Annotated in this window: 47 protein-coding genes and 2 tRNA genes (2 of these 49 running past the window's edge); 33 read left to right on the top strand and 16 right to left on the bottom strand. The window is 55.4% G+C overall.

The genetic code is table 11. From position 1 onward, the window contains the following. The 4 genes from AFK62_RS15975 to AFK62_RS15960 all read left to right on the top strand — a co-directional run. Positions 1-1,267, top strand: the 3' portion of a protein-coding gene (locus AFK62_RS15975; RefSeq protein ID WP_007663752.1) for a glycoside hydrolase family 1 protein. The gene continues 161 nt to the left of window position 1, outside the view; the window shows 1,267 of its 1,428 coding nt (coding positions 162-1,428); its start codon lies off the left edge, out of view; it ends in the stop codon at positions 1,265-1,267. Between the two features lie 10 nt (positions 1,268-1,277). Then, the gene (locus AFK62_RS15970) at positions 1,278-1,595 is read left to right on the top strand and encodes a PTS sugar transporter subunit IIB (protein WP_007663751.1); all 318 of its coding nucleotides are present in this window, start codon (positions 1,278-1,280) and stop codon (positions 1,593-1,595) included. A gap of 61 nt (positions 1,596-1,656) precedes the next feature. Further along, positions 1,657-2,430, top strand: a complete 774-nt coding sequence (locus AFK62_RS15965) for an FCD domain-containing protein (protein ID WP_007663750.1) — start codon at positions 1,657-1,659, stop codon at positions 2,428-2,430. A 13-nt stretch (positions 2,431-2,443) separates the two neighbouring features. Further along, the gene (locus AFK62_RS15960; RefSeq protein WP_007663749.1) at positions 2,444-2,920 is read left to right on the top strand and encodes a GNAT family N-acetyltransferase; all 477 of its coding nucleotides are present in this window, start codon (positions 2,444-2,446) and stop codon (positions 2,918-2,920) included. Here AFK62_RS15960 and galR read toward each other — a convergent pair. Beyond that, positions 2,881-3,897: an HTH-type transcriptional regulator GalR gene (galR, locus tag AFK62_RS15955; RefSeq protein ID WP_007663748.1), complete on the bottom strand. Its 1,017-nt coding sequence runs from the start codon at positions 3,895-3,897 to the stop codon at positions 2,881-2,883. The genes AFK62_RS15960 and galR overlap by 40 nt on opposite strands. Before the next feature lie 503 nt (positions 3,898-4,400). Between galR and aas the strand changes: the two genes are divergently transcribed. Continuing rightward, positions 4,401-6,560: a bifunctional acyl-ACP--phospholipid O-acyltransferase/long-chain-fatty-acid--ACP ligase gene (aas, locus tag AFK62_RS15950; protein ID WP_007663747.1), complete on the top strand. Its 2,160-nt coding sequence runs from the start codon at positions 4,401-4,403 to the stop codon at positions 6,558-6,560. Then, the gene (lplT, locus tag AFK62_RS15945; RefSeq protein ID WP_007663741.1) at positions 6,553-7,746 is read left to right on the top strand and encodes a lysophospholipid transporter LplT; all 1,194 of its coding nucleotides are present in this window, start codon (positions 6,553-6,555) and stop codon (positions 7,744-7,746) included. The genes aas and lplT overlap by 8 nt, the downstream gene beginning before the upstream one ends. A 43-nt stretch (positions 7,747-7,789) precedes the next feature. Here lplT and AFK62_RS15940 read toward each other — a convergent pair whose 3' ends face one another. The 4 genes from AFK62_RS15940 to mutH all read right to left on the bottom strand — a co-directional run bounded on the left by AFK62_RS15940 (position 7,790) and on the right by mutH (position 10,790). After that, a complete protein-coding gene (locus AFK62_RS15940; RefSeq protein WP_007663739.1) occupies positions 7,790-8,830 on the bottom strand; it encodes an NADP(H)-dependent aldo-keto reductase in 1,041 nt (346 codons plus the stop codon). Between the two features lie 135 nt (positions 8,831-8,965). After that, positions 8,966-9,184, bottom strand: coding sequence for a YgdI/YgdR family lipoprotein (locus AFK62_RS15935; protein WP_004385948.1), 219 nt, complete (start codon positions 9,182-9,184; stop codon positions 8,966-8,968). A 128-nt stretch (positions 9,185-9,312) separates the two neighbouring features. Next, on the bottom strand, positions 9,313-10,026 hold the full coding sequence (locus tag AFK62_RS15930; RefSeq protein WP_007663731.1) for a TerC family protein: 714 nt from the start codon (positions 10,024-10,026) through the stop codon (positions 9,313-9,315). Positions 10,027-10,103: 77 nt separating this feature from the next. After that, positions 10,104-10,790, bottom strand: a complete 687-nt coding sequence (gene mutH, locus AFK62_RS15925) for a DNA mismatch repair endonuclease MutH (protein ID WP_007663729.1) — start codon at positions 10,788-10,790, stop codon at positions 10,104-10,106. Positions 10,791-11,473: 683 nt separating this feature from the next. On the opposite strand from mutH, the gene rppH reads away from it, so the two are divergent. The 12 genes from rppH to recD all read left to right on the top strand — a co-directional run bounded on the left by rppH (position 11,474) and on the right by recD (position 29,791). Beyond that, a complete protein-coding gene (rppH, locus tag AFK62_RS15915; RefSeq protein ID WP_004385951.1) occupies positions 11,474-12,007 on the top strand; it encodes an RNA pyrophosphohydrolase in 534 nt (177 codons plus the stop codon). 12 nt (positions 12,008-12,019) lie between these two features. Beyond that, a complete protein-coding gene (gene ptsP, locus AFK62_RS15910) occupies positions 12,020-14,266 on the top strand; it encodes a phosphoenolpyruvate--protein phosphotransferase (RefSeq protein WP_007663721.1) in 2,247 nt (748 codons plus the stop codon). A gap of 164 nt (positions 14,267-14,430) precedes the next feature. After that, complete coding sequence (gene lgt / locus AFK62_RS15905; RefSeq protein ID WP_007663719.1) at positions 14,431-15,306, top strand: prolipoprotein diacylglyceryl transferase; 876 nt, start codon at positions 14,431-14,433, stop codon at positions 15,304-15,306. A gap of 6 nt (positions 15,307-15,312) precedes the next feature. Further along, the gene (gene thyA, locus AFK62_RS15900) at positions 15,313-16,107 is read left to right on the top strand and encodes a thymidylate synthase (RefSeq protein ID WP_007663710.1); all 795 of its coding nucleotides are present in this window, start codon (positions 15,313-15,315) and stop codon (positions 16,105-16,107) included. 179 nt (positions 16,108-16,286) lie between these two features. Then, the gene (locus AFK62_RS15895) at positions 16,287-16,760 is read left to right on the top strand and encodes a prepilin peptidase-dependent protein (RefSeq protein ID WP_007663707.1); all 474 of its coding nucleotides are present in this window, start codon (positions 16,287-16,289) and stop codon (positions 16,758-16,760) included. Then, positions 16,751-17,314 carry a prepilin peptidase-dependent protein gene (locus AFK62_RS15890; RefSeq protein ID WP_007663704.1) on the top strand — a complete coding sequence of 188 codons (564 nt, stop codon included), beginning with the start codon at positions 16,751-16,753 and terminating at the stop codon, positions 17,312-17,314. Before AFK62_RS15895 ends, AFK62_RS15890 begins: the two co-directional genes overlap by 10 nt. A gap of 17 nt (positions 17,315-17,331) precedes the next feature. Then, on the top strand, positions 17,332-17,733 hold the full coding sequence (locus AFK62_RS15885) for a DUF2509 family protein (RefSeq protein WP_032983874.1): 402 nt from the start codon (positions 17,332-17,334) through the stop codon (positions 17,731-17,733). Next, positions 17,718-18,050, top strand: coding sequence for a prepilin-type N-terminal cleavage/methylation domain-containing protein (locus tag AFK62_RS15880; protein WP_007663699.1), 333 nt, complete (start codon positions 17,718-17,720; stop codon positions 18,048-18,050). Before AFK62_RS15885 ends, AFK62_RS15880 begins: the two co-directional genes overlap by 16 nt. Before the next feature lie 12 nt (positions 18,051-18,062). Next, complete coding sequence (recC, locus tag AFK62_RS15875; protein ID WP_007663696.1) at positions 18,063-21,434, top strand: exodeoxyribonuclease V subunit gamma; 3,372 nt, start codon at positions 18,063-18,065, stop codon at positions 21,432-21,434. 97 nt (positions 21,435-21,531) lie between these two features. Continuing rightward, positions 21,532-24,420: a pitrilysin gene (ptrA, locus tag AFK62_RS15870; protein ID WP_053532026.1), complete on the top strand. Its 2,889-nt coding sequence runs from the start codon at positions 21,532-21,534 to the stop codon at positions 24,418-24,420. Then, a complete protein-coding gene (recB, locus tag AFK62_RS15865; RefSeq protein WP_032983872.1) occupies positions 24,417-27,959 on the top strand; it encodes an exodeoxyribonuclease V subunit beta in 3,543 nt (1,180 codons plus the stop codon). The genes ptrA and recB overlap by 4 nt, the downstream gene beginning before the upstream one ends. Then, complete coding sequence (recD, locus tag AFK62_RS15860) at positions 27,956-29,791, top strand: exodeoxyribonuclease V subunit alpha (protein WP_053532025.1); 1,836 nt, start codon at positions 27,956-27,958, stop codon at positions 29,789-29,791. The genes recB and recD overlap by 4 nt, the downstream gene beginning before the upstream one ends. Before the next feature lie 40 nt (positions 29,792-29,831). On the opposite strand, the gene argA is transcribed toward recD, so the two are convergent. Next, on the bottom strand, positions 29,832-31,163 hold the full coding sequence (argA, locus tag AFK62_RS15855) for an amino-acid N-acetyltransferase (protein WP_007663678.1): 1,332 nt from the start codon (positions 31,161-31,163) through the stop codon (positions 29,832-29,834). Positions 31,164-31,391: 228 nt separating this feature from the next. Between argA and amiC the strand changes: the two genes are divergently transcribed. Continuing rightward, the gene (gene amiC / locus AFK62_RS15850) at positions 31,392-32,645 is read left to right on the top strand and encodes an N-acetylmuramoyl-L-alanine amidase AmiC (protein WP_053532024.1); all 1,254 of its coding nucleotides are present in this window, start codon (positions 31,392-31,394) and stop codon (positions 32,643-32,645) included. An 88-nt stretch (positions 32,646-32,733) separates the two neighbouring features. Here amiC and AFK62_RS15845 read toward each other — a convergent pair. Next, positions 32,734-32,810: transfer RNA gene (locus AFK62_RS15845), tRNA-Met, on the bottom strand. Between the two features lie 41 nt (positions 32,811-32,851). Next, positions 32,852-32,928: transfer RNA gene (locus AFK62_RS15840), tRNA-Met, on the bottom strand. A gap of 203 nt (positions 32,929-33,131) precedes the next feature. Here AFK62_RS15840 and mltA point away from each other — a divergent pair. Together mltA and tcdA are read left to right on the top strand one after the other, a co-directional pair. Next, positions 33,132-34,229, top strand: coding sequence for a murein transglycosylase A (gene mltA, locus AFK62_RS15835; RefSeq protein WP_032983871.1), 1,098 nt, complete (start codon positions 33,132-33,134; stop codon positions 34,227-34,229). Between the two features lie 109 nt (positions 34,230-34,338). Next, positions 34,339-35,148 (top strand): tRNA cyclic N6-threonylcarbamoyladenosine(37) synthase TcdA, encoded by an 810-nt coding sequence (gene tcdA, locus AFK62_RS15830; protein ID WP_007663672.1) that lies wholly within the window; start codon positions 34,339-34,341, stop codon positions 35,146-35,148. Here tcdA and csdE read toward each other — a convergent pair whose 3' ends face one another. Further along, a complete protein-coding gene (csdE, locus tag AFK62_RS15825; protein ID WP_007663670.1) occupies positions 35,149-35,592 on the bottom strand; it encodes a cysteine desulfurase sulfur acceptor subunit CsdE in 444 nt (147 codons plus the stop codon). It abuts the gene before it with no gap. Then, positions 35,593-36,798 carry a cysteine desulfurase CsdA gene (gene csdA / locus AFK62_RS15820; RefSeq protein ID WP_007663668.1) on the bottom strand — a complete coding sequence of 402 codons (1,206 nt, stop codon included), beginning with the start codon at positions 36,796-36,798 and terminating at the stop codon, positions 35,593-35,595. Positions 36,799-36,990: 192 nt separating this feature from the next. Between csdA and AFK62_RS15815 the strand changes: the two genes are divergently transcribed. The 4 genes from AFK62_RS15815 to rlmM all read left to right on the top strand — a co-directional run bounded on the left by AFK62_RS15815 (position 36,991) and on the right by rlmM (position 40,010). Beyond that, positions 36,991-37,218: a YgdI/YgdR family lipoprotein gene (locus AFK62_RS15815; RefSeq protein ID WP_004385389.1), complete on the top strand. Its 228-nt coding sequence runs from the start codon at positions 36,991-36,993 to the stop codon at positions 37,216-37,218. Positions 37,219-37,558: 340 nt separating this feature from the next. Beyond that, positions 37,559-38,476 carry a glycine cleavage system transcriptional regulator GcvA gene (gcvA, locus tag AFK62_RS15810; protein WP_007663661.1) on the top strand — a complete coding sequence of 306 codons (918 nt, stop codon included), beginning with the start codon at positions 37,559-37,561 and terminating at the stop codon, positions 38,474-38,476. 45 nt (positions 38,477-38,521) lie between these two features. Then, positions 38,522-38,917 (top strand): DUF423 domain-containing protein, encoded by a 396-nt coding sequence (locus AFK62_RS15805; protein ID WP_007663651.1) that lies wholly within the window; start codon positions 38,522-38,524, stop codon positions 38,915-38,917. Further along, entirely contained in the window at positions 38,910-40,010 is a 1,101-nt protein-coding gene (gene rlmM, locus AFK62_RS15800; RefSeq protein ID WP_007663650.1) for a 23S rRNA (cytidine(2498)-2'-O)-methyltransferase RlmM, read from the top strand. The genes AFK62_RS15805 and rlmM overlap by 8 nt, the downstream gene beginning before the upstream one ends. 114 nt (positions 40,011-40,124) lie before the next feature. On the opposite strand, the gene xni is transcribed toward rlmM, so the two are convergent. The 5 genes from xni to queF form a co-directional block, all read right to left on the bottom strand. Next, positions 40,125-40,880, bottom strand: a complete 756-nt coding sequence (gene xni, locus AFK62_RS15795) for a flap endonuclease Xni (protein WP_007663649.1) — start codon at positions 40,878-40,880, stop codon at positions 40,125-40,127. A 130-nt stretch (positions 40,881-41,010) separates the two neighbouring features. Continuing rightward, positions 41,011-42,378, bottom strand: a complete 1,368-nt coding sequence (locus tag AFK62_RS15790; protein WP_007663648.1) for an L-serine ammonia-lyase — start codon at positions 42,376-42,378, stop codon at positions 41,011-41,013. Positions 42,379-42,444: 66 nt separating this feature from the next. Then, positions 42,445-43,731, bottom strand: coding sequence for an HAAAP family serine/threonine permease (locus tag AFK62_RS15785; RefSeq protein ID WP_007663646.1), 1,287 nt, complete (start codon positions 43,729-43,731; stop codon positions 42,445-42,447). A 452-nt stretch (positions 43,732-44,183) separates the two neighbouring features. After that, complete coding sequence (gene ppnN, locus AFK62_RS15780; protein ID WP_007663645.1) at positions 44,184-45,548, bottom strand: nucleotide 5'-monophosphate nucleosidase PpnN; 1,365 nt, start codon at positions 45,546-45,548, stop codon at positions 44,184-44,186. A 117-nt stretch (positions 45,549-45,665) separates the two neighbouring features. Next, on the bottom strand, positions 45,666-46,511 hold the full coding sequence (queF, locus tag AFK62_RS15775) for an NADPH-dependent 7-cyano-7-deazaguanine reductase QueF (protein WP_007663644.1): 846 nt from the start codon (positions 46,509-46,511) through the stop codon (positions 45,666-45,668). Between the two features lie 67 nt (positions 46,512-46,578). Between queF and syd the strand changes: the two genes are divergently transcribed. The 4 genes from syd (at position 46,579) to AFK62_RS15755 (ending at position 49,337) form a co-directional block, all read left to right on the top strand. Then, positions 46,579-47,124 (top strand): SecY-interacting protein, encoded by a 546-nt coding sequence (gene syd, locus AFK62_RS15770; RefSeq protein WP_007663643.1) that lies wholly within the window; start codon positions 46,579-46,581, stop codon positions 47,122-47,124. Between the two features lie 636 nt (positions 47,125-47,760). Continuing rightward, positions 47,761-48,090, top strand: coding sequence for a YqcC family protein (locus AFK62_RS15765; RefSeq protein ID WP_032983880.1), 330 nt, complete (start codon positions 47,761-47,763; stop codon positions 48,088-48,090). Continuing rightward, entirely contained in the window at positions 48,087-48,884 is a 798-nt protein-coding gene (gene truC / locus AFK62_RS15760) for a tRNA pseudouridine(65) synthase TruC (protein ID WP_007663639.1), read from the top strand. Before AFK62_RS15765 ends, truC begins: the two co-directional genes overlap by 4 nt. A 3-nt stretch (positions 48,885-48,887) precedes the next feature. Continuing rightward, the gene (locus AFK62_RS15755; protein WP_007663636.1) at positions 48,888-49,337 is read left to right on the top strand and encodes a flavodoxin; all 450 of its coding nucleotides are present in this window, start codon (positions 48,888-48,890) and stop codon (positions 49,335-49,337) included. A 33-nt stretch (positions 49,338-49,370) separates the two neighbouring features. Here the strand turns inward: AFK62_RS15755 and barA are convergent, their stop codons facing one another. After that, a complete protein-coding gene (gene barA / locus AFK62_RS15750) occupies positions 49,371-52,133 on the bottom strand; it encodes a two-component sensor histidine kinase BarA (protein ID WP_007663627.1) in 2,763 nt (920 codons plus the stop codon). 57 nt (positions 52,134-52,190) lie between these two features. On the opposite strand from barA, the gene rlmD reads away from it, so the two are divergent. From rlmD to pyrG, 4 genes are all read left to right on the top strand, one after another. Then, positions 52,191-53,489 carry a 23S rRNA (uracil(1939)-C(5))-methyltransferase RlmD gene (gene rlmD, locus AFK62_RS15745; protein ID WP_053532023.1) on the top strand — a complete coding sequence of 433 codons (1,299 nt, stop codon included), beginning with the start codon at positions 52,191-52,193 and terminating at the stop codon, positions 53,487-53,489. Between the two features lie 51 nt (positions 53,490-53,540). After that, on the top strand, positions 53,541-55,781 hold the full coding sequence (relA, locus tag AFK62_RS15740) for a GTP diphosphokinase (RefSeq protein WP_007663622.1): 2,241 nt from the start codon (positions 53,541-53,543) through the stop codon (positions 55,779-55,781). A gap of 113 nt (positions 55,782-55,894) precedes the next feature. Beyond that, complete coding sequence (gene mazG, locus AFK62_RS15735) at positions 55,895-56,686, top strand: nucleoside triphosphate pyrophosphohydrolase (RefSeq protein ID WP_007663621.1); 792 nt, start codon at positions 55,895-55,897, stop codon at positions 56,684-56,686. A gap of 225 nt (positions 56,687-56,911) precedes the next feature. Then, positions 56,912-57,671: the start of a glutamine hydrolyzing CTP synthase gene (pyrG, locus tag AFK62_RS15730; protein ID WP_053532022.1), read on the top strand. The gene runs 878 nt beyond the window's last position; 760 of the gene's 1,638 nt are visible here — the first part of the coding sequence; it begins with the start codon at positions 56,912-56,914; its stop codon lies off the right edge, out of view.

Here is a 57,671-nt window from a genome sequence, read left to right as displayed (position 1 = left end):
GGCCGGCGCCACCGATCTGATTAACCGCTACGAAGACGATGTGGCGCTCATGAAAGCGGCAGGGCTGACGCACTACCGCACCTCGATTAACTGGTCGCGTTTTTTTACTGATTACGAACAGGGCATCGTTGACGAAGAGTACGCCGCGTATTACGACCGCTTCCTGGATGCGATCCGCGCGGCGGGCGTTGAACCGATGATCTGCCTTGAGCATTATGAGTTGCCCGCTTATCTCTTTGAAACCTATGGCGGCTGGTCATCTAAAAAGGTCGTCGAACTGTTCGTGCTGTACGCGGAAAAAGTGTTTGAGCGCTACCACCACAAGGTATCGCGCTGGTTCACCTTTAACGAGCCGATTGTGGTGCAGACCCGCGTATATCTTGACGCGCTGCGCTGGCCGTATGAGCAGAATACCGGCACATGGATGCAGTGGAATCACCATAAAATCCTCGCCACCGCGAAAGTAGTGCGCCTGTTCCGTGAAAAGGGTTACGCGGGGAGCGTCGGGGTTATCCTCAACCCGGAAGTGACCTACCCACGCTCACGCGCGCCGCACGATATAAAAGCCGCAGACCGCTACGATCTCTTCTATAACCGGGTGTTCCTCGACCCTCTGGTGAAGGGTGAATACCCGCCTGAACTGCTGCAACTGCTGGAAAAACACGGCGTGGCGTGGGAGTACAGCGAAGAGGAGCTTGCGGTCATTCGCGCATATACCGTGGATGAGCTTGGCATCAATCTTTACTACCCGCATCGCGTCAAAGCCCCGTCACGCGCCTGGCACCCGGAAACGCCTTTCCATCCGGCGTATTACTACGAACCGTTTGAGCTGCCGGGGCGGCGGATGAATACCTCGCGTGGCTGGGAGATTTATCCGCGCATCATTTATGACATGGCGATGCGGATCAAAAACGATTACGGCAACCTGCCGTGGTTTGTGGCCGAAAGCGGAATGGGCGTTGAAAACGAAGCGCAGTTCCGCAACGCCGATGGCGTGATTGAGGATGACTACCGCATCGTATTTATCGGCGAGCATTTACACCAGACGCTGCTGGCGCGCGAGGCGGGCGCAAACTGTCGGGGCTATATGCTTTGGGCATTTACCGACAATGTTTCGCCAATGAACGCCTTTAAAAACCGCTACGGGCTGGTGGAGATCGATTTACAGCACAAGCGCGCCAGACGCCCGAAAAAATCGCTGCACTGGTACCGGCGCTTAAGCGAATCGCGCACGCTGACGCTCACGCTTGATGATGAATGGAAATAAGGAGCCGCTGATGAAACGTATCGTACTGTGTTGTTCCGCTGGCATGTCGACCTCTCTGGTGGTGACCAAAATGGAAAAAGCCGCCGCCGAACGCGGGCTGGAGCTGAAAATCTACGCCATCCCCGAGCAGAACCTGCGTGATGAGTTAGAGCAATACGCCCGCGATATCCAGGCGGTGCTGCTGGGCCCCCAGGTGCGCTTTAAACTCGCAGAAAATAAAAAGCTGACCGACGAGCACCAAATCCCGATCGCGGTCATTGATTCTGTCGCTTACGGCACGCTTAACGGCGCGAAAGTTCTCGATCAGGCGTTATCTCTGGTAATCTAACGCGCCTTTCCGCCGCCAGGCGGTAAGCTATATTGGGTCCATTCAGAGCACAGGTGATCACGTGGAGAAGGCTGTCGTTCCGCCGGAGAAAAAGCAGTATCAGGAGATTGGCGAGGATCTGCGCGCGCAGATTATCCAGGGACATTACCCGGTCGGCTCCCGTCTTCCGCCGGAGCGCAATATCGCCGAGAAATATGGCGTCAGTCGCACCATTGTGCGCGAAGCGCTGCTCATGCTGGAGCTACAGGGCACGGTGGATATTCGTCAGGGTTCTGGCGTTTACGTCATGCGCATTCCGGCGGAGCACGAAGCGGAAGAGGAACGGTTTTTCTCAAGCGACATTGGCCCTTTTGAAATGCTCCAGGCGCGGCAGTTGCTGGAGAGCAATATCGCCGCCTTTGCTGCCAAAATGGCGACTAAAGCGGATATCGATAACCTGCGACGCATTCTGGAGCAGGAACAGCGCGCGATTGCGATGAATGACACCACGCAGGACAACAACAAGATGTTTCATCTGGTGCTTGCGGGCGCGTCACAGAATCAGATGCTGCTGGCGACGGTAGAAAGCATCTGGCATCACATGGACAGTAGCCCGCTGTGGCAGCAACTGCGCGCGCATATTGAAACCCGCGCCCATCGTCTGAAGTGGCTTGGCGATTACCAGACCATCCTCGCGGCGCTGCGTCGCCGTGATGTAATGGGGGCCTGGCAGGCGATGTGGCAGCATCTTGAGAATGTAAAAAACAGCCTGATGGAGCTTTCCGACGCCGACGCGCCTGATTTCGACGGCTACCTTTTCGAGTCGGTGCCCATTTTCCAGGGAAAACTGCAATGAAAGGAGCCGTGCGATGCAGATAGTGCCGCTGTATGACGCCCCGCAGCACGCGGAGCAGGTGACCGAATGGCTGTGGCAGGCGTTTGGGGTGTCGTTGCCGCGCGCGTTTTTTGCAAGCATCGTCACGCACAGCCAGCAGCCGGGCAAACTGCCGCTCACGTTTGTCGCCATCGAGGGTGACACGTTGCTCGGCACCGTGGGGCTGTGGCGCTGTGATTTGATAAGCCGTCAGGATCTGTTTCCGTGGCTTGCCGCGCTCTATGTTGACGATGCGCAGCGCGGCAAAGGGCTTGGCGGAAAATTACAGGGCGCGGTGAGAGATTACGCGCGCCGGGAAGGCTTTCACGAACTGTTTCTCTACTCCGCCTGCCGGGATTATTACGAGCGTTTTGGCTGGTCGTATATCGGCGACGGCCTGGACTACCCTGACCAGACCGTGCATCTCTACCGCTACGATTTATCAGATTCTGCGGGGGCGACCACCGAGTGACGGCGCACCAGCGTCGGCGTAAAAATATTGGTGATCTCCGGCGCCGGGCGGTTATCGGCCAGCGCTAACGCGAGCTCCGCCGCCTGCGTTGCCATCGTTACAATCGGGTAGCGAATCGTGGTCAGACGCGGGCGCACATAGCGCGAGACCAGCACGTCATCAAAACCAATCAGCGAAATCTCCTGCGGTACCGCGATGCCGTTATCATTCAGCACGCCCATCGCGCCCGCAGCCATCGAATCGTTATAACAGGCTACCGCGGTAAACTGTTTTCCCTGGCCGAGCAGCTCGGTCATGGCCTGCTCGCCGCCGCTCTCATCGGGTTCAGCCCACGCGACTAAACGATCGTTGCACGGCAGATCGTGTTCGCGCAGCGCGTCATAATAGCCCTTCAGCCTATCGTCGGCGTCTGAGATCGCATGGTTTGAGCACAGATACCCGATGCGCGTATGGCCCTGCTGAATCAGGTGCCGGGTGGCAAGCCACGCGCCGTAGCGATCGTCGAGCGCCACGCAGCGGGCCTCGAAGCCCGGCAGGATCCGATTGATCAGTACCATGCCCGGGATCTGTTTCATGAGCGGAATCAGTTCGCTGTCAGGAAGTACTTTGGCGTGCACTACCAGCGCAGCGCAGCGGTGGCGGATCAATTGTTCAATCGCCTGCCGCTCTTTGTGCTCGCTGTGGTAGCCGTTGCCGATAAGCAGGAAATTCCCGGTGTGATAGGCCACCTGCTCGACGGCTTTTACCATTGCCCCGAAGAAGGGATCGGAGACGTCGCCCACCACAAGCCCAATGGTTTCGGTCGTCTGCTGCGCCAGCGCACGGGCGTTGGCGTTCGGGTGGTAGTTGAGTTCTTCCATGGCGCTCAGCACCGCCTGACGTGAGGCGTCGCTGGCTTTGGGGGAATCGTTAATTACGCGGGAGACCGTGGCGACAGAAACTCCTGCAAGCCGCGCAACATCCTTAATAGTCGCCATTCAATACCTTCGGGGTAAGCGTTTACACTGCGGTAAGTGTTACGGAAAAGCGCGACCACTTCAAGCCGCGTGCCAGGCGGGCGCGTTCTGGCTCACAAAAGCGTTTGGGATAAATAAGGAGAAATCATCGGTGGATGTAACCGAAAAAAGGCAAATAATTTCAGATAAAACCTTTAGTTACACTTTGCGAAGGGCTGTTGCGATTGGCAGGTGGCGGCGAGTGTGGGCGCATTGCTACATTTGAGATCCCAGAGGTATTGATAGGTGAAGTCAGCAACTTTGCTGATCACAACACTTACACCAACCTGCGCGGATGCGCAGGTTTTTTTTTGCCTGAGTTCCGCCCCGCTTTGCCTTTTCCCCGGATTTTCGATAGCAGCTTTCTTACCGTGAAGCGCCTTGCGCGCACCCTGTCAATTTCTCCTGTCGCCCCTGTTCGCCGAGTCGTGTAATCTGCGCTAACTATACTTAACCCTCCCTAAAGGAAAACAAAGGGCGTTGATATGGTTTTAAAATTTTTTCGTTGGCTGTTTCGTGTGCTCTTTCGTATCCAGGTATATGGAGATACCGGGCCGCTGAGTCAGGGGCGCGTGCTGATAACGCCTAACCACGTTTCGTTCCTTGATGGCGCGCTGATGGCGCTCTTTTTGCCGGTTCGCCCGGTTTTCGCGGTCTATACCTCTATCAGCCAGCAGTGGTACATGCGTGCGCTGAAGCCGCTTATTGATTTTGTGCCGCTGGATCCGACCAAGCCAATGTCGGTGAAACAACTGGTGCGTCTGGTAGGTGAAGGGCGTCCGGTTGTGATTTTCCCGGAAGGGCGTATCTCCATCAGCGGATCGCTGATGAAAATCTACGAAGGCGCCGGTTTTGTTGCGGCGAAATCACAGGCCACCGTCGTCCCGGTGCGTATTGAAGGCGCAGAGCTGACCTTTTTCAGCCGCCTGAAAGGCCTGGTGAAACGCCGCTTCTTCCCGCGAATTACCATTCATATCCTGCCGCCGACCTCGGTTCCCATGCCTGATGCGCCCAAAGCGCGCGATCGCCGCAAACTGGCGGGTGAAATGCTGCATCAAATCATGATGGAAGCCCGCATGGCGGCGCGCCCACGCGAAACGCTGTTTGAGGCGCTCATTAACGCGCAGAAGCGTTACGGCGAGAGCAAAAATTGCCTGGAAGATATTAACTTCAAGCCAGACACCTACCGCAGCCTGATGATGAAAACGCTGTTTGTCGGGCGCATTCTCGATAAATACAGCGCGCCGCGTGAAGCCATCGGCCTGATGTTGCCGAACGCCAGCATCAGCGCGGCCGTGATTTTCGGCGCGGTAATGCGTGGTCGCATTCCGGCGATGATGAACTACACGGCGGGCGTGCAGGGGCTTTCCAGCGCGATCACCGCCGCACAGATAAAAACCATTTTCACCTCGCGTCAGTTCCTTGATAAAGGCAAGCTCTGGCATCTGCCGGAGCAAATCACCTCGGTGCGCTGGGTGTTTCTTGAAGATTTGAAAGGCGAAGTCACGGCCAAAGATAAAGCGTGGATCTTCGCGCATCTGTTAATGCCGCGCCTGGCGCAGGTCGAACAGCAGCCCGAAGACGCGGCGCTGATCCTCTTTACGTCTGGCTCCGAAGGCAATCCGAAAGGCGTGGTACACAGCCACAAGAGCCTGCTCGCGAACGTGGAGCAGATCCGCACTATTGCGGATTTCACCGCTGACGACAAATTCATGTCGGCGCTGCCGCTGTTCCACTCTTTCGGCCTGACGGTCGGGCTTTTCACACCACTGCTGACGGGCGCGGAAGTCTTTCTCTATCCCAGTCCGTTGCATTATCGCGTCGTGCCGGAGCTGGTCTATGACCGCAACTGTACAGTGATTTTCGGCACCTCGACCTTCCTCGGCCACTACGCGCGTTTCGCGCATCCGTATGATTTTCATCTGGTACGTTATGTTGTGGCTGGCGCTGAAAAACTTCAGGACAGCACCAGACGCATCTGGCAGGACAAATTTGGTCTGCGCATTCTGGAAGGCTACGGCGTGACCGAATGCGCGCCGGTGGTGTCCATTAACGTGCCGATGGCAGCGAAGCCGGGCACCGTCGGGCGTATTCTGCCCGCGATGGACGCGCGTCTCGTGGCTGTGCCGGGGATCGAGCAGGGCGGACGTTTGCAACTGAAAGGCCCCAACGTGATGAAAGGGTATCTGCGCGTGGAAAATCCGGGCGTGCTGGAAGCGCCTGTTGCTGAGAACCCGCAGGGCGTCAGCGAACCAGGCTGGTACGACACCGGTGATATTGTCGCATTCGACGAACAAGGTTTCGTACAGATCCAGGGGCGTGCCAAACGCTTTGCCAAAATCGCGGGTGAAATGGTATCGCTGGAAATGGTGGAAACCCTGGCGCTTGCCGTCTCGCCGGAGAAAATGCACGCCACCGCCATTAAACATGATGCTGCCAAAGGCGAGGCGCTGGTGCTCTTTACGACCGACCCTGAGCTGAGCCGTGAAAAACTGGCGCAGCAGGCGCGCAGCAACGGCGTACCGGAGCTTGCCGTGCCAAGGGATATCCGCTTCCTCAAGCAACTGCCGTTACTCGGCAGCGGCAAGCCTGATTTCGTGGCGCTGAAGAAAATCGTCGACCAGGAAGAGACAAACCATGCCTGATTCGCACAGCCAGAACGGCTCGTTGTTTTCGCGGGGAATGATGGCGGTTATCGCCGCGCAGTTTCTCTCGGCATTTGGTGATAATGCGCTGCTTTTCGCGACGCTCGCGCTGCTCAAACAACAGTTCTACCCGGACTGGAGCCAGCCGGTGCTGCAAATGGTGTTCGTCTGCGCCTATATTCTGCTCGCGCCGTTTGTAGGCCAGGTGGCAGACAGCTTCTCCAAAGGGCGCGTTATGATGGTCGCCAACGGGCTGAAGCTGCTCGGCGCGGTGCTTATCGTCTTTGGCGGGAATCCGTTTATCGGTTATACGCTGGTGGGGGTTGGCGCGGCGGCGTATTCGCCCGCCAAATACGGCATTCTCGGCGAAATCACTACCGGTGACCGCCTGGTGAAAGCGAACGGGCTGATGGAGTCCTCAACGATTGCCGCGATCCTGATTGGCTCGATGGCAGGCGGGGTGCTGGCGGACTGGCATGTCGGCGCAGCACTGGGCGTCTGCGCGCTGGCCTACGCGGGCGCGGTGGGGGCGAACCTCCTTATCCCGAGGCTCGGCGCCGCACGGCCTGGACAGTCGTGGCGTTTCGGCCCGATGACGCGCAGTTTCTTTAACGCCTGTCGTGAACTGTGGCGCAACGATGAAACCCGTTTTTCACTGGTGGGCACCAGCATGTTCTGGGGCGCGGGGGTGACGCTGCGTTTTCTTCTGGTGCTGTGGGTGCCGGTCGCGCTTGGGATAACCGATAACGCCACGCCGACCTACCTGAACGCCATGGTCGCCGTCGGTATCGTGGTGGGTGCGGGTGCCGCGGCGAAGCTGGTAACGCTTGAGCGCGTATCGCGCTGTATGCCGGCAGGCATTCTGATTGGCGTTGCGGTTATCTTTTTCTCGCTCCAGCAGGCAGCGCTTCCGGCGTATTTGTTGTTGCTACTGATAGGCTTTTTCGGCGGTTTCTTCGTGGTGCCACTTAACGCGTTGTTACAGGAGCGCGGTAAACGTTCCGTCGGCGCAGGTAACGCGATTGCGGTACAGAATCTCGGCGAGAATACCGCGATGCTGTTAATGCTGGGTCTCTATTCGCTGGCGGTGAAATTGTCGCTGCCGGTGGTGGGGATTGGCGTCGGCTTCGGCGCGATTTTCGCGCTGGCTATTTCAGGCCTGTGGTTGTGGCGACGTAAGCAATAAAAAAAGCCCCGCTTCGGCGGGGTTTTTTATGGGCGCGGAACGGTTACGGCGCCGGGTAGGTATAGACCTGATGCACCGCTTCAAGCTCCGCCAGCACGGCATCGCTTAATTCCAGATGCAGGCTCTCTACGTTGGTTTTTAGCTGTTCAAGCGACGTTGCACCAAGCAGCGTGCTGGCGACAAAGGGCTGACTACGCACAAAAGCCAGCGCCATTTGCGCCGGATCCAGACCGTGACGCTTCGCAACATCCACATACGCGGCGACGGCCTTTTGTGACTGTTCACTGCTGTAGCGCGTAAAACGGCTGAAGAGCGTATTGCGCGCGCCAGCGGGCTTCGCGCCGTTCAGATATTTACCGGTCAGCGTGCCGAAGGCGAGCGACGAGTAGGCCAGCAACTCAACACCTTCAAACTGGCTGACTTCTGACAAACTCACCTCGAAACTGCGATTCAGCAGGCTGTAAGGGTTTTGTATCGTCACGATGCGCGGCAGATCGTGCTTATCGGCCAGGTGCAGGTAACGCATGACGCCCCAGGCCGTTTCGTTGGACACCCCGATATAGCGGATTTTCCCGGCGCGCTGAAATTCAGCAAGCGCCTCCAGCGTTTCCAGCAGCGTTACGGCAGGCGCGCTGTCGCTCCAGCTATAGCCCAGTTTGCCAAAGCAGTTGGTGGGGCGCTGCGGCCAGTGTACCTGATAGAGATCGAGATAATCGGTCTGTAAGCGTTTAAGGCTGGCGTCGAGCGCGTCGCGGATATTTTTACGATCCAGCGCCTGGTTTGGGCGAATGCCGCTGTCGCTGTTGCGGCTGGGGCCGCTGACTTTCGAGGCAATAACCAGCTTTTCGCGATTGGCGCGTTTTTTCAGCCAGTTGCCGACATAGGTTTCCGTCAGGCCCTGTGTTTCCGGGCGCGGCGGGACGGGATACATTTCGGCGACATCAATCAGGTTTATGCCCTGGCTTACGGCGTAATCAAGCTGCTCATGGGCCTCGGCCTCGCTGTTTTGTTCACCAAAGGTCATGGTTCCCAGCCCCAGCGTGCTGACTTCGAGTGAGCTATGAGGAATACGGTGATAATGCATAGCCGGCCTACCTTCTGTTGTTCAGTCCGCGTCAGGCCATTCCTGACAAAGGAATATAAACATGGCAGAGGGGAGACAAAAGGAAAAGAGGGAAGGGAGAAAAAACCAAAGGCCAGCGCAAGGCTGACCTTTTATTTAGCGCTCAATGATTTGCGAAACCTGGTCGCGGTTAATCTGCATCTCGTTGCCCTGCGGGTCGCGATAGCTTACCAGCCCGGTTTCGTCATCTACCTGCGGTTTGCCTTCGGTCAGGATCATGCGGCCATCTTTTGTCGCCATGACGTAATCACTGCTACAGCCAGAAACCGCGAAGGCCAATCCGACGGCAGAAATTGCTACAGCCCATTTATTCATTGTTTTTCGCCTCATCAGGAAGGGGTCCACGTAGAGTCTAGTAAAAAGCAGCGAGGCGGCGCGAAAAAGCAGCAAATTCTTAAAAGCGCACGGGAATAAACCAAAACGCTCCCGAAGGAGCGTTGGCTTTACAGCGGTTTTTTCTTGTTGCGCAGCAGATTGAGACTTTCCACTGCGATGGAGAAAAACATTGCGAAGTAAATGTAGCCTTTCGGCACGTGGATATCGAAACTTTCCAGCATGAGCGTGAAGCCCACCAGGATAAGGAAAGAAAGCGCCAGCATCTTGACCGACGGGTGACGCTCGACAAACTCGCCAATGGGGCGCGCCGCGAACATCATCACGCCGACTGCGATGACAACTGCCGCCATCATGATAAACAAGTGATCGGAGAGGCCCACAGCGGTAATCACAGAGTCGAGGCTGAAAATAATATCCAGCAGCATGATCTGGATAATCGCCCCAAAGAAGGAGTGAACGTTGGTTTTCAGCCCTTCTTCTTCACCTTCGATCGTTTCGTGGATCTCTCTACTGGCTTTCCAGATAAGGAACAGGCCGCCCAGCAGCAGAATAAGATCCCGCACTGAGATTGCCTGATCGAACACGGTAAACAGCGGGTTAGTCAGTTTCACGACCCAGGCGATAGAGGCGAGTAGCGCCAGACGCATCAGCATTGCCGCGCCGAGACCCAGCTTACGGGCAAGCCCTTGCTGTGATTTCGGCAGCTTCGCCACGACAAGCGAGAGAAAAATAATATTATCGATCCCAAGCACAATCTCCAGCAGCGTCAGCGTGCCGAGCGCCAGCCAGGCGTTAGGATCGGTTATCCATGCAAACAACATTCAAAAAGTCCTGCTCAAAGAAACAAAACGCTAATTATATGCATCTGCGAATGGCTATTGACAAAAATTTAAGGTGTTTATAACAAAAAATGACGTGCCAGCAGGACGGCGGTGAAGTTCTTCTTCAGATAGAAGCCGCGCGGCAGCGTCATAATAGGCTCGCCGTGAGCGCCAAATGCGGGTGTTAACGCTTTGCTGTTGGCTGCTTTCGGGCGCAGTTGCAGCACTTCGCCGTGGCGGGCGGTAATGCGCTCGACCTGTCCTAAGACAATCAAATCCATCAGCTCTTCCCAGTCGCGGCGCAGCTGATCTTCTTCCTGCGGCGATGGGCTCCAGAGCAGCGGCGAGCCAACGCGGCGCGCGGCAAGCGGGATCTCGCGCTCACCTTCCACGGGCACCCATAACACGCGCTTAAGCTTATGGCGCACATGGCTGGTTTCCCACGTCACGCCGGTATTACCCGTCAACGGGGCGACACAAACAAAGGTGGTTTCCAGCGGGCGGCCCTGATAATCGACGGGGATGGTTTTCAGTTCGACGCCCAGTGCAGCGAAATCCTGCTCTGGTTTGCTGCCCGCGCTGGCGCCAAGCCAACGTTCCAGCAGCACGCCGATCCAGCCTTTATCACGACGTAAATCGGCCGGGGTTGCAAGGCCCGCCAGGTCTGCCAGCTCGCCAAGCGTCAACCCTGCCAGCTGCTGTGCCTGATGCAACAGCTGCGCTTCATCTTCAGGTGGCCGGGTGAGGGGGGCAAGGGAATTCATACTGACTACCTTATGGTTAAAAAATGAACAGCAAAAAGGGTGCTTGTGGAAAGTCTTTGACTGCGTGTTAGCAAACAATATAACACTATGATTTACTATATTTTTTTATGTAAAAAAAAGATTTTTTTAAGCGAAAAGTTAGGGTTGTTCAAATCTGGTCACCGACAATGAACAGGATCTTACACCAGTTTATCCACAGAAAAATGGGATAACTGTGTAAATCCCCCACTACTGTTTCGATTTACAGCCTTGACGAACAGGGAAAACCGTCTTTTCAGGCAAATTGTGTTTAAGTTATTGGCATAATCTGTGGATAAAAACGACGCTGGTCGATCTTTCGTCAGAGTAAGGATCGCCAGTGTGACGATCATCACGTTATGCGGTGAATATCATGCTTTTTAAAATTTAATCGTTTGAATAGCAATACAATTTTATCCATAAGAATTATCCTTAGTTCCGGGTTGTTTTGGGTTTTCCCTGGGTAATAAGACACTTCTTCACAAAGATATCCACAGAAAAAGTGAATAAAAGCCAGATAAAGCTGTGGCTCCTGTTTATAACCCCGCATATTTTTGTGAGTTATTCAAATGTTATTCCTGTACACAGCGGCTAACAGAGTGGTTTACCGTCAATGAGGAGTATGAAACAATCGTTACTATCCAGGTTTATTTTGAGGTAGTCCGGTGATCGATGATGATGGCTACCGCCCGAATGTTGGTATCGTGATCTGTAATCGTCAGGGGCAGGTAATGTGGGCCAGACGTTTTGGTCAGCACTCCTGGCAATTTCCGCAAGGCGGCATTAATCCTGGCGAGTCGGCGGAACAGGCGATGTACCGCGAGCTTTTCGAAGAGGTCGGTTTACAACGAAAAGATGTGCGTATTCTCGCCACAACCCGAAACTGGTTACGTTACAAATTACCAAAACGTTTGGTGCGTTGGGACACAAAGCCGGTATGTATCGGCCAGAAACAAAAGTGGTTTCTTCTGCAGTTAATGAGCAACGATGCCGATATCAACATGCAAACCAGCAGTACGCCAGAATTTGACGGCTGGCGGTGGGTAAGCTTCTGGTATCCGGTGCGCCAGGTCGTCTCTTTTAAACGCGATGTTTATCGTCGGGTCATGAAGGAGTTCGCAAGCGTTGTGATGCCGTTGCAGGAGAGCGCGCCACCGCAGCGTAATCCTTCGCCTGCCTGGCGACGTAAAAGAGGTTAAGCCACGCAAATTATGCTCACCCGGTTGCGAGAAATAGTCGAGAAGGTTGCCAGCGCCCCGCGCCTCAACGAGGCGCTGGATATTCTCGTTACGGATATCTGTCTTGCGATGGATACCGAAGTCTGCTCGGTTTATCTCGCCGACCACGACCGGCGTTGCTATTACCTGATGGCAACGCGGGGGCTTAAAAAACCGCGCGGGCGTACCGTTACGCTGGCTTTTGACGAGGGTATCGTCGGGCTGGTCGGGCGTCTTGCGGAGCCCATCAACCTCGCTGACGCGCAAAAACACCCCAGCTTTAAATACATTCCTTCGGTGCGAGAAGAACGCTTTCGCGCCTTCCTTGGCGTGCCGATTATTCAGCGCCGCCAGTTGCTTGGCGTTTTAGTCGTCCAGCAGCGTGAGCTGCGCCAGTACGACGAGAGCGAAGAATCATTTTTAGTCACGCTCGCGACCCAAATGGCGGCGATTTTGTCGCAATCTCAGTTGACCGCGCTGTTTGGCCAGTACCGGCAAACGCGTATTCGTGCGCTGCCCGCCTCGCCGGGGGTGGCAATAGCGCAGGGCTGGATGGATGCCACGCTCCCGCTCATGGAGCAGGTCTACGAAGCCTCCACGCTAGACACCGGTCTTGAGCGCGAACGCCTGACCAGCGCACTGGAAGAAGCTGCAAGCGAATTTCGCCGCTACAGCAAACGCTTTGCCGCGGGCGCGCAGAAAGAAACAGCGGCAATTTTTGATCTGTACTCGCACCTGTTGTCCGACGCCCGACTGCGTCGCGAACTCTACGACGAAGTAGATAAAGGCTCGGTCGCCGAATGGGCAGTAAAAAAAGTCATCGAGAGATTTGCCGAACAGTTCGCTGCGCTGACCGATGGCTATCTCAAAGAGCGCGCGGGCGATCTGCGCACACTCGGACAACGGCTGCTATTCCACCTCGACGATAACATCCAGAGTCCGAATACCTGGCCTGAGCGATTTGTGCTGGTGGCGGATGAGCTTTCTGCGACAACGCTTGCTGAGCTTCCGCAGGACAGATTAATGGGCGTCGTCGTGCGTGATGGCGCAGCGAACTCGCATGCTGCCATTATGGTTCGCGCCATGGGCATTCCAACCGTGATGGGCGCTGATATTCAGCCCGCTATTCTGCACCATCGTATGCTGGTAGTGGACGGCTACCGCGGTGAATTGCTGGTCGACCCAGGCCCGGTATTGCTACATGAATATCAGCGGCTTATCAGTGAAGAAAACGAGCTTAGCCGCCTTGCGGAAGATTACGTTGAACAGCCTGCCTGCCTTAAAAGCGGCGAGCGGGTGCAGATTATGCTGAACGCGGGTTTAAGCCCGGCGCATGAGGAAAAGCTCGGCAGCCGTATCGACGGCATCGGTCTTTACCGCACTGAAATACCTTTTATGCTGCAGAGCGGTTTCCCGTCTGAAGAAGAGCAGGTTGCGCAATATCAGGGCATGTTGCAGATGTTTAATGACAAGCCTGTCACGCTTCGTACGCTCGATATCGGTGCTGATAAACAGCTGCCTTACATGCCCATCAGCGAAGAAAACCCCTGCCTCGGTTGGCGCGGTATTCGTATTACGCTCGATCAGCCTGAGATCTTTTTGATCCAGGTGCGTGCCATGCTGCGTGCTAACGCCGCAACGGGCAATCTCAGTATTCTGCTGCCGATGATCACAAGCATCGACGAAGTGGATGAGGCGCGTCGTCTTATCGATCGCGCTGGACGTGAAATGGAAGAGATGCTGGGCTATGAGATCCCGAAACCACGCCTGGGTGTGATGGTGGAAGTCCCGTCGATGCTGTTTATGCTGCCTCATCTGGCCAGCCGCGTTGATTTCATCTCAGTCGGAACCAACGATCTCACCCAATATCTTCTTGCGGTAGACCGCAATAATACCCGCGTCGCCAGTCTCTATGACAGCCTGCACCCGGCCATGCTGCGCGCGCTGAAAATGATCGCCCTTGAGGCACAGCGGCTCGGTATCGATCTCTGTCTGTGCGGTGAAATGGCGGGCGATCCAATGTGCGTTGCACTACTGGTTGGTATGGGGTATCACCATCTTTCCATGAACGGCCGCTCGGTCGCGCGCGTGAAATACCTGCTGCGTCATATCACGCTGGAAGAGGCTGAAACCCTAAGCGGGCGTAGTCTCGAATCGCAATCGGCGACCGAGGTTCGTCATCAGGTGGCGGCGTTTATGGAACGTCGCGGCATGGGCGGCTTAATTCGCGGCGGCCTGTAACACCGCGATTGCACCTCGTGCTCTTACACATCTTTTACAACTTCCTGAACTCGCCCACGCTGGGCTTTATGCTATGATTCGCTGCCTCAGGAGCGTCCGGAAAAGGGCGCAGCATCTCACCCGCTGTCCACTTTCAGCGGGATAACAACAGGTTTTGGTGACAGATGAATAGTGGCTATCTGCATTTTCCCGATTTTGATCCGGTAATTTTCTCGCTTGGGCCGGTTTCGCTTCACTGGTACGGGTTGATGTACCTTGTGGGCTTTGTCTTCGCCATGTGGCTCGCCGTTCGTCGTGCTAATCGTCCTGGCAGCGGCTGGACAAAAAACGAAGTTGAAAACCTTCTGTATGCGGGCTTCCTTGGTGTATTTCTGGGTGGTCGCATCGGTTATGTGCTGTTTTACAATCTGCCGCTGTTCCTTGAAAACCCGCTCTATCTGTTCCGCGTGTGGGACGGGGGCATGTCTTTCCACGGCGGGCTTATCGGCGTTATCTGCGTCATGATTTGGTTTGCGAAGCGCACCAAACGTAACTTCTTCCAGGTTTCCGATTTTATCGCCCCGCTAATTCCTTTCGGGCTTGGCGCTGGACGTCTGGGCAATTTTATTAATGGCGAATTATGGGGACGCGTCGATCCTGGCTTCTCGTATGCCATGCTCTTTCCCGGCTCGCGCAGCGAGGATATCAGCCTGCTGGCCTCGCATCCGGAATGGCAATCGCTGTTTAATACTTATGGCGTGCTGCCTCGCCATCCGTCGCAGCTTTATGAACTGTTCCTTGAAGGGATTGTGCTGTTTATCATCCTGAACGTGTTTATCCGTAAACCGCGCCCTATGGGGGCTGTTTCTGGTTTGTTCCTGATAGGTTATGGCGCCTTCCGCATTATCGTTGAATTTTTCCGTCAGCCGGATGCGCAGTTTACCGGCGAGTGGGTGCAGTACATCAGCATGGGGCAGATCCTCTCCATTCCAATGATTGTCGCAGGCGCAGCCATGATGGTCTGGGCTTATCGCCGTCGCCCACAGCAGCAACTTTCGTGAGATGCCATGAAACAGTACCTTGAATTGATGAACAAAGTGCTCCATGAGGGAGCACAAAAAGATGATCGTACCGGCACCGGGACGCTCTCTATTTTCGGCCACCAAATGCGTTTTAACCTGCAGGAAGGCTTTCCGCTGGTGACGACTAAACGCTGCCATTTGCGCTCCATCATCCATGAGCTGCTGTGGTTCCTGAAAGGCGATACCAATATCGCTTATTTGCATGAAAACAACGTCACCATCTGGGATGAATGGGCGGATGACAATGGCGATCTCGGCCCGGTTTACGGCAAACAGTGGCGTTCCTGGGCGGCTCCGGATGGTCATCAAATCGACCAGCTCGAAACGGTTCTTAAACAACTGAAAAACGATCCTGATTCGCGCCGTATTATCGTTTCTGCCTGGAATGTGGGTGAACTCGATAAAATGGCGCTGGCACCCTGTCACGCGTTTTTCCAGTTCTACGTAGCGAACGGCAAGCTTTCATGCCAGCTCTACCAGCGCTCTTGCGATGTGTTTCTCGGCCTGCCTTTCAATATTGCGAGCTATGCGTTGCTCGTTCACATGATGGCGCAGCAGTGCGATTTAGAGGTCGGCGATTTCGTCTGGACGGGCGGCGATACGCACCTCTATAGTAATCATCTTGAGCAGGCTCGCTTGCAGCTTACTCGTGAGCCGCGCCCGCTGCCGAAACTGGTGATCAAACGTAAGCCCGATTCGCTTTTTGATTATCGATTCGAAGATTTCGACATTGAGGGGTATGACCCTCACCCGGCTATCAAAGCGCCTGTCGCAATTTAACGCTTACCCTGCCATAACCGACGCCTGTGTGCGTCGGTTTTTTATCTTCTTTGTTGATTTTTCGGCATATCTTCCAGGGCTGTTGCAATGTGCTGCAACAGCTCGCATTTCTTTCGAGACATCTTCCTGTTCTCAGTTTCTGCGCTGGTAACGCTTCGCCGCAGTGGCACACTTTCGCCATGAACAGAAAACAGCAGGGCTACACCCTTATCGAAGTTATGGTGGTATTGGTTATTGTCATCAGCATGAGCGCGGCGGGCGTTTATGGCTGGCAGCGCTGGCAATATCAGCAGCACTTATTACAGACCGCGCAACAAGCGCGAGATTTTCTTGAGCAACTCCGGGAGGAAGCCAACTGGTGGAATCTTGATAATAAGCTCTCCATACAGCGCAGCCCACAAGGATGGTGTCTGATTGCGCAGATGAACGGGGAACAGCCGTGCCGAAAAGGCGCCAGAAATCAGTTTTCACCGCCGTGGCCGGAGGTAGAGATCGACGAGATGACGCCTGGACTTGCCTTTTTCGGCTTACGAAATACAGCCTGGCCCGGCCATATCATTTTGCGTAATTCTACAGGCGAATGGCGCCTTATCGTTTCTGTATGGGGCCGCATCCGGCTATGTCAGCCGGGGGAAGGGACATCGTGCATGTAAAAGAGAAAGGATTTTCTCTACTGGAGGTGTTGATTGCGCTTGGGATCAGCAGCGTATTGCTAACCGGAGCAGCGAGGCTATTACCAGCGCTACAACTCAGCATATTGCGGCAAGCTCAGCAAACGTTGCTGCAGGAAGAACTGTGGCAACTGGCTTTTACCGTTGGCAAACAGATACAGCGGGCAGGATATTGCAACGGCAATTGTCAGGGAAAAGCGTTGCAACTGAACAGTGACGGCAGCTGTTTACTGGTGCAGTGGGATGCCAACAGTAATGGACGCTATGAAGGCGCGCCTTCTGCCGAGGCGGAACAGACGGGTTATCGCTTGCGTGATGGCAGCCTTGAAACGCAGCGTGGCGCAACATCGTGTGAAGGCAAAGGATGGGAAAAGATGACCAATCCCGTCATGGTACGGATTGATCAGTTTCTGGTGCAGGAAAAGCGTCGTCCCGGTTTTCCGCCGCTTGTTTTCGTGAAGTTACGGGCAACAGTTTTGCGTTATCACGGCGAGCCGGTAACGGTTCAACATAATGTGAGCGGGTTTAATTTATGAACGCCAGGGAAAACGGCATGTCCACCCTTTCTGTGGTACTGGCTTTTTTGTTGCTAGGCAGCCTTCTGCTAGGCGGGTTACAGCAACAGATGGATAGCCGCTTCAGGCGCGTGGCCGCGGAAAGCTCGGCGATAAAAGCCTTCAATGAATCCCTTTCCGCTCTGGCGCTGTCACAGCGCAAGCACTGGCAGTTTACGCCCCAGTGGCAATGCCAGCCTGTGCAGGAGGTGAATGGGCGCGCCTGCGTCAGGCAAACAGAGGCGTATCTGCTGGTGGCAGCGCAAGGTTTTACGGAAAATACGATACCCGTCACGCTCTGGCGCTGGGCGAAAGAAGAGGGAAATACGCTGCGTTTTATACCCCATGGCTGGAGCGACTTTTGCCCACTGGCGGAGGCGAAGCAATGTCAGTTGCCATAACCCGCTCCCGTGAAGCCGGATTTAGCCTGCCCGAGGTGCTGGTCTCGCTGGTGTTATTCATCATCGTCATTGGGGCGTTAATGGGTTACTACCAGACGCTGGCGCAGGGTTTACTTAGCCAATGGCACTACCGGCAACTCTGGCGTTTTGCGAGCCAACAGGCAGAAATGAGTCCATCGCCTTTACCTGAGGGCTGGAAAGCGACGCGGGTGGAGACTTCCATGGCAGGATGTGTCAGCATTTCGGTTATTGTGTCTGCCCCTGAGGGCAGGCAAGGGCAACTTAAACGTCTACATTGCCCGTCTGAAGAGCAGTAGTCAGGAGTCATTATGTTACGGGTTTATCACTCCAACCGGCTTGATGTGCTGGAGGCGATCATGGAGTTCATTGTTGATCAACAGCCGCTTCCTGATCCTTTCGAGCCTGAAATCGTCCTGGTGCAGAGCACCGGTATGGCGCAGTGGTTGCAGATGAGCCTGGCACAGAAATTCGGTATCGCCGCAAATATTGAGTTTCCACTTCCGGCAAGTTTTATCTGGGACATGTTCGTACGCGTACTGCATGACATTCCGCAAGAGAGCGCCTTCACCAAGCAGAATATGCGCTGGAAGCTTATGAAGCTTCTGCCGGGGATGCTCTCTTCGCCTGAATTCGAGATGCTGCATCATTATCTTCATGATGACGAGGACAAACGTAAACTGTTCCAGCTCGCCTCGCGGGTGGCGGATCTTTACGATCAATATCTGGTTTACCGCCCGGAATGGTTAACCCGCTGGGAGGCGGGCTATCTCATCGACGGTCTTGGCGAACCTCAGCGCTGGCAGGCGCCGCTCTGGCAGGCGCTGGTCCAGCACACCGCAGCTCTGGGTCAGCCGCTTTGGCACCGCGCTAATCTCTACCAGCGCTTTATCAATACGCTTGAAAATGCGAAAAGCCGTCCGGAAGGGTTGCCTGCACGCGTGTTTATTTGCGGTATTTCAGCGCTGCCACCGGTTTACTTACAGGCTTTACAGGCATTGGGTAAACATATCGACGTGCATCTGCTCTTTACTAATCCATGTCGTTATTACTGGGGCGATATCCAGGATCCTGCATTCCTGGCGCGTCTGTTAAGTCGCCAGCGCAAGCTACATGCGCGTGAAGGAACAGCGCCCCTGTTTAAAGACAGCGAAACAGCGCCAGCACTTTTTAATGATGAAGGCGAGCAAGAAGTAGGAAATCCGCTACTGGCTTCCTGGGGCAAGCTTGGGCGCGATTACACTTATCTGCTCTCAGGCCTTGAGCGCTTTGAAGAGATGGATGTGTTTGTCGATATTGAGCCCGATAATCTGCTGCACAGCCTGCAATTTGATCTACTGGAACTGCGTAATCAGGCGCTGGCGGGCGTAACGCTTGAAGAGTTTGAGCGAAGCGATGCAAAGCGGCGGCTTGCTCCAGACGATCGCAGCATTACCGTGCACGTTTGCCACAGTCCGCAGCGTGAAGTGGAGATTCTGCACGATCAACTTTTGCAGATGCTTGAGGCAGACCCTCAACTCACGCCGCGCGATATCATCGTCATGGTAGCGGACATCGACAGCTATAGTCCGTTTATCCAGGCCGTATTTGGCAGTGCAAGTCAGGAGCGCTATCTGCCTTTTGCTATTTCCGACAGACGCGCCCGGCAGGCACACCCTGCGCTTCAGGCGTTTATTACACTGCTCTCGCTGCCTGACAGCCGCTTTGTCTCAGAAGATGTTCTGGCGCTTTTAGAAGTTCCGTCGCTTTCCGCTCGCTTTAACATCCGCGAAGAGGGGCTGCGTTTTCTGCGTCAGTGGGTGAACGAATCAGGCGTGCGTTGGGGCATTGACGATGACAATGTGCGCGAACTGGCTTTGCCTGCAACGGGACAACATACCTGGCAATTTGGTTTGACGCGTATGCTGCTGGGCTACGCGATGGAAAGTCATCTTGGCGAATGGCAATCTGTCCTGCCGTATGATGAATCCAGCGGACTGATTGCCGAATTGGTCGGCCATCTTGCTGAGCTCTTAATGCAGCTTAATCTATGGCGTAAAGGGCTGTCCCAACCGCGGCCGCTGACAGAGTGGTTACCGGTTTGCCGGGATATGCTGGATAGCTTTTTCGCACCGGATACTGAAACCGAAGCCGCGCTGGCGCTCATTGAGCAGCAATGGCAGGCCATCATTGAGCAGGGTATTGGCGCACACTATGAAGAAGAGGTGCCGCTCAACTTATTGCGTGATGAGCTGGCGAAAATGCTCGATCAGGAGCGTATCAGCCAGCGTTTTCTGGCCGGACCGGTAAACTTCTGTACGTTGATGCCGATGCGTTCTATTCCTTTTAAAGTCGTATGTCTGCTTGGCATGAACGATGGGGTTTATCCGCGCACGCTGGCGCCGTTAGGGTTCGATCTGATGAGCCAGAAGCCGCAGCGTGGCGACCGCAGCCGACGCGACGACGACCGCTATCTTTTTCTTGAGGCGCTACTCTCAGCCCAGCAGCAGCTTTATATCAGTTATATCGGTCGTTCCGTACAGGACAACAGCGAGAAATACCCGTCAGTGCTGGTGCAGGAGCTGGTTGATTATCTGGCGCAAAGCCACTATCTCCCCGGTGATGAGGCCCTAAACTGCGACGACAGCGAGCAAAACGTAAAAGCCCATCTGATGCGCCTTTATCCGCGCACACCATTCGATGCAGAAAACTTCCAGCCTGCCAGAGAAACGCAAAGTTACGCTCGTGAATGGCTGCCTGCGGCCAGCGAGCAAGGCGAAGCGCATCCGGAATTTATCAAGCCGCTTGCGCCGATTACACTTGAAGAGTTGCCATTCGAACAATTTCAGCGTTTCTGGCGTCATCCGGTGCGCGCGTTTTTCCAGCTACGGCTGAAGGTCAATTTCCGCACGGAAGAAAGCGAACTACCAGATGCCGAGCCTTTTACGCTCGATAGCCTTGGCCGCTACCACATGAATCAGCAATTACTGAATACGCTGGTGGAACAACAAGACCCGGAAGCGCTCTATCGGCGTTACCGTGCGGCGGGAGAACTGCCTTATGGTGCGTTCGGCGAGCTGTTTTGGGAAAGTCAGTTGCAGGAGATGCAAGTGCTCGCAGAGCGCGTGCTGGCAGAACGCAACGAAGGAGAAAGCCGGGAGATAGCCCTTGAGCTTGGCCAGGTAGAAATGACCGGGTGGCTACAACATGTTCAACACGACGGTCTGCTGCGCTGGCGGCCTTCGGTACTGCGTGTTGAGCATGGAATGCAACTTTGGCTTGAGCATCTGGTCTACTGTGCCTGCGGCGGCGAAGGAACCAGCCGGCTGTATGGTCGTAAAGACAGCTGCTGGCGCTTTCCACCTCTGCCTCGAGAACAAGCGGAGCACTATTTGCGGGATCTTATCGAAGGCTATCAACAGGGCATGCGCGAACCCCTGATTTTGTTACCCCAGAGTGGCGGTGAATGGTTAAAAGCCTGCTATGACGTGAAGAATGACGTCATCTTGTGGGATGACGAAACACAACATAAAGCGCGAAATAAACTTATCCAGGCCTGGACAGGTAATCAGATGGTTGAGGGAGAAGGGACAGATATCTGGTATCAGCGTCTGTGGCGCAACCTTGAGCCTGACTATTATGAGGCCATTATTCGCGAGGCTCAGCGTTACTTGTTACCGTTGTTCCGCCATAACCAGCCTTAATAAAGCCATCGGCCCTTTCAGCCCTCTCGAGAAGGGCGTAGCCGCGGCACCGCATGTTAATGATGAATAGCAAAAGCAGTAAATGAGAGGTTTATAGATGCCTGGATGTCATAACTGGTACAAAGCGCTGTTGATCTGTCTGGCCTTTTGGGCTCCTTTTTCCCAGGCCGACTCGGGCTGGCAGCCGCTTAAAGAAACGATCCGTAAAAGCGATCGTGATAATCGGGAATACCAGGCTATCCGGCTCGATAATGGTATGGTGGTTTTACTGGTCAGCGATCCGCAGGCGGTAAAATCGCTCTCAGCCCTGGTGTTGCCGGTCGGTTCGCTGGAGGATCCTGACGATCATCTGGGGCTTGCGCATTATCTCGAACATATGACGTTGATGGGGTCGCAAAAGTACCCTGAACCTGACAGCCTGGCGGAATACCTTAAACTGCACAGCGGTAGCCACAATGCCAGTACGGCGCCTTACCGTACTGCCTGGTATCTGGAAGTAGAAAACGATGCGCTCGAAGGTGCGATGGACAGACTCGCCGATGCCATTGCTGCGCCCAAACTGGATAAAACCTACGCCGACCGCGAACGCAACGCTGTGAATGCTGAGCTAACGATGGCGCGCGCGCGCGATGGGATGCGTATGGCGCAGGTCAGCGCCGAAACGCTCAATCCGGCGCATCCGGGCTCGCGTTTTTCTGGGGGCAACCTGGAAACACTACGCGACAAGCCCGGCAGCCCGCTGCATCAGGCCCTGGTAGGGTTTCGGGATAAATACTATTCCGCCAACCTGATGAAAGCCGTTGTTTATAGTAATCGTCCGTTACCAGAGCTTGCGCGTATGGCGGCGAAAACCTGGGGACGCGTCCCCAATAAAAATCTGACGCCGCCAAAAATAACGACGCCCGTCGTTACGCCTGCGCAACAGGGGATCTTCATTCATTACGTTCCCGTGCAACCGCTTAAGGCGCTGCGTATCGAGTTTCGCATCGAAAACAATAGCGACAAATTTAGAAGTAAAACTGACGAACTCATCAACTATATGATAGGCAGCCGCAGCCCGGGCACGCTGTCAGACTGGCTGCAAAAAGAAGGCCTTGCTGAGAGTGTCAGAGCGGATTCCGACCCGGTCGTCGCCGGTAATAGCGGGGTAATGGTCATCTCGGTATCGCTGACTGATAAAGGGCTTACGCAACGCGACCGCGTCGTGGCATCTGTTTTCCGTTATCTTCAAACGTTACGTGATAAAGGCATCGACAAACGCTACTTCACTGAGCTGTCGAATGTGCTGGATCTGGACTTCCGTTATCCCTCTATTACGCGTGATATGAACTACGTGGAGTGGCTGGCAGACAGTATGTTGCGCGTGCCGGTGGAACATACGCTGGATGTCGTGAATATCGCTGACCAGTTCGACCCTGACGCCGTAAAATCTCGTCTTGCTATGATGACGCCGGAAAATGCGCGCATCTGGTACATCAGCCCGGACGAACCTCACAACAAAAAAGCCTATTTTGTCGATGCGCCTTATCAGGTAGAAAAAATCCCGACGACAACCCTGAAGCAGTGGCAAACGCTGGGTCAGCAGATTGCGCTCACCCTTCCTGAGCCGAATCCTTATATTCCGAGTAATTTCAGTTTGATTAAGCCGCAAAAACCGTATGCGCATCCGCAGTTGCTGGTTAATGAACCCGAATTGCGCGTGCTCTATATGCCGAGTCGTTATTTTGCGAGTGAGCCGAGAGCTGATATTACGCTGGTGTTGCGTAATGAAGAGGCGATGAGCAGCGCGAAAAATCAGGTGCTTTTCGCACTCAATGATTATCTGGCTGGTCTCGCGCTTGATCAATTAAGTAACCAGGCTTCTGTCGGCGGCATTGGGTTTTCCAGTAGCGCCAACAGTGGTCTTATGATTAGCGCTAATGGTTATACCCAGCATCTGCGCAAACTCTTTCTGACGTTGCTGAGTGGTTACTTCAGTTATGAACCAACTGAAGATCAATTGGTGCAGGCCAAATCCTGGTATAAGCAAATGCTGGCGTCAGCGGAAAAAGGCAAAGCCTACGACCAGGCCATCATGCCTGTACAGATGGTTTCGCAGGTGCCCTATTTTCAGCGCGAGGAACGCCGTGCGCTGCTACCGGATATCACGCTTAACGATATCCTTGCATACCGTGACAGCCTGAAAAAAAATGCCCAGGCGGAATTCCTTGTTGTCGGTAATCTGTCACCCGAACAAGTGACACATTTTGCCGAAGAGGCCAGGCAACAACTGGGCCTGGATGGTAAAAACTGGACGAGAACCAAAGATGTCAGCGTAGAAAAAACGCAGCAGGCTATCTTTAACAAAGCAGGAAGCAGCACCGATTCCGCGCTGGCGGCGCTGTTCGTGCCCGTTGGTTATAACGAGGCGACCAGCTCCGCCTGTAGCGCTATGCTTGGGCAAATTATTTCGCCCTGGTTCTATAACCAACTGCGTACGCAAGAGCAGCTTGGCTATGCCGTCTTTGCCTTCCCAATGCCAGTAGGGCGCCAATGGGGAATCGGCTTTCTTCTGCAAAGCAGTGAAAAACAGCCTGATTTTCTCTGGAAACGTTATCAGGCCTTCTTCCCGGTGGTTGAATCACGGTTGCGCTCGCTCAATGCGCAGGATTTTGCGCATATCCAGCAGAGCATTATCAATGACATGCTTCAGGCCCCGCAGACACTGGGCGAGGAAGCCTCTCAGGTCAGTAAAGACTTCGATCGGGATAATTTAAAATTCGATTCTCGTGATAAAGTTGTGGCCGAAATCAGACAACTGACGCCCCAAAAACTGGCTGACTTTTTCCACCAGGCCGTGCTCGCCCGACAGGGTATGACCATCCTTTCACAGGTATCCGGAAGCCAGAGCCCACAGGCACGCTATGCCGCGCCCGAGGGATGGCCGGTTTACCAAAGCGTCAGCGCCTTGCAACAATCCTTACCGCTTCTGAGTGACACGCAATGACCGACGAGCCCGCAGCGTCCCTTGATCCCCTCCGCTTGCCCTTAACGGGCGAGCGGCTGATAGAAGCCTCTGCAGGCACCGGGAAAACCTATACTATCGCCGCGTTATATCTGCGCCTGCTGTTAGGGCTGGGCGGCGAAGCCGCTTACCCGCGCCCGTTAACGGTGGAAGAACTATTAGTCGTAACCTTTACCGAGGCGGCCACGGAAGAGCTGCGCGGGCGTATCCGCAGTAACATTCATGAACTGCGTGTGGCCTGCCTGCGCGAGCGAACCGACGATCCGCTTTATCAGCGCCTGCTGGATGAAATCCCTGATAAACCGCTGGCTGCCCGTACGCTGCTACTGGCGGAGCGCCAGATAGATGAAGCGGCTATTTTTACTATTCACGGCTTCTGCCAGCGGATGTTAAGCCTTAATGCTTTTGAGTCAGGCATGCCGTTTGAGCAGCAGTTGATTGAAGATGAGTCGTTATTGCGCTACCAGGCCTGCGCCGACTTCTGGCGCCGCCACTGCTATCCGCTCGCTAAGCCCCTGGCCCGTGTTGTGTGCGAACAGTGGGACGGCCCTGAGTCGCTGCTTCGTGATGTAAACAGCTTCCTGCACGGCGAAGCGCCGCAGATCAAAGTGCCGCCGCCGGATGATGAAACCATAGAGACGCGCTATGAAAAAGCCATTGCGCGTATTGATGACGTCAAAGCCCAATGGCGCGCCGCAGCATCGGAGCTGGCCGAGCTGATCCAACAGTCGGGTGTTGATAAACGCAGTTACAGCAGCCGTTATCTGCCCGCCTGGCTCGACCAGGTCTCCGCCTGGGCGCAGGAAGAGACAACCACATGGCAGTTACCAGGCGCACTTGAAAAGTTCGCCCAGAAAACGCTACATGAGAAAACAAAAAAGGGCGAGGTGCCGCGCCATGCCGTGTTTGAAGCGATTGATGCGCTGCTGGCCGAGCCTTTTACCATTCGCGATCTCTTGATTGCGCGGGCGATGGCGGAGATTCGCTACAGCGTCGCACAGGAGAAACGCCGTCGCGGTGAGCTTGGGTTTGACGACATGTTAAGCCGTCTGGATGAGGCGCTTCACCAGCCTGGCGGCGAAGCGCTGGCGGCAGCCATTCGCGCACGTTACCCGGCGGCGATGATCGATGAATTTCAGGATACCGACCCGCAGCAATATCGCATTTTCCGTCGTATCTGGCTCAACCAGGATGAGACCACGTTGCTGCTTATCGGCGATCCGAAACAGGCCATTTACGCGTTTCGTGGGGCAGACATCTTCACCTATATGCGCGCCCGCGGCGAAGTAAACGCTCACTATACCCTTGATACAAACTGGCGCTCAGCACCGGGAATGGTAGAAAGCGTAAACCGTATTTTCAGCCAGATGGATAACGCGTTTATGTTTCGCGATATCCCTTTTCTTGCAGTGAAACCTGCAGCGCGTAACCAGTCGCTGCGCTTTACTTACGCCGGGAAAACGCAGCCAGCGATGAAGCTTTGGCTGATGGAGGGCGAGGGCGCAGGAGTAAGTGATTACCAACAAACTATGGCGCACGTCTGCGCACAGCAGATCCGCGACTGGCTAAGCGCGGGCATGAAGGGCGAGGCGCTGTTATGGCGCCATGAGCGGGCACGGCCCGTTCAGGCGTCAGATATCACGGTTCTGGTGCGTAACCGCATCGAGGCAAACCTGGTTCGCGAGGCGCTGAACGCGCTTAATATCCCTTCTGTTTATCTCTCCAACCGTGACAGCGTATTTGCCACGCAGGAAGCGCTGGAGATGCTGTGGCTGCTGCAGGCGGTGCTTGCGCCAGAAGTCGAAACGCGACTGCGCAGCGCACTGGCCGCCAGCATGCTGGGGCTGGATGCAGCCGCGATTGAGGCACTGAATGACAACGAGAGCGCCTGGGACGCGCTGGTAGAAGAGTTTGACGGCTACCGGCAACTCTGGTTGAAGCGCGGCGTCATGCCGATGCTTCGCGCGTTGATGACGCACCGACAGGTCGCAGAAAACTTGCTTGCAACGCCAGGCGGCGAACGGCGTCTTACGGATATTCTTCACCTGAGCGAACTCCTGCAGGAAGCCTCCGCGCAGGCGGACAGCGAATATGCGCTGGTGCGCTGGCTTGCCCAGCATATTGCTGAGCCGGATGCTAACGCCTCAAGCCAGCAGTTGCGCCTGGAGAGTGATAAACACCTGGTGCAAGTGGTGACCATTCACAAGTCCAAAGGGCTGGAATATCCACTGGTCTGGCTGCCTTTTATCGCCGATTTCCGCGAGCAGCGACAGGCGTTTTATCATGACCGTGAAACGTTCGCACCGATGCTTGATCTCAGTAATGCTGAAGAGAGCCTTGAACTTGCCGAGATGGAACGTCTGGCGGAGGATTTGCGTCTGCTCTACGTTGCGCTGACGCGCTCCGTCTGGCATTGCAGCCTTGGTGTGGCACCGCTCTTTCGCCGTCGAGGTGCTAAAGAGGGGGAAACCGATCTCCACCGCAGCGCACTTGGCAGGCTCATTCAAAAAGGCGAAGCGCTGGACGCCAGCGGCTTGCGTCGTTGCCTTGACGCACTGTGTGATGAAAATCTCGTGCTGGAGATCCCAGGCGTGCCGGACAACACGCCGTGGATGCCGCCGGAATCCGCCCCGCCAGTGCTCGCCGCACGCGAGTTGCAACGGCGCATCGCCGATGAATGGCGCGTAACCAGTTACTCCGGTCTGCAACAACATGGCGCGTCAAAGGCGCTTGATCTATTGCCGAAGCTGGATCTCGACGCGGCGGGCGCGCGTGATGTGCCCGCAGAGCCAGTGCTGTCGCCGCACACGTTTCCACGCGGGGCGTCGCCAGGGACATTCCTGCATAGTCTCTTTGAAGCGTTAGATTTTACCCAGCCGGTGGCACCGGAATGGGTGGCGCAACAGTTGCAGGCAGGGGGATTCGATGAAGCCTGGCAACCCGTGTTGTGCCACTGGCTGGACGATGTACTGCGTGCGCCACTCAATGAGACTGGCGTGACGCTGAATCAGCTTGGCGAAAAAGACAAGCAGGTGGAGCTGGAGTTTTACGTGCCGATTGACGCCGCGCTGCGCCCCGAAGCGCTCGACGCGCTCATTCGTGAGCACGACCCGCTTTCCGCACAATGTCCGCCGCTTGATTTCCGCCAGGTGCGCGGCATGCTCAAAGGCTTTATCGATCTGGTTTTCCGCTGGCAGGGGCGCTACTACCTGCTGGATTACAAATCCAACTGGTTGGGTGACAGCCCGCAAGCCTACACCCGTGAAGCGATGGCACAGGCGATGCAGACGCACCGCTACGATCTGCAATACCAGCTCTATACGCTGGCGTTGCACCGCTACTTACGCCATCGTCTGCCTGATTACGATTATCAGCGCCACTTCGGGGGTGTGATTTACCTGTTTTTGCGCGGCGTGACGGGCGAAGATGCCAGCCAGGGCATCTTCACCGCACGGCCCGCGCCAGCGCTGGTGACGGCAATGGACGCTCTGTTCGCCGGCGTTAAGGAGAAAGCGTCATGAACATGCATCAACTGATCCAGCAGGCTGTAGTGCAGAAGCTGTTGCGCCCGCTGGATGCCCAATTCGCGATGATGGTGGCAGGGGATGACGAGCCAGCTGTGATGCTCGCGGCCGCGCTGGTCAGCCGCGACGCGGGGGAAGGGCACGTCTGTTTGCCGCTCTCACGACTGTGCACGGCACACTGCTTTGCGGGGCGTCATGATGAAATGGCGCAGATGCTCTTTGAAGCAGCGGGCAACCCGACCTCCTGGCGTGAGCTGTTACTGAATTCTCTGGCGGTCAGCGAGGGTGATGAACCGACGCCTCTCAAGCTTATTGGCGATCGTCTTTACCTGAACCGCATGTGGCGACATGAAATGGCCGTGGCGGCGTTTTTCCGCGAGCGCAACCACAGTATTGAACTGGACGAGACGCAGCTGAACAGGGTACTGGACGCGCTGTTCGGTGCCTCCGGCGATGAGGTGGACTGGCAGAAAGTCGCCGCCGCAGTGGCGCTCACTCGGCGTATTTCGGTGATTTCAGGCGGGCCGGGAACCGGCAAAACCACCACCGTCGCGAAACTGCTGGCGGCGCTGGTTCAGCTCTCTACAGACAAGCTGCCGCGTATTCGTCTTGCAGCGCCTACTGGCAAAGCGGCGGCGCGACTGACGGAATCGCTCGGCGCGGCGCTGCGCCGCTTACCGCTAAGCGACGCGCAGAAAGATGCATTACCTGAAGACGCCAGTACGCTGCACCGCCTGCTGGGCGCGCAGCCAGGCAGCCAGCGGCTGCGATACCATGAAGGCAATCCGCTCCATCTGGATGTGCTGGTGGTGGATGAAGCATCAATGATTGATCTGCCGATGATGGCGCGGCTTATCGCAGCGCTGCCTGACCACGCCCGGGTGATTTTTTTAGGCGATCGCGATCAGCTGGCGTCCGTCGAAGCAGGGGCGGTGCTGGGTGATATCTGTCACTACGTGAGCTACGGATTTACCGAAGAGCGTGCCGCTGAGCTTGCTCGTATCACCGGCTGTCATATCGACAATGGCGAGCCGCAGCCCGCCGGGGCACTGCGCGACTGCCTGTGCCTGCTGCAAAAAAGTTATCGCTTCGGCAGCGATTCCGGTATCGGACAACTTGCGTTTGCGGTGAACCGCAGCGATCACCGCGCGGCAAAAGAGACGTTCAGGCGCGGTTTTGATGATATTGCCTGTAAGACACTCGCAGGCAACGATGACTATACGCAGATGATCGACGAGACGCTGGCAGGCTACGAGCATTTTTTAACGCTTTTGCGCGAGCAGGCTGAACCAGAAGCGATTCTGGCGGCATTCAGCGAATTTCAATTGTTGTGTGCGTTACGCGAGGGGCCTTTCGGTGTGGCGGGGCTCAATGATCGTGTCGAACATGCGCTCGCGCAGCGGCGTTTGATCCGCCGTACGCCGCTGTCGCGCTGGTATGAAGGGCGGCCCGTCATGATTTCACGCAACGACAGCGCGCTTGGGCTGTTTAACGGCGATATCGGCGTAGCGTTAGACAGGGGAGACGGGCTGCGCGTCTGGTTCCCGATGCCTGGCGGCAAACTGAAACCGGTTGTACCGAGTCGCTTGCCGGATAACGACACCGCCTGGGCCATGACTGTGCATAAATCGCAGGGCTCGGAGTTCGATCATGCTGCGCTCATTTTGCCTGGGCAGTTTGCGCCGGTTATCACGCGTGAACTGGTGTATACGGCTATCACCCGCGCGCGACGACGCTTGTCGCTTTATGCTGACGAGAGGATCCTGGAGATGGCGATTGGCACCAGAACGGAGCGGCGTAGCGGATTGATGGCCTGCTTTGAGCAGTAAATACGGCCTGACAGACGCAGGCCGTGTGTCTCTTAAACGGCTATGTTAAATCCGCCATGAGAACCTTCGAACGGCGCTGATAGTTGTACATCTGCTTTTTGCTTTCGGGCAGCAGGTCGATATCTACCGGCGCGAAACCGCGCTCCTGGAACCAGTGGATGCTACGAGTGGTCAGGACAAACAGTTTGGATAAGCCCATCTGTTTCGCCTGACTTGCGATGCGCTGCAACAGCACTTCGCCGCGCGCCGAACTGCGATAGTCCGGGTGTACCGCGACGCAGGCCATCTCGCCGATTTTCTCTTCCGGGAAGGGATAGAGCGCAGCGCAGGCAATCGTCAGGTTATCACGCTGGATAATAGTGAACTTATCGATCTCCATTTCCAGTTGTTCACGTGAGCGGCGTACGAGGATGCCTTGTTGTTCCAGCGGACGGATAAGCTCCAGAATGCCGCCGATATCGTTAATCGTGGCGCGACGGATCTGCTCGGCGCTCTCCATCACGATCTGCGTGCCGATACCGTCGCGCGAGAATAGCTCCTGCAACAGCGCGCCATCTTCCTGGTAACTGATCAAATGACAGCGGCGCACGCCGCTACGGCAAGCTTTAACTGCGCCACGCAGGAAGCGCACGGTACCGGAATGGTAGTCGCCAGCGGCCTCCAGCGTATCAAGACGCGTCTGCGCTTCGTTCGGAAAAAGTTCGGAGATAATGTCGCCGTCATCGCTCATCACGCCCTGTGAAGAGCAAAAGCCGATCATTTTTTCAGCCTTGAGCTTAATCGCGAGTTGGGTGGCGACTTCTTCTGACGTCAGGTTGAAACTCTCGCCAGTCACCGACACCGCAACCGGGCCAAGCAGTACAATAGCGCCGCTGTCGAGCTGGCGGTGAATCGCCTCTTCATCAATACGACGGATGCGCCCGCTGTGACAGTAGTCAACGCCATCGTCCACACCAAGCGGCTGGGCAATAATAAAGTTGCCGCTGACCACATTAATATGCGCGCCCTGAAGCGGGGTGTTGCCAAGGCTCATGGACAGGCGCGCTGTGATATCCAGTTGCAGCAGGCCAGCCGCCTGTTTTACGAGTTCCAGCGTTTTAGCGTCGGTGACGCGGGTATGTTTGTGATACACCGGCTCATGATGATGCCCGGCAAGATTCGCATCGATCTGCGGACGTGCGCCATAGACCACCACCAGACGGATGCCGAGGCTGTGAAGTAGCCCGATGTCGTTGACGATACTGGAAAAGTTTTCATGCTCAATGGCTTCGCCGCCCAGCATGATGACAAACGTTTTACCCCGATGGGCATTAATGTAGGGAACAGAATGGCGGAATCCCTGGACCAGTTCGGTTCGACGTTCCTTCACCACGGCAACAACCTCTCAGTGAATGTTTATTCGCAATTTGTGTATTTTTATTCTTTTATTATCGCATGCGCAAGTGGCAATTTTATGGCGGCGTCGCGTCATTGCCGCGAAAGCCAGCGTCGAAAGGCAATTGTTTACCCTTTTATAGATGACAGTTCCGATACCATTCGCTAAAGTTTTTGGCCGTTTTGGTCGTAATTTGAGTTATTCGCATTAATGCTCGGGAGTGGCATGTCAGGTTCCAGTCATCTTTTTAGTCGTCGCCAGCTGTTACAGGGCGCGGGGGCGATGTGGTTGTTAAGCGTCAGTCAGGCTGGCATGGCCGCGTCAGGCCAGGTTATTGCGGTGCGCGTCTGGCCTGCTTCCGCCTATACCCGTGTGACGCTGGAATCTAACCGCGTGCTGAAATACCGCCAGTTTGCGCTAAGCAACCCGGAGCGCATTGTGGTCGATCTCGAAGGCGTTAACCTGAACGCAGTGCTGAAGGGCGTGGGGAGTCAGATCCGCGTTGACGATCCTTTTATTAAATCCGCACGTGTCGGTCAGTTCGACCCCAAAACGGTGCGCATGGTTTTTGAGCTGAAGAAGAACGTGACGCCGCATCTGTTCGCGCTGGCCCCGGTCGCGGAGTTTCGCGAGCGCCTGGTTATCGATCTCTACCCCGCGAACGGGGATAACGAGCAAGACCCTTTACTGGCGCTACTTGAGGATTACAACAAAGGCGAACTGGATAAACAGGTGCCGCCCGCCACCAGCGGCCCGCAACCCGGTAAAGCCGGGCGTGACCGCCCGATTGTTATCATGATTGATCCAGGGCACGGCGGAGAAGATCCGGGCGCGATTGGCAAATATAAAACGCGTGAAAAAGACGTGGTGCTGCAAATCGCCCGCCGCCTGCGTGCGCTGATTGAGAAAGAAGCCAATATGAAGGCGTTCATGACGCGCAACGAAGATATTTTTATTCCGCTCAAAGTGCGTGTGGCGAAAGCGCAGAAACAGCGCGCTGACTTATTTGTGTCTATTCATGCCGATGCGTTTACCAGTCGTGAAGCGCGCGGTTCTTCAGTGTTTGCGCTCTCCACCAAAGGCGCGACCAGTACGGCGGCCAAATATCTGGCGCAAACCCAGAACGCCGCTGACCTGGTGGGTGGTGTGAGTAAAAGCGGCGACGTGTATCTCGATCATACGATGTTCGATATGGTGCAGTCGCTGACCATCTCCGACAGCCTGAAATTCGGCAAAGAAGTGCTTGGCCGTCTCGGGCGGGTAAACAAGCTGCATAAAAATAAAGTGGATCAGGCAGGCTTTGCGGTGCTGAAAGCGCCGGATATTCCATCCATTCTGGTGGAAACCGCGTTTATCAGTAACGTTGAGGAAGAGCGCAAGTTACGTACCGCCGCGTTCCAGCAGGAAGTCGCAGAGTCTATTCTGTCAGGGATCAAAGCGTACTTTGCAGATGGCGGCACACTGGCAAGGCGCGGATAACGCGCCTTTTTACCTTACCGGGGAGAAAAGAGAACCGGGATGGTGAATTTTGGGCATAAAAAAACACCCGTCAGGGTGTTCATTTTATTGGTTGCGGGGGCCGGATTTGAACCGACGACCTTCGGGTTATGAGCCCGACGAGCTACCAGGCTGCTCCACCCCGCGTCCGTCTTACTTCTTCACATTGTCGCGCCGTGCGCGTTAATTGGTTGCGGGGGCCGGATTTGAACCGACGACCTTCGGGTTATGAGCCCGACGAGCTACCAGGCTGCTCCACCCCGCGTCCGTGGAAGCGCACTATACTCCGCTGAGCTTTCGTTGCAACCTTTTTTTAAAACAATAAGCTGAATCGGCGTCAGCTTGATTGAATATCACTCTGATTGATGATTATTTAATCCTGCCCATGCTCTGGCCGGGCTTATGCGTTTCTTTGCGCCCGTCGGTTTGCTATCTTCGCCTGCGGACAGCGCAATAGCGGAGAGAGTCATGAAAGGACGTTGGGCAAAATATCTGGCGGCAGGGGCGATGGTAACGCTGCTGGCTGCCTGTTCTTCCAAACCGACCGATCGCGGTCAGCAATATAAAGATGGCAAATTTACGCAGCCGTTTTCCCTGGTAAACCAGCCAGACGCCATTGGCGCGCCAATTAATGCGGGCGACTTTTCCGAGCAAGTAGCGGCTATCCGCAGCGCCTCGCCGCGTCTTTTCGGCTCGCAGAGTAGCGTTTACAACGCGGTGCAGGAGTGGCTGCGCGCCGGTGGCGATACTCGTTCGCTGCGCCAGTTCGGTATCGACGCCTGGCAGATGGAAGGCGCAGATAACTACGGCAACGTCCAGTTTACCGGCTACTACACGCCAGTTGTGCAGGCGCGCTACACCCGTCAGGGCGAGTTCCAGTACCCTATTTACCGCATGCCGCCCAAACGCGGTCGTCTCCCTTCACGCGCGCAGATTTACGCAGGCGGCCTTAGCGACAGCTATGTGCTGGCTTACAGCAACTCGTTGATGGATAACTTCATCATGGACGTGCAGGGCAGCGGTTATATCGATTTCGGCGATGGCCGCCCGCTGAATTTCTTTGCTTACGCCGGGAAAAACGGTCATCCCTATCGCAGCATCGGTAAAGTGCTTATCGATCGTGGCGAGGTGAAGCGTGAAGACATGTCGATGCAGGCGATCCGCCACTGGGGTGAAACTCATAGCGAGCAAGAGGTGCGTGCGTTGCTTGAAGAGAACCCCTCCTTCGTCTTCTTTAAACCACAAAACTATGCACCGGTGAAAGGCGCAAGCGGCGTGCCGCTGATTGGTCGTGCGTCGGTGGCGTCGGACCGTTCGATTATTCCGGCCGGAACCACGCTGCTTGCGGAAGTGCCGCTACTTGATAATAACGGCAAGTTCAACGGGCAGTATGAGTTGCGGCTTATGGTCGCGCTGGATGTGGGCGGGGCTATCAAAGGTCAGCACTTCGATATTTATCAGGGCATTGGGCCGGACGCAGGTCATCGCGCAGGCTGGTATAATCACTATGGCCGCGTCTGGGTGCTGAAAACCGCGCCGGGCGCCGGTAACGTGTTCAGCGGCTGAATATGATATTCTGACCGTCTTGTCGCCCGGTGGCGTTGCGTCTGCCGGGCCTGCGGATTACTGAACAAGGGTGAGGGAGAACTCTCACCCTTTTTACATCTGAGGTTTTATGGCTGTAGTTATCACAGACGCCTGGCGCAGCCGCTTTGGCGGCACGGCCCGTTTATATGGCGAAACGGCGTTGCAGCTTTTTGCCGATGCGCACGTGTGCGTGGTCGGCATTGGCGGCGTCGGATCATGGGCCGCGGAAGCGCTGGCGCGCACCGGAATTGGCGCGATCACGCTGATTGATATGGATGATGTCTGCGTCACCAATACTAACAGGCAGATCCACGCGCTGCGTGATACCGTTGGGCTGGCGAAATCGGAAGTTATGGCCGAGCGCATCCGCCAGATAAACCCGGAGTGCCGCGTTAACGTGGTGGACGATTTCGTGACCGTGGATAACGTGGCGCAGTATATGAATGCCGGGTTTAGCTATGTCATCGACGCCATCGACAGCGTGCGCCCAAAAGCGGCGCTGATTGCTTATTGCCGTCGCAATAAAATTCCGCTGGTGACCACTGGCGGCGCGGGCGGGCAGATTGACCCGACGCAGATCCAGGTTGCCGATCTTGCTAAAACGATTCAGGATCCGCTGGCGGCCAAATTACGCGAACGGCTGAAAAGTGATTTCGGCGTAGTCAAAAACAGCAAAGGGAAACTCGGCGTGGACTGTGTGTTCTCGACTGAGGCGCTGGTATACCCGCAGGCTGACGGCTCGGTCTGCGCGATGAAAAGCACGGCGGAAGGGCCGAAACGCATGGACTGCGCCTCAGGCTTTGGCGCGGCGACCATGGTGACCGCCACCTTTGGGTTTGTGGCGGTGTCTCATGCGCTGAAAAAAATGATGGCGAAAGCAGCGCGCAGCGTCGGGTAATCAGACGCTGCGGGCAATCTCTGAAACGGCCTGCGCCAGCGCGGCCAACCCCTGGCTGCGCGAGGCGCTGAGCTGGCCGCGCAGGCCCAGTTCTTCAAATAACGCCAGCGGATCGCTTTCCTTAAGCTGCTGCGGCGTTTTGCCTTCTACGGCGGTGAGCAACACCGCCAACATTCCCCGCACGATACGCCCTTCGCTGTCGCCATAGAAATGCACTCTGCCGTCTGGCTGAAGGTCATACCCGAGCCAGACCCGGTTTTCACAGCCGGGGATCTCTTTTGCCTGCGATTTCAGGGCTTCCGGCAGCGCCGGTAGCTGTTTGCCAAGCAGGATCAGTTGTCGGTATTTGTCTTCCCACTGCGTTAACGGGCCAAACGTCTGACGCAACGTGTCAGGGGTAACAGAGACGCCGAACGGATGCCCGGCAAGATTAGCCGTCGTCATTTAATCCACCAGTATATCAAGCGCGCGATCGAGAGCGTCGACCAGCGCATCGACATCGTGTTGAGTATTGTAAGGCGCAAAAGAAGCGCGCAGCGTACCGCTCACGCCAAGCGCCGCCAGTAGCGGCTGGGCACAGTGCTGACCGGCACGCAGCGCAATGCCGGATCCTGCAAGCAGCGTCACCAGATCGCTATGGTGCACGCCAGCGAAATCAAATGCCAGCAGGCTGGAATCCTGACAGCGGAAGGTACGAAAGCCAGGCCGTTTCGCAAGCTCCGCTTCGGCAAGGGTCGCAAGCCCGCGGCTGTAACTTTCCGCTTTAACCAGATCGATCTCATCAAGCCAGGCGAGCGAGGCGCTAAGCCCGATGACGCCTGCGATATTCGGCGTCCCCGCCTCAAAGCAGTGCGGCACTGGCTGGGTTTTAAAGCCCTCGAAGGAGACTTCTGTCACCATTTTCCCGCCGCCGAGCCACGGCGACATTTGCGCCAGTAGCGGCGTTTTCCCGTACAGGACGCCAATACCGGTGGGACCATAGAGTTTATGGCCGGAGAAAGCGTAGAAATCGATATCGAGCCGCTGCACGTCTGGCGGGCAGTGAACCACGCCCTGCGCGCCGTCGACGACAACCACCGCACCGGCGGCATGCGCTTGCGTAATGGCCGTCGCAAGGTCCGGGCAACCGCCGGTCACGTTGGACATCTGGCCCAGTGCCAGCACGCGCGTGTGTGCATTAAGTAATGCAGGCAGCGCGGCGAGATTAGGCAGGTAATCGACGCCTATCGGAAGCTTAATCACCTTCGCGCCGGTCTGTTCGGCGACCATCAGCCACGGCACCAGGTTGGCGTGATGTTCAGCTTCGCTCACGATAATCTCATCGCCAGGTTGCAGGCGCGGCCGGGCATAGCACTGGGCGATGATATTAATGGATTCAGTGGTGCCGCGCGTCCAGACGATATCGCGGCTGTCAGGGGCGTTAATCCAGCGCGCGACGCTTTCGCGCGCGGCTTCGTAACGCTCTGTGAGCTGCTGCGCTTGCGCGAACTGGCTACGGTGAACGTTGCCCGCGCTTAACGAATAGAACTGCCGCGTAGCTTCAATGACGGGCAACGGTTTTAATGCCGTCGCAGCGCTGTCGAGGTATACGCCCGCGTCGGTGAGCGAGGGAAACTGCGCGCGAAAATCGGCGGGATTGAATGCTTTCATGAGACTCCTCTTTCCAGGCTTTCGATCGTGGCGCATTTGACGCGGTTAAACAAGGTCATTGATAACCATCGGATAAGTCTGTTTATTCTGGCAAACGGAGGAAAGCAGGTTATGCTGAATAGTGTTAGGTGAATATTTCAGCCTGTTAGCAGACGAAGTTTACATAGCATTAAACTCTAAAGGAGAAGAACCATGAATAAACTTGCCGCTGTAGTATCAGCATGCATGATGACTTTTGCTCTGAGCGCCTGTTCCGGGCCTAACTATGTAATGCACACCAATGATGGCCGTTCGATTGTTACCGACGGGAAACCGAAAACGGATGATGATACTGGCATGATTAAATATAAGGATGCCAACGGTAATCAGCAGCAGATCAACCGTACTGACGTGAAAGAGATGGTTGCGCTGGAAAAATAATAGCGCAGGCAAAAAAAAGCACCGCAAAGTGCGGTGCTACATTAATCACTATGGACAGACAGGGTAAATGTACAGGAAGTGAAAAGAGTAGCTTAGCTACGATGGTCTGAATCGCAGACCAAATGCAAACACAACAACACAACATCACAACCGTAAGCCAAAAGCCCTCCAGAACTCTCATTCCTAAAGACTTTTCGTTCCGGCTCAGGAAGTGCCGCCACTATAGGTATTTGCTGGTGTAACCTCAACGGACAAATTATAATGGCTCAGATAAAAAAAACTAATGGGTGACGACTTGTTTCTCGTTTGTTAATACGCATTTACACATAAGCCAAACATCATGTCCAAGCGATTACCGCCGTTAAACGCATTACGTGTTTTTGATGCCGCCGCGCGCCATTTAAGCTTCACAAAAGCCGCCGAAGAGCTCTTTGTCACCCAGGCTGCCGTCAGCCATCAGATAAAATCGTTAGAAGATTTTCTGGGGCTGAAATTATTCCGTCGACGCAACCGTTCTCTTCTTTTAACCGAAGAGGGGCAGAGCTATTTCCAGGACATAAAAGAAATTTTCTCACAGTTGACGGAAGCAACACGCAAACTCCAGGCGCGTAGCGCAAAAGGCGCATTAACCGTAAGTCTGCTGCCGAGTTTCGCCATCCACTGGCTGGTGCCGAGACTCTCAAGCTTTAATAGCAGCTGGCCTGGCATTGATGTGCGTATTCAGGCCGTAGACCGGCAGGAAGATAAGCTTGCCGACGATGTGGACGTGGCGATTTTTTACGGCCGCGGCAACTGGCCGGGTCTGCGTGTGGAAAAGCTCTATGCGGAGTATCTTTTGCCGGTCTGTTCGCCGCTCCTGCTCACCGGGGAAAAGCCTTTAAAGACGCCGGAAGATCTCGCTCGCCATACGCTTCTGCATGACGCCTCGCGCCGCGACTGGCAAACTTATACGCGCCAGCTTGGTCTTAATCATATTAATGTCCAGCAGGGGCCGATTTTCAGTCACAGCGCGATGGTGCTGCAGGCAGCTATTCACGGCCAGGGCGTGGCGCTTGCTAACAACGTGATGGCCCAGTCGGAAATCGAAGCAGGGCGTCTCGTATGCCCGTTCAACGACGTGCTGGTGAGTAAAAATGCCTTTTATCTGGTTTGTCATGACAGCCAGGCAGAACTGGGTAAAATAGCGGCCTTTCGGCAATGGATACTGGCGAAAGCGGCGAGCGAGCAAGAAAAATTCCGTTTTCGCTATGAACAATAACGATGATTCGCGCGAGTTTCTCGCGCCTTACTGTAGGGTTACATCATGACCAGCCGTTTTATGCTGATTTTCGCCTCAATCAGTGGCTTTGTTTTTGTGGCGTTGGGCGCTTTCGGCGCGCACGTATTACATAAAACCCTCGGCGCTGCTGAGATGGGCTGGATCCAGACGGGCCTTAATTATCAGGCATTCCATACGCTGGCGATCTTTGGGCTGGCGGTTGCGATGCAGCGTCGCATTAGCATCTGGTTTTACTGGAGTAGCGTTTTTCTGGCACTGGGTACGGTGCTCTTTAGCGGCAGTCTGTATTGCCTGGCGTTGTCACATCTGCCGTTGTGGGCCTTCGTTACGCCGGTTGGCGGTGTAAGTTTTCTGGCAGGTTGGGTATTAATGTTAATTGGCGCGGTGCGTCTGAAGCGTAAAGGTTCGGTTCATGAATAAGGTCATTTTGTACTGTCGACAGGGTTTTGAGAAAGAGTGTGCGGCAGAGATAACCGACAAAGCAGCGCAGCAAGGCGTTTTTGGTTTCGCCCGCGTTAAAGAAAACAGTGGATATGTCATTTTCGAATGTTATCAGCCGGAAGAGGCCGAGAAGCTCGCCCGCGAGCTGCCGTTCAGTTCGCTGATCTTTGCCCGCCAGATGTTTGTGGCAGGCGAACTGTTGCAGAATCTGCCGCCGGAAGATCGCGTCACGCCGATTGTCGGCATGTTGCAGGGGGTGGTGGAAAAGGGCGGTGAGCTGCGTGTAGAAGTGGCGGACACGAACGAAAGCAAAGAGTTGATGAAGTTTTGCCGCAAATTCACCGTGCCACTGCGTACTGCGCTGCGCGAGGCAAAAGTGCTGGCGAATTTTGAAACGCCCAAACGCCCGGTAGTGCATGTGTTTTTCATCGCGCCGGGCTGTTGTTACACGGGGTATTCCTATACCAACAACAATTCGCCGTTTTACATGGGAATTCCACGCCTGAAATTTCCGGCAGATGCGCCAAGCCGCTCAACGCTGAAGCTTGAAGAGGCGTTTCACGTGTTTATCCCGGCAGACGAGTGGGATGAGCGTCTTGCGAATGGCATGTACGCTGTCGATTTGGGTGCCTGCCCGGGCGGCTGGACGTATCAGCTGGTGAAACGCAATATGTGGGTGTCGTCCGTTGATAACGGCCCGATGGCCCAGAGTTTGATGGACACCGGGCAAGTCAGCTGGCTGCGCGAAGATGGTTTTAAATACCGCCCGACCCGCAGCAACATCACCTGGATGGTGTGCGACATGGTAGAAAAGCCGGCGAAAGTAGCGGCGCTAATGGCGCAGTGGCTGGTGAACGGCTGGTGTCGTGAAACCATTTTCAACCTCAAGCTGCCAATGAAAAAACGCTATGAAGAGGTGTCTCAGAATATCGCATCGATTCAGGAGCAGTTAGACGCGCACGGTATCAATGCGCAGATTCAGGCGCGACAGCTTTATCATGATCGCGAAGAAGTGACGGTTCACGTGCGCCGTTGGTGGGCAGCGGTCGGTGGACGCCGCGACGAGCGATAAATCGGACAGTGGCAGGGAGCGCTGCGCTGACCTGCCGTGCATATACAACGTGAATGGTTTGTAGGGCGGGTAAGCGGATGCGCACCCGCCTTTTTTATAGCGAACCCGCTGACGTTATTTCCCAAGCCGCAACTGCTGTAAATTCCCGTCGAGCTGTAAATCCGTTTTTAACGTTGCCACCTGGCGGCAGATAAAAGCGCTCTCACGGTGCGTCTCAAGCTTTTTACGCCATTTTTCCGGCACTTCATCAAGCCGCGCGTAAAGCGCCTCCAGCGTGCCGAAATCATTAATTAATTGCGTGGCGCTTTTAGGACCGATCCCTGCAACACCGGGTATTTTTGAACTGCTGATCCCGGCAAGCCCCCAGAAGTCGGCCAGCTGCCCCGGCGCTACGCCAAACTCGGCGGCGATGAACGGCGCATCCAGCCAGCGTTTCTGGAAATAGTCACGAATACGGATTTCCGGGCGCAAAAGCTGACAGTAGCCTTTGTCGGTCGAAACAATGGTCGCCTCATGCCCGGCCGCCGCGACTTTTACTGCGAGGGTGGCGGCGAGGTCATCAGCTTCGTTGCCTTCCACGTGCCAGCAGGGTACGCCACGGCGGGTAAACGCCTCGCGCAGCGCGGGCATTTCCTGATGGAGATCGTCGGGCATCGGCGGGCGGCCCGCTTTGTAATCAGGCAGAAGCTGATGGCGCCAGCCATGTGCGCGCGCGTCATCGTCAAACACCGCGACGACATGCGTCGGCTGACTGTTTCCCAGCAGTTGTTCAAGGGCGTGCAGGCAGGTATCCACGCATGGCGTGCCCTGAACCGCGTGTATCCGGCGGATCAGATTGAGCGCATCGACAATCAGTAAATGAACGGGCATGGCGGCTCTCCTGGCGACATAAGAGGCCGCTACCGTAACATTTTCGGCAAGCGCTCACCAGAAAGCGGCGGAGATTCAGGAAGATAACGCGCAAAAAACCGCCCTGCGGACAGGGCGGTGAGAGGAGGGATTAATCGCAGGCGACGACTTTTACCGCCAGCCCGCCACGTGAGGTTTCACGGTAACGGGCGTTCATGTCTTTGCCCGTTTCGAACATGGTTTCAATAACCTTATCGAGGCAGACGCGAGGTTCGCTGGTGCGTCGCAGCGCCATCCGCGCGGCGTTGACCGCTTTGACAGAGGCAATCGCGTTGCGCTCGATGCACGGCACCTGAACCTGGCCCGCAACCGGGTCGCAAGTTAGCCCAAGATTGTGCTCCATGCCGATTTCCGCCGCGATACAGACCTGCGCCGGGCTGCCGCCAAGCAGTTCGGCAAGCCCAGCCGCCGCCATTGAACAGGCGACGCCGACTTCACCCTGACAGCCGACTTCCGCGCCAGAGATAGACGCGTTCATTTTATACAGCGAGCCTATCGCGCTTGCCACCAGCAGGTAGCGTGCCAGTGAGTTAGCGTTTACTTCGCGGATAAACTTGTCGTAATAAGCCAGTACAGCCGGAACGATACCGCACGCGCCGTTGGTTGGTGCGGTCACAACACGCCCGCCTGCGGCGTTTTCTTCGTTCACCGCCAGCGCGAACATATTGATCCAGTCGACCACGTTCATCGGGTCTGCATCGGTTTTATCGTGGCTCACCAGCATACGGCGCAGCGCGGCAGCGCGACGCGGTACGCGAAGCTTACCCGGCAGGACGCCTTCGGTGGTGGTACCGCGTTCAATACCGGCGCGCATGACGTCCCATACCTGTGAGAAATGCGCTTCCAGCGCTTCTTTGCTGTGTAGCGCCAGTTCGTTTTTCATCATCAGGCCAGAGAGCGATAACCCGGTTTCCCGGCAGTGACGCTGAAGATCGGCCGCCGTTTTATACGGGTATGGCACTTCGGTCGCGGAGGTCTGGGTCTGACCAAAGTGCGCTTCGTCGACAATAAACCCGCCGCCGATGGAGTAATACGTCTGGCTGTAGAGAACCGTGTCATTCGCAAGCGCGGTAATGCGCATGCCATTTTCGTGTAGCGCCAGGTTATCGGCATGAAAATTCATGCACTGATCTACCGGGAACGCCACTTCGTGCGCGCCATTGGCGAGCAGCAGGCGGCTATGGGTATTTACGTCCTGAATAAAACCAGGGATAGCGTCGATGTCTACTGTATCCGGCAAATTGCCGGCGAGCCCCATAATAATGGCGATATCGGTGTGGTGGCCTTTACCGGTCATAGACAGGGAGCCGTAGACGTCCACCACAACTTTAGTGACCTTCTCCAGCAGATCCTGCGCGATAAGGTCATCAGTAAATTGCTTGCCCGCTTTCATCGGCCCTACGGTATGGGAGCTGGAAGGACCAATACCGATTTTGAAAATATCAAAAACGCTGATCATGATGCATTCCGTTGAATAAATAACTGGGAAGGGCTCGCGCCGCCGGGCGGCGGCGCGGACAGAGGATTAGCTGAACAGGGAGTAGAAAATAGCGGAGATAGCGATAAGACCCATCAGCGTAACGAAAACGTTGCTGACATGGCCGCTGTATTTACGCATAGCCGGGACTTTCGCAATCGCGTACATCGGCATCAGGAACAAAATCATCGCGATAATCGGGCCGCCCAGCGTTTCGATCATCCCGAGAATGCTCGGGTTGAGCGTCGCAACAATCCAGGTGGTGATCAGCATGAACAGCGCAGTGATGCGGTTCAGTTTGCTCAGTTCGATAGTTTTGCCGCGGCCGCGCAGGGATTTGATAACCATACCGTTAAAGCCTTCACGCGCGCCCAGGTAGTGACCGAGGAAGGATTTGGTGATAGCGATAATCGCGATAACCGGGCCTACCCAGGCGATAACCGGCACGTTGAAGTGGTTAGCCAGGTAAGACAGGATAGTAATGTTTTGCGCTTTCGCTTCTGCCAGGTTTTCCGGGCTCAGGCTCAGTACGCAGCTGAACACGAAGAACATCACCGTCACTACCATCATGATGTGTGCGTACGCCAGGATACGGGAGCATTTTTTCTCAGCTTCTGCGCCGTATTCTTCACGCTTCGCCACAGCGAATGCAGAGATGATAGGCGAGTGGTTGAAGGAGAATACCATCACGGGAATAGCCAGCCACAAGGTCATCAGCAGACCGTTACCGGTAGACGCATGGCTGAAGGACAGGGTTTCCAGCGCAGCGCCACTCCAGTTCGGGATCAGGAAGCAGGCCATCAGCATCAGCACGGCCACGAACGGGAAGACCAGTACGCTCATCGCTTTCACGATCATATGCTCACCGAAACGCACAATAGTCATCATGCCGATAATCAGAATCAGCGAGAGGATGGCGCGCGGCGGTGAGGCCAGCCCAAGCTGGTGCGTAATGAAGCTGTCGACGGTGTTAGTGATTGCGACGCTATACATCAACAGAATGGGGTAAATCGCGAAGAAGTAGAGCAGGGTAATGACTTTGCCTGCGCCGACACCGAAATGTTCTTCTACGACTTCGGTGATGTCTTCGCCCGGATTTTTACCGGACAGCACGAAACGGGTCAGTGCGCGGTGCGCAAAAAAGGTCATGGGGAAGGCAAGAATTGCCATGATGATAAGCGGGATTAGGCCGCCAACGCCGGCGTTGATCGGCAGGAACAGCACCCCTGCGCCAATCGCGGTGCCGTACAGGCCAAGCATCCACATCGTATCGGTTTTGCGCCACGCGCCGCTTTTCGCTGCGGTAGCAATATTGCCGGTCTGAGTCGTTTCCATCTGTGTATCTCCTGGAGGAAGCAAAAAATCGAACTTAATAGTCACATTCGATAAAATATCGACGAACTGTAAAACGAAATTCTGTTTAGGGCGCTTTTTTTATAATTTTTCCCCAAAACTTTGGCGGGGCGAAAGATACATTCATGCACTGAATCCTTCAGTGATCTCGATCCCAAATGCAATAATCCACTTTTTTATTAGGTTGTTTTTAGATCATAACACTGGCTTTTGGGCTGCCGTCGGCATTAATGCGCGCAGAGCCTGCCACTGACGGCAGATGAGGTAAATAGAGCCAAATAAAATTATTAATAATTGGCTAGAAAAACAGAGGAAAACAGCACGCTGGAATACTTTTGCAGAAATTTCCGGGATTATGCGCGGTGAATTTTAGAGCGCAAACGTTTTGCGGGGGCAGCAGAATATAAAAAAGGCGGCCCGCAGGCCGCCTGATGTCAGGTGCAGATTTCGTAGCAGGGGATATAGGCGGAGCCGGGCAATTTCATGCGGTGCTGAGCGACAAAGCCTTGTAGCAGATCATCCATGCGCTTCATGATTTGCGTATCACCATGAATTTTATAGCGTCCGTACTGTTCAATCGCCCGAATGCCGACTTCTTTCACATTACCCGCCACGATGCCGGAGAAGGCGCGGCGCAGATCGGCGGCCAGAATTTCCGTCGGTTGATCGGGGTAAAGTTTCAGATTAGCCATGTTTTCATGGGTCGGTTCAAACGGCACCTGAAGATCCGGCGAAATACGGATTGACCAGTTAAAGCTGTAGGCATCGCCGGTTTCCCGACGGCACTCTTTCACTTGCGGCATCGCTTTTTTCATTTCGCGCGCAACTTCTGCCGGGTCGTCAATGATGACGCGGTAGTGGCGGCGGGCCTTCTCGCCGAGCGTGTTGACAATAAAATCATCGAGCACCCGGAAGTAATCGGCGCTCTCTTTCGGCCCCGTCAGGATAAGCGGCAGTACCTGTTCCGTATTGTGCGGGTTCATGAGAATACCGAGCAAATAAAGCAACTCTTCCGCTGTACCGACACCGCCCGGGAAGATAATGATGCCGTGGGCGATGCGAACAAACGCTTCAAGACGTTTTTCGATATCCGGCATGATGATGAGTTCATTGACCAGCGGGTTAGGTGGCTCGGCCGCAATAATAGACGGCTCCGTCATGCCGATAAAACGCCCTTCTTTATAACGCTGCTGCGCGTGACCGACCGCCGCGCCTTTCATTGGCGCTTCCATTGCGCCTGGCCCACAGCCGGTACAGATGTTGAGTTCACGTAACCCTAGCTGGTTACCGACGCGTCTGGCGTAGAGATATTCGGTTTCGTTGATGGAGTGACCACCCCAGCAGACCACCATATTCGGCGCTTCGCCCACGTGCAGCGCTTTCGCGTTACGCAGGATAGAAAACACCAGGTTGGTGATATGAATGGAGTCAGTCAGATTGAGGTGCTGAAAACGCCCGGCGTTATCGATTTGCCCGTTCACGAACAGGATATCGCGCAGTACCGCGAACAGGTTCGCCTGCAGCGAGCGAATAATCTGCCCGTCAACAAACGCGTCTTCTGGTGGGTTGATGAGTTCGAGCTTGACGCCGCGCTCGCGGCGCAGCACGTTGATATCAAAATTTTCAAAGCGTGACAGCAGCGTTTTGCTGTTGTCAGTCTGACTGCCGGAATTGAGTACCGCCAGCGAACAGTTGCGAAACAGTTGGTACAGGTCGCTGCTGGCGGTGCGTTTGAGCATATCCACTTCCAGCTGCGACAGCAGATCCATCGAGCCCAGCGGGCTAATATGTGTAATCAAGTAAGCTCCTTACGGGGCGATAAACGCCGCTCCCTCTGATTACAATAGCCCCGCCATGTGACATTTAACAACCCACCCCGCACCGCCTTCATGACGGATTTGCGGGATGTTTAGCAATTACTGACGCGCAAGACGCCCGTTAGCAGGCTGGAAGTCGGTACTGCTGCGCCACGGGTTAATATCCAGCCCGCCGCGTCGGGTATAACGCGCATAGACGCTCAGGGATTCTGGCTGACAAAAACACTGGATATCATTAAAAATGCGCTCAACGCACTGCTCATGGAATTCATTGTGATGGCGGAAGGAGACCAGGTAGCGCAGCAGATTTTCGCGATTGATTTGCGGTCCGCGATAGCGTATCTGCACTGAGCCCCAGTCTGGCTGGTGGGTGATAAGGCAGTTAGATTTCAACAGGTGACTGACCAGCGTCTCTTCGACCTGCTCATTGCCCGTAGCCCCCGACAGCAGGTTGGCATCGAAGTCATAATCGGTAATAACAATATCCTGATGGTCGATGCAATCGCCGTCCAGGCGCGCAATTGGCTCGCCTTCCACATCGCTTAAGCGACGCAGAGTGACGGAAACCTCGCCTTGCGCGCACACGCTTAAGTCGCGCTCAAGCGTCTCGCGCACGTCTTCCAGCGTGGCGAAGCGGGTCTGGTTAAAGCTGTTGAGATAAAGCTTGAAGCTTTTCGATTCCACCAGGTTGACGCTGGTAGCGTTGATGTCGACTTGCCCTATCGCCACCTGCGGCAGGCCGTTCTGGTTAAGCCAGGAGAGTTCATACATCGTCCAGATATCCGCGCCGTGAAAGGGCAGCGCGTCGGCACGAAGGCCCAGCGGATCGCGGTTTAAACTGCGCGGTACCGGCTGGAGCAGCGAGGCGTCGTAGATATCGCGATAATCAGTCGTTTTGCCGAGCGTCAGGCCGTGGAGCGCCTGGTGATTTTCATAAGAAGTCATGTGTCACCGTGATAATACAGGTACAATACAGGGTTCAGTGTATCTTACCTGATGAAGAGAGAATCTGGTGCAAAACGAAGTCCAACAAGCGCTGGCGACATTCAGTGCGCGTTATTGCGAAGCGTGGCGGCAACAGCGTGGCTGTCTGCCCGTGAGTGAAGAATATATCGGTATTTCATCTCCGTGCATTGTCACCACCCACCCTGACGCGGTAGAGTGGCAACCTCAGCCGTTTACGCCTGAAGATTCTCTGAGCGCGGTTGAGAAGGCGCTGGATATTGTGATTCAGCCAGACGCACATGCGTTTTACGCCAGCCAATACGCGGGCGACATGCAGGCGAAGCATGCTGAATTGCCGTTAATGCTGTTGCAGGCCTGGAGCCAGGACGATTTCCGTCGTGTACAGGAAAACCTGATTGGCCATCTGGTCACGCAAAAGCGTCTGAAGCTGTCGCCTACGATTTTTATTGCTACGCTTGATAGTGAACTGGACGTTATTTCGCTGTGTAACCTGACCGGCGAAGTGCTGCGCGAAACCCTCGGTACGCGCGAACGTCGCGTGCTGGCCCCGACGCTCAGTACGTTCCTCGAACAGCTCGATCCGCTTGTGTAATCCTTTTTCACTTGTCCCCGTGTAAGAGATCTCTCACAAACCCTGTGAGAGATCGCCGTCAAAGTAAGGGTTTCCTTACGGCGCCTGAAAATTAAAAAATAGTAAGATCAAATGGTTAGACTATTTTTTGGTGCCTGCGGATTAAACTTATCTTAAATTGAACCTGTAAGCCGTCTTGTAAGCGCCGGCGTAATGCGAGATTCTATCTCTGCCGACACGGAGTGGCACCGAAGTGAACATCAGGATGATGGCACTTCAACAGGACACGCCGGAGGGCGATTCAAGGAAGGCTTCAGGACGAAGCGAATGGATGGCGCAGGAGCGCTAAGGGACACCTCCAGGAAGGAGAACGTGAGCCGGTCAGGATTACCGGTGGATCAGGACGATCAGGGACATGCATCGGGACGTTGCACCAGTAACATCAGGATGATGTGAGCAGGATGCGTATAAGGATGTAAGGCCGAAAGGCCACAGGAAAAGTTGTCACGGACGAGCAGGGAGCACCGAAAAGTAGCCGGACTGCTGCGAAACGAACCGGGAGCACTGTGTTATCACAGTGCTCCTTTTTTTATGCTTTTTTTTCTGCTGCCGGGAAATGCTATGCTGCGCGCCCGGTTTTTTATCTCAGAGGTTGTTATGGAACGCCATCAACGGGTTCGCCAGCAGCTGCAGCGCGTCGAGCAAGTGTTACGTCAACATGAGCAGTGGCAAAACGCCGCGCCTCCTTCTTCCGCATTTGAAAGCACGCAGCCTTTTTGTATGGATACGCTTGCGCCTTATGAATGGCTTCAGTGGGTGCTGATCCCGCGTTTGCACGCGCTGCTGGATGCGGGCGCGCCGCTTCCTCAGGCTTTCGCCGTCGCGCCCTATTATGAAATGGCGCTTGAGGCAGGCCACGCCGGCCGTGACGCAGTGCTGGTGACGCTTTTTGAGCTGGATGCGCTCTTTACAGGGGACGCTCAGTGAGCCTTGAGATCCTCTATCAGGATGAATGGCTGGTGGCGGTTAATAAACCGTCTGGCTGGCTGGTGCATCGCAGCTGGCTCGATCGCGACGAAAAAGTCGTGGTGATGCAGACCGTCCGCGACCAGATAGGCCAGCACGTTTTTACCGCGCACCGTCTTGACCGTCCCACTTCCGGCGTATTGCTGATGGGACTTTCAGGTGAGGTCGGACGGCTTTTATCTCAGCAGTTTGAGCATCATCAGATCCAAAAACGTTACCATGCTATTGTGCGAGGCTGGCTTACGGACAGCGCGGTACTGGATTATCCGCTCGTAGAAGAGCTCGATAAAATCGCCGATAAATTCTCACGCCAGGATAAAGAGGCCCAGCCTGCGGTAACACACTATCAGGGGCTTGCGACCACTACCCAGCCGGTGGCGGTCGGACGTTATGATTCTGTGCGCTACAGCCTGGTGGAGATGTTGCCGCAAACCGGCCGCAAACATCAGTTGCGCCGCCATATGGCGCATCTGCGTCACCCTATTATTGGTGACTCGAAACATGGCGATCTGCGCCAGAACCGTGCAGCGGCGGAGCATTTCGGCTGCAACCGGTTAATGTTGCATGCAAGCGAGCTTGCGCTGACTCACCCTGTTACCGGCGAGCCGCTGTCTATTCGCGCAAGCCTGGATGATGTCTGGCGCCAGGCGCTGGCGCATTTTGGCTGGCAGGCGCATCTCCCCGATCCCGATGGGGTTGAGTTTCCTGCAGCGAACCCTCAGGATGAACAGCGTCTGAATCCACAAGGAGATTAAGCGATGGCGAGCGTAGGGATTTTTGTCGGCACCATGTATGGCAACTCACTGCTTGTTGCAGAAGAAGCGCAAACAATCCTGAAAAAACAGGGGCATGAGGCGACTGTCTATGAGGATCCGGAACTGGCCGACTGGGAGCGTTATCAGGACGGGTACGCGCTTATCGTCACGTCCACCACGGGTCAGGGTGATCTGCCGGACAGCATTATTCCGCTCTACCAGGCAATTAAAGACCAGCATGGTCATCAGCCCACGCGGCGTTACGGCCTGATTGCGCTTGGCGATAGCAGCTACAGCCATTTTTGCGGCGGCGGGAAAAAGTTCGATGCGCTATTGCAGGAACATGCGGCGCAGCGTGTCGGCGAGGTGTTATACATCGACGCCGCAGACTACCCTGAGCCGGAAACGCTCTCCAGCCCCTGGGTCGAGCAGTGGAGCGCGCTGCTGAAATAAACCGCGCCGCCGGCGTGTTGACGCCGGCGCACCCTATTTCCCTGTGATGCGGTACGCTTCGCGCGCTACGTTATCCATCTCATCTAACAGTTCCAGCAGCTCCGGCTCCAGTTCGCCCGGATCGACGCCGCTGCGTAACTGATGTTCAATCAGCTGGCAGAGGTTTTTCAGGCGAGGCACGCCGCTGTAGCCACAACTGCCATGTAGCTTGTGAATGATTTCTGTTAATCCTTCCGGATTTTCACCCACTAACTGTTCTTCCACGCGGTTGCGTACTTCCGGCAAAAAGACCAGCAGCATTTGCAGCATGTCGCGTGCGAGATCGGGCTTATTCGCGGCCTGGCGCAGCGCGAGGCTCCAGTCAAGCGTAGTGTTCAGGTTGATGGCAGGCGGCACGATCGCAGGCGTCACCGGCGTATTTACCGGCAGGGCATAACCTGGCTGGTAGCGCAGCAACAGCGCACGCAGCTTCTCTTCTTCAATCGGTTTGGCCAGATAGTCGTTCATCCCGGCACTCAGCAGCTTCTCTTTCTGTCCGGACATCGCATGCGCCGTCACGGCGATAATCGGCGTGTGCTGCTGTTGCGGCAGCTTACGAATAAGCTCACACGCATGGATACCGTCCATATCCGGCATTTGAATATCCATCAGAATGATATCGAACGGCTGCAGTGTGGCACGCTCAACCGCCTGGTGCCCGCTGTCGCAAAGTACGACGCGCTGAACTAAATCTTCCAGCAGCGCGCCGATAAGCTTCAGGTTAGCCGGATTGTCATCCACGGCCATTACCGTCATCTCCAGTTTGCCCTGGCCATTGCCGGGCAGCTCGCGAGCGTTTTTCTTCCGGCACTGTTCCAGTAACAGCGGCAACAGACGTGTCGCTGTAACCGGTTTAAGCAGGCAGGCGCTGGCTCCCTCTTTTTTTAGCATTTCGGCGTTAATCTGCGCGTGGCACGGCAGCGCGAGGATCAGACAGTCCGCCAGTGTGGCGGCGCGGGCCAACTGATCGTGACGCATCGTCAGCGGTTCGCGGTCGGTGACAGGGGCTGCGTAGAGCAGGATGTCGTAATGCGCCTCGGGAAGCGTTGCCAGTTCCGGGCTGTACTCCACTGTCAGCGGGGTATGAGCGAGCAGATCCCGCGTGCTTTTCGCCGCCGCTTCGTTCTTCTCAACATAGGCCAGGCGCATGCCCGCCAGCATGTCGGTGGCATGGCGATCGGCCAGCGCATTGGGGTTGAGATCGAGGCTGATATGGAACCAGAAGGTAGAACCGCGATGCGGCTGGCTGTGGAATGAAATATCACCGCCCATTTCATTCACCAGTTTCTGGGTAATAACAAGCCCCAGCCCGGTGCCGCCGTGGCGGCGTGAAATGCTGGCGTCGGCCTGGCGAAACGCCTGGAATAGCCGCGACTGATCGCGCTCAGGTATCCCGATGCCGGTATCGCGGATTTGTACTTCAATCTGCACTTTATTGTTACTGATGGCGCGTTTTTCCACCACGATGTCGATATTGCCATGATCGGTAAACTTGATAGCGTTGCCCACCAGATTAGTAATAACCTGTTGAAGGCGCAGCGGATCGCCAATCACATTATCCGGGACATCGTGCCGCACGCTGATAGTCAGTTCCAGCCCTTTGTCGTGAGCGGAATGCGCAAGTAATGTCACCACTTCATCCAGCGTGTTACGCAGCGGGAATGGGATGCTTTCCAGCAGCAGCTTCCCGGCTTCCAGCTTCGAGAAGTCCAGTACATCGTTAATAATACTCAGCAGATTATTTGCCGAGCGCTCAATGGTGTTGAGGTGATCACGCTGGGTTGGCGTCAGGTCGGTTTTGAGCGTAAGGCGCGTAAAGCCTATTACGCCATTCAACGGCGTGCGCAGCTCATGAGACATATTGGCAAGAAACTCAGACTTAATGCGTGCCGCTTCCTGCGCGCGTTTTTTCGCCAGATCCAGCTCGACGTTCTGAATCTCCATCTGTTCCAGTGTTTCGCGTAAATCAGAGGTCGCCTGGTCGATATTGTGCTGCATCTCTTCATGGTAGGCAGCAAGCGACATCGCCATCGAGTTGATGCCGTTTTTCAGCATATCCAGCTCGCCCAGCATAAAGCCTTCCACACGGCTGTCGAGCTGGCCGCGGCGGATGCGATCCACCGTATTGACCATGTTACGAATAGGCGCGGTGACATCACGCATCAGTCGCCAGGCGAACAGTACCGCACAGGCCATGCAGATCAGCATCATCAGTAGCGAGATAGCAATTTCCTGATATTGCTGGAGCCGCACCGATCTCAAATCGAGTTCCAGCGCCACATAGCCCAGTGTATTCGTGTTGAGCTTCGCCTCAGACACCGCAGATTCATCAGGTGAATAGCGCTCGGAGACCACGGGCATGCGCAAAATCAACATATCGTCGCGGCGGGTTACGCTAAGCCCGGTCGGCATGGCCGCGCCGTTGGCGAGCTGAAGCTCAGAAGGCTTAAGCTGATAATTAGAGGTGACAAACAGCTTATTGTGGCGATCGTAAACTGAAATGGCGCGTACAATTTCCGAATGCCGACGATGCAGTACGCTGACCAACTGGCGCACCGACTCCTTATTTTGCAGGCTCATGCCATATTCGCTGGCCACCGCCAGCGGTTCGATAATGCTGGCGCCGGCGTCTTCCAGCTGACGCTGCAAATCATGATAGCGGTGCACAACGAAGAAAACGCTGAGCAGCAGGCCGATGATAAAAGTAGGCGCCAGGATAAGAATCATCATCCGCGCCCGCAGGCTGTAGTTGGTCATGGGGTTCCGTTATGGGACAATCAGCGACATTCAGTTTACGTGAGAAATTTCCTGGCAATGGCGCAATTCTACTCTGCAAAGCGACGCGTGACGACGCGTGAAATCATAACCGTCACGGCTGATGGCCTTGATGCCTTCGGCCAGGGGGTGGCGCGCCACCACGGCAAAGCGCTTTTTATCCCCGGTTTATTGCCGGGCGAACAAGCGGAAATTGCCCTTTGCGAAGAGAAAAAACAGTTCGCGCGCGGCGAAGTGAAAAAGCGGCTGTCGCAAAGCCCGGAGCGAGTAACGCCGCTGTGCCCGCATTTTGGCGTATGTGGTGGTTGCCAGCAACAGCATGTCAGTATCGAACTGCAGCAGCGCAGCAAAGCCGACGCGCTGGCGCGCATGATGAAGCGCGAGGTCGACGAGGTGATAAGCGGGCCGGCGTGGGGTTATCGTCGTCGGGCGCGCCTGAGCTTGAATTTCCCGCCACGCAAACCAGGCTTACAGATGGGTTTTCGCAAAGCGAGTTCAAACGACCTGGTCGATGTGCATCGCTGCCCTATACTTGTGCCCCGTCTCGAAGCGTTGCTGCCGGGACTGCGTGCGTGTCTGAGCGGGCTTGAGGGCGTACGTCATCTCGGTCATGTGGAACTGGTCGAGGCTACAGGCGGTCCGCTAATGGTGTTGCGTCATCTAAAACCGCTCAGCGCAGCCGATCGCGAAAAACTGGAATGCTTTTCGCATTCCGAAGGCGTGGCACTGTACCTTGCGCCTGAGAGCGATACCCTTGAACAGCTCCACGGGGACATGCCCTGGTATGAGTCCGATGGCCTGCGCCTGAGCTTCAGCCCGCGTGATTTTATTCAGGTCAACGACGCCGTAAATCAGCAGATGGTTGCGCGCGCGCTGGCGTGGCTCGATATCCAGCCAGGCGAGCGTGTACTCGATTTATTCTGCGGTATGGGCAACTTCACGCTGCCGATGGCACGGTACGCCGAAAGCGTCGTGGGTGTGGAGGGGGTTGCGGCGCTGGTGGCGAAAGGCGACTATAATGCCGAGCTTAACGCTTTGAAAAATGTCACATTCTTCCAGCATAACCTGGAAGAAGATGTTACGCGGCAGCCCTGGGCGCAACAGGGGTTCGATAAAGTGCTGCTCGACCCGGCGCGCGCAGGGGCGGCGGGCGTAATGCGGCACATTGTGAAATTAAAACCGCGTCGGGTGGTCTATGTCTCCTGTAACCCTTCCACGCTTGCGCGTGACAGTGAGGCGCTGCTCGCGGCGGGCTATCGCACCGAACGGCTGGCGATGCTGGATATGTTCCCGCACACCAGTCATCTCGAGTCGATGGCGCTGTTTGTAAGAGATTAGTAGTGAGGCCGCCGCACGGTGCGGGCAGGCTGGTCCCGAAAGGAGAGGACGATGGTTGCGGTAAGAAGTGCACATCTTAATAAAGCTGGCGAATTTGACCATGAAAAGTGGGTGGCGAGCCTTGGGATCGCCAGTCAGCCGTCGTGTGAACGCTTAACCGAAACCTGGCGCTATTGCGAACAGCAAACTCAGGGCCACCCGCAGGCGGATCTTTTGCTCTGGCGTGGCGTGGAAATGGTCGAAATCCTCACCATGCTGAGTATGGATATCGATACTCTGCGCGCCGCGTTGCTCTTCCCACTGGTTGACGGCGGTGTGGTCAGCGAAGAGGTGCTCAAAGAGAGCGTCGGAAAATCCGTTGTCGAGCTGATTCACGGCGTGCGTGATATGGCAGCCATTCGTCAGCTAAAAGCCACCCATCACGATTCCGTCTCCTCCGATCAAGTAGATAATGTCCGTCGCATGCTGCTGGCGATGGTTGATGATTTCCGCTGCGTCGTCATAAAGCTCGCCGAGCGCATCGCACATCTGCGAGAAGTGAAAGACGCACCGGAAGATGAGCGCGTACTGGCGGCGAAAGAATGTACCAACATCTATGCGCCGCTGGCTAACCGCCTCGGCATTGGTCAGCTTAAATGGGAGCTTGAGGATTTCTGCTTCCGTTATCTGCATCCGGATGAATATAAACGCATCGCTAAACTGCTCCATGAGCGGCGTATCGATCGCGAGCATTACATCGACGAGTTTGTTACGCATCTGCGTAAGGCCATGAAAGAAGAGGGCGTAAAGGCGGAAGTCTATGGGCGCCCTAAACACATCTACAGCATCTGGCGAAAGATGCAGAAAAAGCATCTGGCCTTCGATGAACTGTTTGACGTGCGCGCGGTGCGCATCGTCGCGGAACGTCTGCAGGACTGCTATGCGGCGCTCGGGATAGTGCATACGCACTATCGCCATTTGCCAGATGAGTTCGATGATTACGTCGCGAACCCGAAACCCAACGGCTATCAGTCGATCCACACCGTGGTGCTTGGCCCCGGGGGGAAGACCGTTGAGATTCAAATCCGCACCAAACAGATGCATGAAGACGCTGAGCTCGGCGTGGCGGCCCACTGGAAATATAAAGAGGGGGCGGCAAGCGGCAGCGGCGTACGTAACGGCCATGAAGACCGTATTGCCTGGCTGCGTAAACTCATCGCCTGGCAAGAAGAGATGGCAGATTCCGGCGAAATGCTCGACGAACTGCGCAGCCAGGTCTTTGACGATCGCGTATATGTTTTCACCCCGAAAGGCGATGTGGTTGACCTGCCAGCGGGATCTACCCCCCTCGATTTTGCCTATCACATCCACAGCGATGTCGGGCACCGCTGCATCGGAGCGAAAATTGGCGGCAGGATTGTGCCGTTTACCTATCAACTCCAGATGGGTGACCAGATTGAAATCATTACCCAAAAGCAGCCGAACCCCAGCCGCGACTGGCTGAACCCAAACCTCGGGTATGTCGGCACCAGCCGTGCACGCGCTAAAATTCATGCCTGGTTCCGCAAGCAAGACCGCGATAAAAACATTATTGCGGGCCGCCAGATTCTGGACGACGAGCTGGCACACCTCGGTATTAGCCTGAAAGAAGCGGAAAAACATCTGCTGCCGCGCTACAACTTCAATGAAGTCGATGAACTGCTGGCGGCCATCGGCGGCGGCGATATTCGTCTCAACCAGATGGTGAATTTCCTCCAGGCGCAGTTCAATAAGCCGAGCGCAGAAGAACAGGACGCCGCAGCGCTGCGCCAGCTTCAGCAAAAAACGTATGCGCCGCAGGGGCGAAGCAGCCGTGACAATGGCCGCGTCGTGGTCGAAGGCGTGGGCAATCTGATGCACCATATTGCGCGTTGCTGTCAGCCTATCCCGGGCGATGACATCGTCGGTTTTATTACACAAGGGCGGGGCATTTCGATTCACCGTGCCGATTGCGATCAACTGACGGAACTGCAATCACATGCGCCGGAGCGCATTGTCGACGCAGTGTGGGGCGAGAGCTATTCTGCGGGCTATTCGCTGGTGGTACGCGTCACGGCTAATGATCGCAGCGGCCTGCTGCGTGATATCACAACGATTCTCGCCAACGAAAAGGTCAACGTGCTGGGCGTGACCAGCCGCAGCGATACGCGTCAGCAACTGGCGACCATTGATATGGAAATCGAAATTTATAACCTGCAGGTTCTCGGACGCGTGCTCGGCAAGCTCAATCAGGTGCCGGATGTCATCGACGCCAGACGCCTGCACGGCGGCTGATGCGCCAGGCGGCGTAAGCCACAGCGTTTACGCCGTCTTTCATTTTTCTCCTCCTGAGTGAGGCGCGTGGCATACGCATTTTTTATCGCCACGCCTTTTAATAAGGACTTCCAATGACCCAAATCGACCGCTTGCTCGGTATTATGAAACGCCTGCGCGACCCGGAAACCGGCTGCCCGTGGGATAAAGAACAAACCTTCGCCACCATCGCCCCTTATACACTTGAAGAAACTTACGAAGTGCTGGACGCTATTGCCCGCGAGGATTTCGACGATCTGCGTGGCGAGCTCGGCGACCTTTTGTTCCAGGTGGTGTTCTATGCCCAGATGGCGCAGGAAGACGGGCGCTTTAACTTCGACGATATCTGCGCGGCGATAAGCGATAAGCTCGAACGCCGTCATCCCCATATTTTCGGCGATGCGGCGTTCAGCAACAGTACGGAAGTGCTCGCCAACTGGGAGAAAACCAAAAGCGCTGAGCGGGCAGAAAAAGCGCAGCATTCGACGCTCGATGATATTCCCGAGAGTTTACCGGCGCTGATGCGCGCCCATAAAATCCAGAAACGCTGCTCCGCGGTTGGCTTCGACTGGACATCGCTTGGCCCGGTAGTCGAGAAAGTGCATGAAGAGATAGACGAGGTAATGCACGAGGCGCAGCAGGCCGTGATTGACGAGGCGAAACTTGAAGAGGAAATCGGTGATTTACTGTTCGCAACCGTCAATTTGTCTCGCCATCTGGGTGCGAAAGCCGAGACCGCACTGCAAAAAGCGAACCGGAAATTCGAGCGGCGTTTCCGTCAGGTTGAAGCAATAATTCGCGCTCAGGGCCTGGAAATGGAGCAGGCGAGCCTTGAGCAGATGGAAGCTGCATGGCAAACCGTTAAACGCCAGGAAATTGATAGTTAACGCTTTTTCGTAGCAAGCGCTTGTTGTAGACAATTATTTCCAACAAGCGCTTGATTTACGTCAAAAACATTTCTGTGAAAAAGGCTATTTTCTTGCGGCTTGGGTCTGGCGAGGGCAGCCAGTGAACGTGCAGAATGAAAGTTTGTGAGCCCCGTCCTGTTCGGGTATACTACTTTCCCGTCCTGGTTATTCCATCGTCTTTAAACCTAACTTCTCAGGTTCAGCATGACAACGAACTATATTTTTGTGACCGGCGGGGTCGTTTCCTCTCTGGGTAAAGGCATTGCCGCAGCCTCCCTCGCAGCCATTCTTGAAGCCCGTGGCCTCAACGTGACCATCATGAAACTGGATCCGTATATTAATGTCGATCCAGGTACCATGAGCCCTATCCAACACGGGGAAGTGTTCGTTACGGAAGACGGCGCTGAAACCGATCTGGACCTGGGTCATTACGAGCGTTTTATCCGCACCCGCATGACGCGCCGCAACAACTTCACGACAGGCCGTATTTACTCTGAAGTACTGCGTAAAGAGCGTCGTGGCGACTACCTGGGCGCGACCGTTCAGGTTATTCCGCACATTACCAACGCCATCAAAGAACGCATTCTTGCAGGCGGCGAAGGCCATGATGTGGTGCTGGTCGAAATCGGCGGCACCGTCGGCGATATCGAATCCCTGCCGTTCCTCGAAGCAATTCGTCAGATGGCGGTCGAAGTGGGCCGCGAGCACACCATGTTTATGCACCTGACGCTGGTGCCGTATATGGCTGCTGCAGGCGAGGTGAAAACTAAACCGACCCAGCATTCCGTTAAAGAATTGCTCTCTATCGGCATCCAGCCAGACGTCCTGATTTGCCGCTCCGATCGCGCCGTACCGGCCAATGAACGCGCCAAGATTGCGTTATTCTGTAACGTTCCAGAAAAAGCGGTTATTTCTCTGAAAGATGTCGATTCCATCTATAAAATTCCGGGCCTGTTGAAATCGC

Source organism: Cronobacter condimenti 1330 (assembly GCF_001277255.1).
GTDB classification, from domain to species: Bacteria; Pseudomonadota; Gammaproteobacteria; order Enterobacterales; family Enterobacteriaceae; genus Cronobacter; species Cronobacter condimenti.
The sequence above is the reverse complement of the archived record's forward strand: the minus strand, read 5'-3'. Positions and strand labels throughout refer to the sequence as shown.

Excerpts from the sequence above, each read along its gene's own strand:
- AFK62_RS15970 (WP_007663751.1), top strand. The coding sequence starts at position 1,278 with ATGAAACGTATCGTACTGTGTTGTTCCGCTGGCATGTCGACCTCTCTG.
- AFK62_RS15960 (WP_007663749.1), top strand. The coding sequence starts at position 2,444 with ATGCAGATAGTGCCGCTGTATGACGCCCCGCAGCACGCGGAGCAGGTG.
- galR (WP_007663748.1), bottom strand. The coding sequence starts at position 3,897 with ATGGCGACTATTAAGGATGTTGCGCGGCTTGCAGGAGTTTCTGTCGCC.
- aas (WP_007663747.1), top strand. The coding sequence starts at position 4,401 with ATGGTTTTAAAATTTTTTCGTTGGCTGTTTCGTGTGCTCTTTCGTATC.
- lplT (WP_007663741.1), top strand. The coding sequence starts at position 6,553 with ATGCCTGATTCGCACAGCCAGAACGGCTCGTTGTTTTCGCGGGGAATG.
- AFK62_RS15940 (WP_007663739.1), bottom strand. The coding sequence starts at position 8,830 with ATGCATTATCACCGTATTCCTCATAGCTCACTCGAAGTCAGCACGCTG.
- AFK62_RS15935 (WP_004385948.1), bottom strand. The coding sequence starts at position 9,184 with ATGAATAAATGGGCTGTAGCAATTTCTGCCGTCGGATTGGCCTTCGCG.
- AFK62_RS15930 (WP_007663731.1), bottom strand. The coding sequence starts at position 10,026 with ATGTTGTTTGCATGGATAACCGATCCTAACGCCTGGCTGGCGCTCGGC.
- mutH (WP_007663729.1), bottom strand. The coding sequence starts at position 10,790 with ATGAATTCCCTTGCCCCCCTCACCCGGCCACCTGAAGATGAAGCGCAG.
- ptsP (WP_007663721.1), top strand. The coding sequence starts at position 12,020 with ATGCTCACCCGGTTGCGAGAAATAGTCGAGAAGGTTGCCAGCGCCCCG.
- lgt (WP_007663719.1), top strand. The coding sequence starts at position 14,431 with ATGAATAGTGGCTATCTGCATTTTCCCGATTTTGATCCGGTAATTTTC.
- thyA (WP_007663710.1), top strand. The coding sequence starts at position 15,313 with ATGAAACAGTACCTTGAATTGATGAACAAAGTGCTCCATGAGGGAGCA.
- AFK62_RS15895 (WP_007663707.1), top strand. The coding sequence starts at position 16,287 with ATGAACAGAAAACAGCAGGGCTACACCCTTATCGAAGTTATGGTGGTA.
- AFK62_RS15885 (WP_032983874.1), top strand. The coding sequence starts at position 17,332 with ATGTCCACCCTTTCTGTGGTACTGGCTTTTTTGTTGCTAGGCAGCCTT.
- AFK62_RS15880 (WP_007663699.1), top strand. The coding sequence starts at position 17,718 with ATGTCAGTTGCCATAACCCGCTCCCGTGAAGCCGGATTTAGCCTGCCC.
- recC (WP_007663696.1), top strand. The coding sequence starts at position 18,063 with ATGTTACGGGTTTATCACTCCAACCGGCTTGATGTGCTGGAGGCGATC.
- ptrA (WP_053532026.1), top strand. The coding sequence starts at position 21,532 with ATGCCTGGATGTCATAACTGGTACAAAGCGCTGTTGATCTGTCTGGCC.
- recB (WP_032983872.1), top strand. The coding sequence starts at position 24,417 with ATGACCGACGAGCCCGCAGCGTCCCTTGATCCCCTCCGCTTGCCCTTA.
- recD (WP_053532025.1), top strand. The coding sequence starts at position 27,956 with ATGAACATGCATCAACTGATCCAGCAGGCTGTAGTGCAGAAGCTGTTG.
- amiC (WP_053532024.1), top strand. The coding sequence starts at position 31,392 with ATGTCAGGTTCCAGTCATCTTTTTAGTCGTCGCCAGCTGTTACAGGGC.
- mltA (WP_032983871.1), top strand. The coding sequence starts at position 33,132 with ATGAAAGGACGTTGGGCAAAATATCTGGCGGCAGGGGCGATGGTAACG.
- tcdA (WP_007663672.1), top strand. The coding sequence starts at position 34,339 with ATGGCTGTAGTTATCACAGACGCCTGGCGCAGCCGCTTTGGCGGCACG.
- csdE (WP_007663670.1), bottom strand. The coding sequence starts at position 35,592 with ATGACGACGGCTAATCTTGCCGGGCATCCGTTCGGCGTCTCTGTTACC.
- csdA (WP_007663668.1), bottom strand. The coding sequence starts at position 36,798 with ATGAAAGCATTCAATCCCGCCGATTTTCGCGCGCAGTTTCCCTCGCTC.
- AFK62_RS15815 (WP_004385389.1), top strand. The coding sequence starts at position 36,991 with ATGAATAAACTTGCCGCTGTAGTATCAGCATGCATGATGACTTTTGCT.
- gcvA (WP_007663661.1), top strand. The coding sequence starts at position 37,559 with ATGTCCAAGCGATTACCGCCGTTAAACGCATTACGTGTTTTTGATGCC.
- AFK62_RS15805 (WP_007663651.1), top strand. The coding sequence starts at position 38,522 with ATGACCAGCCGTTTTATGCTGATTTTCGCCTCAATCAGTGGCTTTGTT.
- rlmM (WP_007663650.1), top strand. The coding sequence starts at position 38,910 with ATGAATAAGGTCATTTTGTACTGTCGACAGGGTTTTGAGAAAGAGTGT.
- xni (WP_007663649.1), bottom strand. The coding sequence starts at position 40,880 with ATGCCCGTTCATTTACTGATTGTCGATGCGCTCAATCTGATCCGCCGG.
- AFK62_RS15790 (WP_007663648.1), bottom strand. The coding sequence starts at position 42,378 with ATGATCAGCGTTTTTGATATTTTCAAAATCGGTATTGGTCCTTCCAGC.
- AFK62_RS15785 (WP_007663646.1), bottom strand. The coding sequence starts at position 43,731 with ATGGAAACGACTCAGACCGGCAATATTGCTACCGCAGCGAAAAGCGGC.
- queF (WP_007663644.1), bottom strand. The coding sequence starts at position 46,511 with ATGACTTCTTATGAAAATCACCAGGCGCTCCACGGCCTGACGCTCGGC.
- AFK62_RS15765 (WP_032983880.1), top strand. The coding sequence starts at position 47,761 with ATGGAACGCCATCAACGGGTTCGCCAGCAGCTGCAGCGCGTCGAGCAA.
- AFK62_RS15755 (WP_007663636.1), top strand. The coding sequence starts at position 48,888 with ATGGCGAGCGTAGGGATTTTTGTCGGCACCATGTATGGCAACTCACTG.
- barA (WP_007663627.1), bottom strand. The coding sequence starts at position 52,133 with ATGACCAACTACAGCCTGCGGGCGCGGATGATGATTCTTATCCTGGCG.
- rlmD (WP_053532023.1), top strand. The coding sequence starts at position 52,191 with ATGGCGCAATTCTACTCTGCAAAGCGACGCGTGACGACGCGTGAAATC.
- relA (WP_007663622.1), top strand. The coding sequence starts at position 53,541 with ATGGTTGCGGTAAGAAGTGCACATCTTAATAAAGCTGGCGAATTTGAC.
- mazG (WP_007663621.1), top strand. The coding sequence starts at position 55,895 with ATGACCCAAATCGACCGCTTGCTCGGTATTATGAAACGCCTGCGCGAC.